The organism is Akkermansia sp. AE01SA01, assembly GCF_036417395.1.
Classification (GTDB): domain Bacteria; phylum Verrucomicrobiota; class Verrucomicrobiia; order Verrucomicrobiales; family Akkermansiaceae; genus Akkermansia.
Window position 1 is genome coordinate 57,672 of the sequence record NZ_CP143890.1, and the last position, 56,349, is coordinate 114,020.

The window sequence follows — 56,349 nt, forward strand, 5'->3', positions numbered from 1 at the left end:
CATCGTAAAGGCCGTTCAGGCGGAAGTATTCCGCGCCTCCCACATGGGGCATGGAGATGGCTGCGACGAGCATCAGGCTGCACCACCAGAAGGCGTTCCGGATGCTGGCGAGTTTCCCCAGGCGGAACAGGAGCAGGCCGCCGAAGAACGGGAAGATCAGCCTTGTCGCGCCGATTTGGAGTTGTTCCAGGTCCAGTGTCCAGCCGCCGATGTTGTTGCCCTGGCTGAAGCATTGGTGGATCAGGGCGCAGCCCGCCAGAAAGACCAGGATGGAGAGCCAGGTGTTGGAAAACCTTCTGACGACGGTGGCGTACAGGATGTTGGCAATGTATTCAAAGAAGAGCGACCACGCCGGGCCGTTCAGCGGATGCATTTCCGCCCAGCCGCGAACGTCCATGGAGGTGGGAACGGGAAGAAGCGTAAAGCCGATGGTCATCACGAGCAGCATTTCCCACATGGGCGTGGAGGCCATGGCCGGATAGATTTCTGAGTCCTGGAAGTAGAAGAAGATGCCGCCGATGAGCATCCCCATCACCACCATGGGCTGCAAACGGACCAGGCGCCGCTTGCAGAAGTCCCACAGGCTCATTTTGCCCCAGCGGTCATCGTAGGCGTAGCCGATGACGAAGCCGGAAAGCATGAAGAAGAAGTCCACGCAAAGATAGCCGTGGTTGATGATTTGGTCGGTATGGAATTCCCGGTCGCTCAGGCTTCCTTCAAAAAGGTGGAACAGCACGACCATGACGGCCGCCACTCCCCGGAGGCCGTCAAGAATGGCGTAATGGGGCTTGGGCGCCAGCAGGGAGGCGTCGTTGGAGAGAGAGGTGCTCATGGTCGGAAGTACGTGAACAGGGGTTGTTTTCTTACAGGGAGAAGGCTTGCCGCCGCCGCGAGAGAGTCGGCGGGGGAAACGTACGAAGGCACAATCATATTTTTTGATACCCCAGAGTAAAGAAAGAAAAGCGATGATTTTGTACGGTTTCTTTTCCGGAGGATGGACAGGGAAAGTTCTTCCAGGGCCGACGAATACTTTCTGTCCGGGAGCTTCGGGAAACGTGCCGTTTGAAATGGGAAAGAAAGCACGCTTCATTATCCTCCCTGCGCCGTTTTTGAAGAAGTAAAGGCTTCCCTTCCCCCTGTTGGGAGAGGGAAACCGGTAGAGATTTATGATCCGTGGATACTGGAAATACCCAGCGCCGACGGAAATCCGGCAGTCCGCATTTTTTTGCGGACAAGGAATCCGCATCAGGCCAAATGCATGCCGCCGGTGACGCCGAAGACTTCAGCCGTGATGAAGCTTGATTCCTGGGAGGCCAGGAAGACATAGAGGCCGGACAATTCCACGGGCTGTCCCGCCCGTTCCAGAGGCGTCTTTTGGCCGAATTCCGGCAGGTGTTCCTGCAACTGGCCTCCCGTTACCTGCAAGGGTGTCCAGACGGGGCCGGGAGCCACGACGTTGACTCGGATGCCTTTGGAGGCCACCTGTTTGGCCAGGGCGCGGCTGAAGGCAATGATGGCCGCCTTGGTGGAGGCGTAGTCAATCAGGTTTTTGCCCGGCTGGTAGGCCTGAATGGAAGAACAGGTGATGATGCTGGCTCCCGGCTTGAGGTGGGGGAGGACCGCCTTGGCAATCCAGAATAACGAGAAAACGTTGACTTCAAATGTTTTGACAAGCTGCTCCGTGGTGATGTCCTGAATGTCCTCGGTCGCTACCTGCTTGCCAGCCACCAGGGCCAGGATGTCCAGGCCGCCGAGCTTTTCCAGGGCATCGTGAATAAGATTTTTGCAGAATTCCTCGTCGCTGAGGTCGCCCGGAAGAAGGACGATATTGCGGCCTTCCGCTTCCACCAGCCGGGCCACTTCCTCCGCGTCGCTCTGCTCTTCCGGCAGATAGTTCAGGGCAATGTCCGCACCTTCCCGGGCGTAGGCGATGGCGGCCGCCCGACCGATGCCGGAATCTCCTCCGGTTACCAGCGCCTTCCTGCCGGCCAGCCGGTTGCATCCTTTATAGCTCTTTTCACCGGAATCGGGAACGGGGGTCATGTCAGATTGCAGGCCGGGCGCTTCCTGCTGTTGTTTTTCATATTTCCCGTCATAGAATTGATGACGGGGGTCCTGCATGTCGTGAATGTCTTTGCTGCTCATTTTTCCATTAATCGTGATGTTCAGAAGGGAATACCGCGGGCCGGGGAAGGTCTAGGCAAATTTGATGCCGGACCTTGCGCAGGGCTTGCTGCGCCTGCATGCATTCCCATAGGCGTGGAGGCCTGAAAGACGGACGATCGTTCAATTGAAAACGCTGTTTAAGCGTTCCATGTCATTGATATTTCAAGGATTTTGCCAAGTTGAACAATATTGTGCCTTGGTTGGGATTACAGGCTCAACCGTACCTTTTCCGTGATCTGCACAAATTCGCCGGGCAGATTTTCAGCTATGGAGGCCGGGAAGAAGGCCGCCTGTTTTTTCCGCCGCCATGCCTTTTCCTTGGAGAAAGGAGCGGATTGACGGAGATTCAACGCAGCCCGTAAACAAGGTATCCGGCCGCTCCCGTCAGAGTCATCAGCAGGATGGGGTTGACGCGCCATTTTCTCAGGGCAAACAGAGCGGCTCCAAACAGGATGAAGCTGGGAATGTCCACCCTTTCCACGGATTGCCAGTCAAAGGTGCCGCAGAAGGTCAGCATCAGGATGGTTCCGCCCGCGGACATGATCAGGCCTACGGAAGCCGCTTTCAACCCTTCCAGAATGCCGGAGATGTAAAGGGAACGCCGATGCCTTTGGAAAAAAAGGTGCAGCAGCAGCGCCGCCGCCACGCCGGGAAGGACGCAGCCCAGTGTAGCCGTCATGGCACCGGGAATGCCCGCTATCTGCAATCCCACGAAGGTAGATGTGTTGATGGCCAGCGGGCCGGGCGTCATCTGGGAGATCGTGATGATGTCGGTAAACACCTTCTGTGTGATCCAGCCGTGATGAATGACCACCTGGTCACGGATCATGGGGATAACGGCATACCCGCCGCCGATGCTGAACGCTCCGATTTGAAGGAAAGCGCTGAAGAGCTGCCAGAGCATCTGCATTATCCGGATCTCCTTTCCTGTTTTATTCGGACGTGCCACAGGCTCAGGATGCAGCATACGGCCAGAATAACGGCTATATGGAGGTGAAAGACGAAGCTTGCTACAAAGGCCCCCGGTACCATGGCGTTCAGCAGGGCCGATTTTTTGCGGAGAATCATCCGCCACATGTCCACCACAATGTCCACGATGAGGGCTGCCACGCCCGCCTGCATCCCCCGCAGGACGGCTTCCACCGCAGTGCTGGAGCTGAATGCCTCATACCAGGACGCCACGGCGGACAGGATGACCAGAGAGGGAATGACGGCGCCCAGACAACTGGCAAGCACGCCCGGAAGCCCTGCGGTGCGGTGGCCTGCCAGGGCGGAGAGATTGACGGCGATCGCTCCGGGCGTGGATTGTGCGATGGCGGCCATGGACAACAATTCCTCCTTGGAGAACAAATGTTTTTTCCGGACGTAATATTTGCTGATCATCGGGACCACAATGTAGCCGCCCCCAAAGGTGAACGCACCGATGAACAGATTGATCCAGAAGAGCCAGAGGCATATTTTTATTTTTTCTCCGGACATGCTGCCTGAATGGAATGTGCAGGGTACCGCCGGGGATATACATAAGAGGTGTTTTCCTCCATTTTTTCCTGCTGCCGGAAATGTCTTTACACCGGAAAGCCCGTTTCTGCGATACGCCGTGCAATGGTAACGGCATGTTACCACATCCGAAAGAAAAATGCATGCGATTTCACAGGAAAAATGAGGGAATTGCCCGCCTCCGCAGATAAAATGGAGAGGTCCGGAAAACCACCGCCGGAATTGCCTGCTTTTACCGGCATCCAGCAGACTGTTCCGGAATACTTCATGTTTGACGGGCAGCGGAATGGCCGTAATCACCCACTAACCGGCGGCATTTCCGGGATTCCGACCCCTGGTGACGGATATGTGTCTGCGTGTGTCGCCTATGGCGGCGGGTCGAATCCCTTGTATTTCCGATATGCAGAACAGACGTCGCCGTGCTGACGGGCGCGATTCATGGCGGGCCCTGTTTTTTCAGGACCGGATACCGTTCCTGATAAATCCGCCGTCCCCGCATTTCGCGGATTTCAACGGCGGCCTTTTTCCAGTTCGTCCCTGCGCGCCATGATCTTTTCCATGACGGCCTTCCGGTCGCGTTCCGGGATTTCCACCGGATTGCCGCGGTAGTCGCTCGTCATGGCGGCCAGGGCGCCCCCTACATGGTGGGCGTCAAAAATCGGGAGCTTCCAAGTGGAAGGTTTTTCCGGATCAGGCACATAGGCGAATTCGGAAGCGGGGTATTCCTTGCCGTCCACTTCCTTTGTCTTGGGCTGGTGGTCCTGTTGCATGAGGGTGAGACAAGTTCCGGAAGAAGATCATTGCAGGAAAAAGCCCGATAAGACGCAATACTTCACGCGGCAAACCAATACGGTCACATCTCCCATGGCGGCCAAAAGACTGTGAATACCGGACGAACCTATTCTACGAAAACGATCTTTTGCGGGGGAAAGCCCGCTTTCTCCTTTTTCTCTTTACACCCGGAGGGGAATATACGAGCATTTTTCTGTTAATTATAATAATTCCTAAAATGAAAGACACCATATACGAGGAGAACAGACTCCCGGAAGGGCGCATGCCCGCCCTGCGCGTGGAACCCATGCCGGCGGATACCAACCAGCACGGCGACGTGTTCGGAGGCTGGGTAATGAGCCAGGTGGACCTTGCGGGCGCCAGCACGGCCATGCGCTATGCGCTGAGCCGCTATATTGTGACGCGGGCCGTCAGCAGCCTGACTTTTGAAGCCCCCGTGATGGTGGGGGATGTGGTCTCCTTTTACACGGACATCATCAGGGTTGGGCGTACATCCCTGACGGTGAGGGTGGTGGTGTATGCGGAGCGTCTGACCAAGCTGTGCAACAACGTGGCCAAGATCACGGAAGCCGAACTCGTTTACGTGGCCCTGGGACCGGACAAGAAGCCGATTGACCTGGAAGAGTCGCGCGCGCAGTTTGCCCAGTGCTGTTCCCTTGAAACGGGCGGGGAGGTTTCCTGTTCCTGAACGGAAGGAAAAGTTCCGCTCACCGTCATGCGGTTTTCCGCTTTTTGCGGGTTTTGCCCTTGTCCTTGTCCACCAGGGCGAAGATGAAGGAACTTGCCGCCGCAATCGTTCCGATGGTGACGAACGTGGCGTGAAAGGCCGATTCCACGGCAGGCCCGGAAGTGGCGGCATGGCCGCCGAAACAGTCCAGCAGCAAGGAAGCCGCTGCGATGCTGACGGCAATGGACAACTGCATGATCATGGAAAGCAGGGAATTCCCGCTGCTGGCGTCCGCGTTCGGCAGATCAATCAGTGTCAGGGTATTCATGCAGGTGAACTGGATGGAGTTGGCTGCTCCCAGCAGGGCGAGCATGGCCAGCAGGGTGAATTCACGAGTGCCGGGACCGATGAAATAGAAAGCCGCCAGCAGGCTCCCGATCGTGAAAGTATTGATGACCATGATGTTCCGGTAGCCGAATTTTCCAAGCAGCCGCGGGGCCACCGTCTTTGCCAGAAGGTTGCTCACGGCCAAAGGAATCAGGGACATGCCGGATTTAAGGGCGGAATACCCCAGCACCACCTGGAAGAAGAGGGGGATCAGGTAAGGCAGGCAGCTCCCGCCCAGGCGGCAGACGATGTTTCCGGCTATGCCGATGGCAAAGTTCCGGATGCGGAACAGGGAGGGGCTGAAAAGAGGCGTTTCCGACCGGAACGCCAGCGTCCAATATACCGTCTGGAAAAGAATCCCTGCCGTCATGAGAATCCCCATCCGGGTCTTGTCCGGGGACCCTCCTTCCGTGGAAAGGCTCATCGTGATCAGCAGGGCGGAAGCGGAGAAAAACAGAAATCCCGGCCAGTCGAACTTCTGTTCCTTGACGGCCTTCAGGTCCGGCATCAGCTTCCGCGTGGCCCACAGGCCCGCCAGTCCCACGGGAATGTTGATCAGGAATATCCAGTGCCAGGAGATGTACTGCACGATGATGCCGCCCAGCACGGGACCGAGCAGGGGCCCCAGCAGCGCCGGGATGGTCACGATGTTCAGGACGTTGACGAACATGGAGCGCGGGTAGGAGCGCAGGATGACCAGACGCCCCACAGGCATCAGGAACGCCCCGCCGATGCCCTGGACGACACGGCAGGCCGTCATCATGGCGACGGAGGTGGAAAGGGCGCAGAGCAGGGAGCCGAACGTGAACAGGGAGATGGCGAAGAGGAAGGTGCGGCGCGATCCCAGTTTGTCGGAGACCCATCCGGAGGCCGGTATCAGCACGCACACCGTCAGCATGTAGGCGGTGACCAGGGAATGGAGCTGCAGCGGATGGGTGTGGAAGCTGCGCGCAATCGTAGGAATGGCCGTATTCAGGATGGTGGCATCCAGCATCTGCATGAAGAACGCCGATGCCACCAGAAAAGGCAGGTAGCGCAGGGACCGGGAGGATGTCGGCAGTTTTTCCATGAATGCTGGCCGCCAGTATCCGGCGTCTTCCCGGTGGGAGCAAGGCCGATGTCTGTCCGGCTTTTTCGGAACACTTCCTTGCCATTCCCGGATTAGGCGGTGTTCATGTCTCCCCAGAACGCCGGCGCCCTTGTCTCATGGGCCGGGGAATGGAATCTTGGTTCAGGTTTCTGGAACGAGCAAGATGGATTTTGTTTCGGCGCCGCTCGTTATTCCCTTCACGGTCAGCGTGCATTTCCCCGGCAGCAGGGTGATGGCGCCGGGAGAGTATTTGGCAAATTTGGTCCAGCCGCCCGTTCCCGGGAAGGTGAATTCCTCCAGGTTGCCGTTTACGGAATAACCTATCTTGAGAAGGGTGGAGGCAGGCGCGGCTATGGCGTAATCCGTCGTTACCGTGTACGTGCCTCCCTTTTTCGTCTCAATGTCCCAGCTGACGGAACTGAAGTGAGACAAAACATTGAATTTTCCGAGGTCCTTGGCCTGTGCGTGGGAGATGAAGCAGTTCTCCGGAGTGAGGATGATTTTTCCTCCCGCCGTCGGCTGCACCACCGGAAAAATGTCTGTCGGAATCAGGCGGATGTAGCGGACATAGATGCCGTCCCTTCCTTTTTTCCTGATGGTAAAGGTTTGTTTCCCCTTGGTGAGCTTCATGCTCCCCGGATGGTAAATGCTTCCGTCATTGATGCCTCCGCCGTTGGTCGGTACTTTCCACACGAAGGAGGGGGAGGAACCGCATTGCAGTTCATATTGTGCGGAAGCGCTTGCCGTCCAAGGAAAAACGTACCAGATTTCAAGAATGTATTCCCCATCGTTGAGGACATTGATTTTCCAACTGGCGCCGGAATCCTTTTTGGCCATGCCGGCAATGAATTTATTGGAGTTTATTCTTTCCAGCTTGCTGCCGGCCAGTTCCGCGTTTTCCGCCTTCATCAGAATGGCTTTGCCCTGAATGGCTCCGCTACTGGCCGTCTTGATCAGTCCTTCCACCGGGAATTTAGCCTGGACGCCCAGAGGCAGAGAAAAAGGGATGAGGTTAGAATAAAAAACAGTTTCATCGTGTAGGGGGGAGTATCCCTTTTCTCCTTTAAATGCCATTAGTTGTCAATGGGAAATAGTCCATGCCTAACTAAATCGTAAAATCCCCCGTGAGGAAGAGCCGGAAACGCGCAAGAGGCCGGAAAACATCCAGACAGAGGGGGGAATTTTATGCTACTGGCCGAGAATCACCTGATTTTCCAGCGTTTTCCCTTCCAGAAATTCCCGGATGTTATGGAGGGTGACTTCCGCAATGTTGTGCAGGGCTTCCTTTGTGAAAAAACCCTGGTGGGAGGTCAGGATGACGTTGTTGAAGGAGAGCAGGCGGGCAAGGGTGTCGTCGTCAATGATCTTGTCGGATTTATCCTCGTAAAAATATTCCCCTTCCTCCTCATACACGTCCAGCCCGGCGGATCCCACCTTTTTGGATTTCAGGCCGTCTATGAGCATATCAGTGTGGATCAGCTTGCCGCGCCCCGTATTGATGATCATGACGCCGTCCTTCATTTTCCCGATGGAGTCGGCATTGATCAGGTATTCCGTCTCCGGCGTGAGCGGACAGTGCAGGGAGATGATGTCCGACCGCGCGTACAGGTTGTCCAGCGTGGTGTAGGTGATGCCGGTTTCCTCGGCAAAGCGTTTGTCCGGGTACGGATCATAAGCCAGAATATTCATGCCAAATCCCTTGAGGATGCGGATAAGTATTTTGGCGATCTGGCCCGTGCCGATGATGCCCGCCGTCTTTCCATGCATGTCGAATCCCATCAGGCCGTGCAGGGAAAAGTTCCCATCTCTCGTGCGCCAGTAGGCGCGGTGGATTTTGCGGTTCAGCGCCAGCATCAGGGCCACGGCGTGTTCCGCCACGGCGTAAGGCGAGTACCGCGGCACGCGCACGACGGGCAGTCCGTAGCGCTCCGCCGCTTCCAGGTCCACGTTGTTGAACCCGGCGCAGCGCAGGGCCAGCAGCCGGACGCCGTTTTCCTTCAATGCACGGATGACTTCCTCTCCCGCCGTGTCGTTCACGAAGATGCAGGCCACATCCATCCCGCGGGTGAGCGGCACACTGTCCGTATTCAGATGCCCCTTGAAATAACGGATATCGTAATGGTATTCGCGTTCGTTGATCGGGTTGAAGGAGTCCCGGTCATAGGACTTGGCGTCGAAGAATGCTATGCGGCAGGGATGGTCGGTCATGTCGGGAATGGGTTAGGTGGCGGGGGTATTTCCGGACGCCTGCCCCTGGCTGGCGACGGCTTCCATGCGCCTGCGGACTTCATCCGGATCTCCCAGGAAATAGTCTTTCTGCAGGTTCAGCGAGTCGTCAAATTCGAATACGTACGGAATGGCTGTGGGCAGGTTCAGGGAAAGGAGCTTTTCGTCGGGAATATGCTTCAGGTACTTGATGATGCCGCGCAACGTATTGCCGTGGGCCACGACGAGGATGTTGTCCAATGTTTTCAGGGAGTTCAAAATGGTCCCTTCCCAATAGGGCATCAGGCGCTCAATGGTGGATTTCAGGGATTCCGTGCGCGGCAGTTCGTCGTCCGGCACTTCCCTGTAGCGCGGGTCCCAGCGGGGGTTGTTCATGTCGTCTTCCGCCACGGGAGGAGGCGCCACGTCATAACTGCGGCGCCAGACCAGAACTTGTTCGTCGCCGTATTTTTTAGCCGTTTCACTTTTGTTCAGGCCTTGGAGCATGCCGTAATGCTTTTCATTCAGCCGCCAGCTTTTGGCAACCGGCAGCCAGTCCTGGTTCAGGCGGTCCAGAACGCAGTTCAGCGTCTTGACGGCGCGCTTGAGGTAGGACGTATAGGCCTGGTCAAAAGCCATTCCCTTGTCTTTCAGCAGGTCGCCCGCATAATACGCTTCCTGCACCCCTTTTTCCGTCAGGTCCACATCCGTCCATCCTGTGAACCTGTTTTCCCGGTTCCATGTGCTTTCCCCATGGCGCAGAAGAACAATTGTTTTCATCTCGATTAGTTTAGACAAACTTTTTCCGGTTTTTGTGCAAAAAACAGAATGTATGACATTATTCCGGAACTTGTTTGCTCCAGCGGTACGGGAAGGGAAAATGTAATTGGCAACCGCCTTCAAAAAAGGTAACAAACCGGAATGATGAAGCAACATGGATGCATGGGAGCCGTCGCTCTGATAGCCGGAATGGCCGCCCTGGCGTGGGGAGGTCCTGAAGCCGTTCTGAATGTGGGGAAACCCGCTCCCACGCGGGGAACCCCTGCCGTTTTCAAGTTCGGCGGAGAGGATAACCAGGAATTCATGCTGAACGGCAAGCCGTTCCAGATACGCGGCGCGGAAATGCATCCCCAGCGGATCCCCAGGGAATACTGGAGGCACCGCATCCGGACTGCCAAGGCCATGGGTCTGAACACAATCGCCTTTTATGTGTTCTGGAATGACCATGAGCAGCCGGACGGCAGCTTTGATTTCAAGACCGGCAACCGGGATTTGGCCGCGTTTCTCAAACTTTGCCAGGAGGAAGGCATGTGGGTGCTTTTCCGCCCGGGGCCGTACGTCTGCGGGGAATGGGACCTGGGAGGACTGCCTCATTACCTGCTGAAAGACCCCAAGGCCAAACTGAGGACAACGGAAGACGCCAAATTCATGAAGGCCCAGGCCCGGTATCTGGAAGCTGTGGCCAGGGTGGCGGAGCCGTTTCTGGCCAAAAATGGCGGCCCCATCCTGATGACTCAGCTGGAGAACGAATACGGCAGTTATCAGCGCAAGGACCCCAAGTACATGGAATGGCTGAAGACGTTCTGGACCCGGAAGGGATTTGGACCGTTTTACACGTCCGACGGCGCCGGGGAACATTACTTGAAGGGAGTCACGCTTCCCGGCGTGGCCGTGGGGCTGGACCCCGGATTGAACGACGGGCATTGGAAGATTGCCAACAAGTGCAATCCGGGCGTCCCCGTCTTCTCCTCGGAAACGTATCCTGGCTGGCTGAGGCACTGGGGGGAAGGCAACTGGAATCCGACTCCCGAAATTGTCGACCACGTGCGCTGGTTCATGGACAAGGGGCGTTCTTTCAGCCTCTTCGTTTTTCACGGGGGCACCAACTTCGGCTTCACGGCGGGAGCCAATAACGGGGGGCCGGGGCAATACCAGCCGGATCTCACCAGCTACGATTACGGCTCCCCTGTGGATGAACACGGCCGCATGAACGAATATTATACCCGGATGAGGGAGATCATTCTGGCCAAGCTGCCGGCGGAGGCGGCCGTTCCGGAGCCTCCCGCGGACATTCCTTCCATGGAGATACCGGAGTTCACTCCGCAGGTGCATGCCGGATTGTGGGAGAACCTGCCCAGGCCGTTCCGTTCCAAATTCCCGCAGCCGCCCTACTTTGAACAGTGGAACCAGAATCAGGGCATGGCCATTTACAGCACCGCCGTTCCGGCGGGGCCTTCCGAAGCGCTGGAATTGTCCAATGCCAACGATTACGCGCAGGTTTACCTGAATGGAGAACTCATCGGCACGCTGGACCGCCGGCTGGGGCAGAAAAGCCTGGTTCTGCCGGAGCGCAAAAAACCGGGAACGCTGGAAATCCTGGTGGAAGCCATGGGCCATATCAATTTCCATATCAGTATGGAGAGTGACCGGAAAGGATTGCACGGCGCCGTGAAGCTGGGACCGCGCGAATTGAAGGGATGGACGGTCAGGGCACTGCCGCTGACAGCCGCCTCCATCACGCAGGCTCCCAAGGGGAAGGGATCGTCCAAAAATCGGGCAGGAGCCCATTTCCGGGCCGTTCTGAACATTGAGAATCCTCACGACACCTTCCTGGACATGTCACGCTATACCAAGGGATACGTTTGGGTCAACGGCATCAACGTGGGACGGTACTGGAACGTGGGACCGCAGTTGAGGCTGTATGTGCCCGCGCCTTTCCTGAAAAAAGGGGAGAACGTGATCGACATCCTTGACCTTCACGAAACGGAGCCCAGGGCCGTCCGCGGCATGACGGAGCGCAACAAGGAACCGGGCAAGGTCAATACGAAGAACCTGGATAACCAGTGGTAAGGGCGGATGATGGCCGTCTTTTTCCCGGCAGGGAAGAATCCGGAGTTCTTCCGGCGTTGTTTCTGCCGTCAGGATGCCTGCGCCGCCTTCCGTTTGCGAAAGGCGGACTTGAACTCCTCCCAGTCCGTGGTTCTCAGCAGTTCGGAAAGGTTGGAATAATAGGACTTGTGGTGTCCGAACCGTTCGTCCTTCAATTCTTCCTCGGCTTTTTCGGGGCTCCAGCCCTGTATGACGATGCGGTAAGCCGCGCAGACAATGCCTGTGCGGTCGGAACCGTGCCAGCAGTGCACCAGGATGGGTTTGGGAGCTTGATCAATCAGCAGCAGGCACTCCATCAAATCCTGGGCGGTTACCTTCCCGGCGGCCAGCCTGATGCGGTAGAGGCTCAGGGAAGTACCTTCCGCTTCGTCGTCGTCACTGTGGTATTCCCGCAGGTTCAGCACGGATTTGATGCCCTGTTTTTCCAGGGCTTTAAAACCATCGTCGCCCGGCTGGGCGGAACGGTATAATTCCCGGCTGAGCTTGTAGCAGTTATTAACGTTTTTCACAGACACGGGTACGGCAGCTGCTATTTTTGCATCCGCATGAATGTGCGGCATGCAGCCTGCCATCAGAAAAAGCATCAACAGAACGGGCTTAAGAGGCATGGCGGCATCAGGGAATGGCAGGATAACCTACGCTCTGGGCATACAGAACCTTCTTGAACATATTGAGCTTCAGCCGTTCATGAAGATTTTCCTCATTCAGCATGGCGCGGAAGACGGTGCCAAGCCCGGCGGAAGCGCAGAAGAGATAAACGTTCTGGCCGACAAAACCGACATCCGCGCAGGCCGTCGTCAATTTTCTTTTTGCGTCAAAATCGCCGGGCTGTTTGGACTGGTCCACTACATACACCAGATTAAGGGGAGCCTGCGCTACGAATTCCTGCGTACCTGTTGAAGCCCTCAGGTCCCCCTGCATCACTTTCTTCAATTTATGCGTCTCCGGTTTGTAAAGATAGGCTGCATCCGGAAGGACCACATAGATTTCTATTTCATTGGAGTTCCGGGATGACGGCGCGGTCCGGTAATCCATGTCCTCGCGGTTGACGCCCTGGGCAGCCCACAGGAGGGAGGAAAGCACCTGGAGAGGAATGGGGCGGTCTGCGAAGGTCCGGATGGACCGGCGTTCCTGCAGGGCCTCCATGAGGGGCTTGCCGCCCTTCCTGTCCGGCTCCGGCAGGATAATGTCGTTGCAAAGGGCGTTTCCGGAGGAAAGCCATGCGGAAACGAGAAACAGACGGGGAAAATGGATGCGGGGGAGGTTCATGCGGGATAAACAGTAGTAGAGTCTCTTGAACAGAATATATGTTGGATGTTTCCCTGACTTTTTGGGAAGAGGAGGGGGAGCCGTTATCCTAGGAAATAAATAGGGTTGTGCAAGAAAAAAGAAATGATCCTGTTTTTCTGCGGATGTCTTGCCGTAAAGGGCGCCGCGACTTTCTGTTTTCCCGGCATCAGGCGCGGGAAGGAAGGCAAATGGAAACTTATCTCTGTAAACAGGTTGTTTCAGATTGACCTTGAAATAATATTGCGCTTTTATGTCAAACGGAACCGGGTGCTGCGGCCCCTTCCAAATTGTTAATTTACCTGAATTACTTTAATTTCTTAAACTGCCTTATGAATATTCCCCATTCCTGGAATCCGCCTCCGCCGAAACGTAAAAAATCTTCCTCGGGCGGATCAATCATGGCGATTGTCGTGATACTGGCACTGGTAGGCGGCGGCATGGTGTACTACCGCATTTCCGAACAAAGAAAAGCGGAAACAGCAGAATTGGCTGCCAGAAAAGAAGCGGAGGCCCAGGCCGAGCGTGCGCGCGAAGCCGCAGCCCAAGAAGCCAAAGCCGCCCGGAAGGAGGCGGAAGCCCGCGCCCGTGCGGAGGCTGAGAGAAAGGCCCGGCTGGAGGCGGAACGCCGAGCCGCCGAAGAGGCCGCCAAAAAACAGCAGAAGGAGCCGGAGGAAGTGAAGCCGGTTCCGGTGGAGCCCAAGGAGGAGCCCATCGTCCAGGAAGAGGACCCCCGTTTGGAGATTTTCAAGAAGCCCGTGCTGCTCGTCAGCCTGAAAGCCAATGATGCCGCCAACCGGAAGTTGTTCAAGGACGCCTTTGACCTGGCTCTGGAAACGAGCCGTTATGATTTATATGCGGAATTCCTGCGCACCAATCTGGAAAGGGATGCCGTGAAGGTCATCAAGTTCGGCAAATTTGATGAAACCATGTACCAGCAAAGCCCCATGCTCATGCGCGCCAACGAGCTGTACCAGCTCATCAGCAAGGTGGGGCCGGACACCATCCGGGAGCATACCATGGAAAGCACCCCCAGGTATTTTTATCCATGGCTTTTTTCGGATAAATCCAATCCCGTAAAGCTCTTTCTGCGTACGGTGGCGCGGGAGCAGACCCCCAAGGAACAGTGGGCCGGCATCCTGAGGAAATGGGCCGAATTCTGGATGAAAACATCCGCCATGCCCCGCAGCAAATATTCCTCCCTGGCATTGGCATGCGCCATGCTGCATCCCGGCATTGCCTCCAGTCCGTCCAAATTGCGGGCATCCTCTTCCGGCAATATTTCCACGACGCCCCTGACGCTGGAACAGGTATTTGAATATTTCATGGAAATGGACGAGAAGCATGAACTGCTGACGGACATCACCAAGCTGAGTCCGTCCGAGCTGCTGTTCATCGTGGATGTCCGCCTTCCGCGGTCGGAAATGGACTGGGCACGCAAAAAGGTGCGCCTGACGCGCAAGGGATGGGGAGGCGCCTATTCCATGATCCGCTACCGCATGGACCGCGCCGCGCTTGGCAAAGACCCGTACAATACCTACTCCTTCCAGGAAATCCTGGATGAAGGCGGCATCTGCATGGACCAGGCTTATTTTGCTGTTAACACGGCCAAATGCAACGGCATCCCTTCCGCATATGTTACGGGCGACGGCAACCGCGGACCGCATGCCTGGGTGAACCTGCTGACGGCGGACGATACCTGGCAGTCCTACGGAGGCTACGGATACAATACGGGCCATTTCTCCCATCCGCACAACCGCAAGTCCAAACATGAATCCACTCTTCTGCAGGGAATGGACAGGAAAGTGAACGGTGCCAGGCTGGACGCCACGCTGGATTACCTTTCCCTGGCGGACCTGTTTGAAGAAATGCAGAAACCGGATTGCGTCAGAGTCATGCTGGAAGCCGCTACGGAAAACACGCCGGGCAGCCCCCTGGGCTGGGAACGGCTGATTGAAGTAATGGCGCGGCCTGAAAGCGGGACAAAGCTGGAGGAATGGGACAGGCTGGTCACCCTGATCAAGCGGAAGTTCCGCTCTCGTCCGGATTATCTGGCCATGGCTGCGCGCGTGGAGGACGAGTACATTTTCCCCCAGCGCGATGCCGCCACCAACAAGCGCAATGTGGCCCGCGATCTGAAGAAACTGGAAAAGGAAACGGATGAAGGCCGCAGCGACCTGACCTCCGCCGCTATCAAGCGGCAGGCGGATATCCTGATCAAAAAAGGGGACAAGGCGGCTGTGGCGGCCCTTTACCGGAAGTCCATGAAGGACTATGCCGTCCGTGCGGAAGTATTTGAAGCCCTGATGGGGCAGTATTACCGCTATGTCTCGGAGGACCAGGCCGCCGTACTCCAGCTGGCCAAGGAGGCGGAATCCTCCTACAACAGGTACATCCGGACAAAGTCCGACGACTATTTCAAGGTGAAAAAGGAAGTTTCCATCCAGAAAAAGATTGCCGGATATTACGAGAAGGGCGGCAATGAAAAGAAGGCCGCCTTGCTGCGGAAGGACGCTGAAAAGCGGGAGAAAAACAGCAAGAAAGGCATCAGGGAGGAACGTTGACCCGGATGGCTGCCGGAGTGGGAAAGGCACCTTCCGTTTCCGCCGGGAACGGAGGGCCGTCCTCTCTTGCCCCAGGTTGCGGCATATCCGGGGAATGAACGTTTTTAAGCTGGAATGCTGTCTTATCTTCAACTAATACATGTCCCATATGGCAAGAGAACCTTACGCGAACTTCTGGCCCAAAGTGGCGGATACCGCTTTTGTGGCGAACAGCGCCGATCTGATCGGCGATGTCACCATTGGAGAGCATGCCAGCATCTGGTACCATACCACCCTGCGTGCAGACATCAACAAGATCGTCATTGGAGACTATTCCAACATTCAGGACAATAGCTGCATCCACTTGGCGGACGATTACGGCTGCTATGTGGGCAATTACGTGACCGTGGGCCACGGAGTGATTCTGCATGCCTGCACGGTGGAGGACGAATGCCTCATCGGCATGGGGTCCACCATTCTGGACGGTGCGGTCATCGGCCGCGGGTCCGTGGTCGGCGCCAATTCCCTGGTGACCAAAGGCACGATTATTCCTCCCAATTCCCTGGTGCTGGGTTCTCCCGCCAAGGTGGTCAAGGACTTGGGACCGGAATCCCAGGCTAACAACCGCAAGTGGGCGGAAAAATACGTAAAGGTGGCTACCCGCTATACGGAGCGGGTCATCAATCCCGGTTTTTAATTTCCGAACTTTTGCCTGCCATGCCGGAAGAAAAGCTGATTACCGTGGAACCTTATGCGCTGCTCTATACACGGGCAGGCGCGGGGGTATGCCTGCGTGATCCGCTTACCGGCAAGGTAGGCGTCATTTTCATGGAGCTGCCGGACGGCATGGCCCTGGAACAGGCGCTGAAGGGGGAACGCCCGGCGAGGCCGGACACTTCCTCCCTGCTGGCGCACCTGCTCTCCGCCATGGAGTGCCGGGTCAGGCTGGTGTTGATTAACGGGCGCAAGGATGAAGTCTTTTATGCCCGGGTAGCGGTGGAAGCCGTCAATGAAGTTATGGAGAAGCTGGTGGAACTGGATTCCCGTCCGTCCGATGCCCTGATGATTGCCGCCCGCTTTGGGACCGGAATCAAGATCATTCCCGCGGTGTGGGAGAGCATGGAAAATATTTTCCCTCAGCTTGAACAACTGGAGACGGACTCCCTGGACAGCCGTGCTCCGGTATATGTGGCTGATTTGTAGGAAGGCCATGAGTTTTTGTTCCATCCGGAATCGGCTTAACTGAAAAAAAACTTGCCAAGCGCGGAGGAAGTCTATACATTCGGCCCACATCACTTCAAGTGGGTAGATTCCCGAGCGGTCAAAGGGGGCAGACTGTAAATCTGTTAGCATTCGCTTTCGAAGGTTCGAATCCTTCTCTACCCACCACTTTTTCTTTTTTCAAGCCTTGCATGAATGTAACAATGCAGGGTCTTTCCTTTTCTTCCTTCTCCTTCTTTTCCCGACTTTCACGGCGGTGATGGCTTCAAGAGGCTTCTTGAAGATACCCCCCTGGCAGAAGCAAGGATTTCCGCGGCAAATGTTGCCGTTTTCCAAAACCATCAGGTTTTTCCAGCAGGATGACATCTGCCGATTCCCTGGCGATGTTCACAGCGGTATCCACGGAGATCCCTGCATTCGAAGCTTTCATCGCAGCGACCTCATTAAAGCCGTCCGCCATGAATCCGCCGATATGTCGATTGTCCTTAGTGATTTTACAATCAGCTACTTTTAAAAGGGAAAAGTTTGGCAATGCTGCTCCGTGAAACATTCCGGAATGCCGGGTTTTTCAGCAAAACCGCTGCGATTCCGGCGGAAGGCCCAGGAGTATGCCGCATGGATGACTTCTGGGCTGGTCGACAAGGAGGGAACGGATATGTTAGAAAGGGCTCCCTTTTCCAACTGCTGCACTGATTTAATATGTTGACCACACTGATTATTCTGGGAGTCTCGGCCATTCTGTTTGTCCAGGGGAGAATTCGTTCGGATATTGTCGCCTTGTGCTCCCTGTTGTGCCTGATGGTGTTCGGAATTCTGGGCCCTGAGCAGGCTCTTTCCGGATTTTCCAACTCCATCGTCGTGATGATGGTGGGACTTTTTGTGGTGGGCGGCGCCATTTTCAGGACGGGACTTGCCAAAATGATAGGCGGCAGGATTGTGAAGATGGCCGGGAAAAGCGAACTGCGCCTGCTGGTGCTGACAATGCTCGTGACGGCGGGGATAGGCGCGTTTGTCAGTAATACGGGCACGGTGGCGCTGATGCTGCCCATTCTTGTGAGTCTGGCGGCGGACGGAGGGATTCAAACCCGCCGCCTTCTGATGCCCATGGCATTCGCCAGCAGCATGGGGGGCATGCTGACACTGATCGGCACGCCTCCCAACCTCGTGGTGAACAACCAGCTTCAGGAAGCCGGGCTGGAAGGGCTGGGCTTTTTTTCTTTCACTCCCATCGGCATCATGTGCATCGTCACGGGCGTTCTGGTTCTGATTCCCCTGAGCAGGAAGTTTTTGGGAGAACGCGGGGAGGAACCGCAATACGAGGCCAAAGGAAAATCCCTGAGCCAGTTGATAGACGAATACCAGATCATCGGCAACCTGTACCGGCTGCGCGTGCTGGAAGATTCCGAGTTAACGGAGCATCCCCTGCACGACCTGCATATTCCGGACCGCTACCATGTGAACATTGTGGAGGTGCGCCGCAGGCACTCCGCCCGCCATTCCTTCCTGCAGACGGTCAGCCAGACCATGGCGGGGTCCGATACGCGGGTGAGGAAGGCGGACGTGATTTACGTGATGGGGGAGTTTGAGGATGTGGACCGTTTTGCCCGGGATTTCGGAGCCGTGATGATCAACCGGAAGACGCCGGAAGATACGGATTCCGTACTCAGGAGCAAGTTGAAGTTTGATGAAATCGGCATTGCGGAGATGCTGCTGATGCGCAATTCCGACTTGATCAATACTCCGGTCAAGTCTTCCGGGCTCCGTGCCAAGTACGGCGTCAACATTCTGGCCATCCAGCGGGATAATCATTACCTTTTCCACAATTTGAAGGACGTAAAGCTCCAATATGGGGATACGCTTCTCATTCAGGGAACGTGGACGGACATCGCGCGTCTAAGCGAGAAAACGTTTGAATGGGTGGTGGTGGGCCAGCCCCTGGCGGAGGCTTCCAAGGTGACGCTGACGCACAAGGCGCCCCTGGCCGCGGGAATCATGATCCTGATGATCGTTGCCATGGTGTTCAATTGGGTTCCGGCCGTGGCCGCCGTTCTAATTGCCGCCGTCCTCATGGTGTTGTGCGGCTGCCTGCGCAACGTGCAGGAAGCGTACAAGACGATCAACTGGGAAAGCATCGTGCTCATTGCTGCCATGCTGCCCATGTCCCTGGCACTGGAAAAAACGGGGGCGTCGGAAGCCATTTCCCATGGCCTCGTGGCGGGGCTGGGAGGGTTTGGTTCCCTGGCCCTGCTGGCCGGCATTTATTTCACGGCGTCCCTGCTGACCATGTTCATTAGCAATACGGCTACGGCGGTGCTTCTGGCGCCCATTGCCGTGCAGTCCGCCGTGAGCATGGGAATCAGCCCCTATCCGCTGCTGCTGGCGGTTTCCGTGGGTACCAGCATGTGTTTCGCATCTCCCTTTTCCACGCCTCCCAATGCCCTGGTGATGCCGGTGGGAAAGTACACGTTCATGGATTACGTAAAGGTTGGCGTGCCGCTTCAGGTGATCATGGGACTGGTGATGATCGTCGTAATTCCCCTGTTTTTCCCGTTCGGCAAGGCGTAGGGTGTTCATGAACGGGGAAGTATGGCAGGGATTTTCCGTTTTTTGCGAGAAAAAGAGAGACAAGGCCGCGGTCCGGGAGTAAAACAGGAGTAGTTATAAAAGCCTTTCATTTTATTATGAAGAAGTATTTGTTTATTGCCGCTGCCGCCATGTTTGCCCTGCCGTCCATGGCTGCTGAAGACGCCCCAAAAAAAATGACCTCCGCAGAGAAGAAAGCCGCCATGCTGGAAAAATATGATACCAACAAGGACGGCAAGCTGGATGCGGAAGAGAAGGCCAAGATGAAGGAAGACCTGAAGAAGCAGAAGGAAGAGGAGCGGGAAGCCAGGAAGCACGGCTCCCGCAAGTCCGACTGATGTCTTTTCTTCTTTCATTCACAGGATTCCGTATGTGAACGGCCTGAAATATGTTCAGGCCGGAGGGGAACCGGGCTTTTTAGGACGATGAAATACGGCAAATGGAACAGATGGTGTGCCGGCGGCATGCTGGTTTTGCTGACCGCCTGTACGGCGGAGGAATGGGCGCAGTTTTCCAAGGAAATGGAGGAAAACCAGCGCGCCGCTGCCGAACGCCGCGCCACCTACCACAATATCAGCGTCCAGTGCTCTGATTGGGACATGAGGGATACGGCTATGGCCGGCCTGTCTGCCAAGGGTTTCCGGGTCATCTATCCCGGAGAGGGGAATTACGGGGCCATCGTTACCGTCGACAAGACGGCGGAAGAACATACCCTGATTCGCAAGGGCCTTTACTTTTTCCCTACTGCGGGGCCTGATACGCGGCCGGGATACAAGACAAAGGTCACGGTCACCGTGCATGATTTGAATGGCAGAAAGCTGGCGGAATACCAGGGGGAAAGTTCGCCCGGGGAGTCCTACCACCGTTCCGAGGCGGCGCGCTCCGCCTGCCGCAAGGCAATTTCCCGAATGCCTGCCAGCAGCTCCGTTTATTGGTAAAGGAACACGGCTTTTTGTAAAAAATTACAGCCGGGATCCGGGTTATGCCGGGGGACTGATTTTACGTTTTTTGCGGGACCGGATTTTGTAGGCCAGTGTGTCGATCAATTCCCGGACGGCATTGACCGGATTTTTCCGCAGGACGTGGCGCCCCTTCAGGACGGCTCCGGGCCGGACGATCCCTGTTCCGCGATGGTTATGGATGACCGTGGCTGTCTGGGCGAACATGTTGTATTTTTCCAGAACCAGGCAGCGTGCTTCCCGGATGGCGGGAAGGCGTTTTTCATATTCGCCGTCGTCCATGGCTTTGCGGATGATTTCAAAGGCTTTTCCGGGGTCGTTGATGGGTACTGGGATGAAACTTTCCGGCGGGAAGCATTCCGTGGCACGCGGATCTCCGGCATAGAAGGGGAGGGTCATGGCAACAAAGGCGTCCGAAAGCTTTTCCGTCCAGTGATGGGGCTCCAGATGGTTTTCCACGCACAGGTGGTACTTGTAGTCGTCCATGGCGACGGTCTTGTTGTCTATTTCCCGAATGCCGTGCCCGAACCAGTCCAGCTCAGGCAGCCTGTCCGCCAGGTAGCGCGTAAGGTCGTAGCGCATTTTGTGCATCGTGTGCGTGTGCTGCTTGGCGGAACAGATGGTGGAAAGCATTTTGGTCTTGGGGAATTCCTTTTGATCCAGGATTTCCTGCATGGGTTTGATATAAAGCCATTCCAGGCAACCCCGGCCCAGCGTGTGGTTGGGGTGGGGAAGGTCTGTTGGGGAATGCGTGGTCAGGACGGTGCCGAACTGGCGAGTGTATGCACGGCTGTATATCTTGATGGATGGCGGTTCCACCGTGATCAGAATGGTTTGGTCCGGCGGACAGAGCAGGGGTTCCGTTTCATTCCTGATGGTGCCGATGTCATGTCTTGGAAATTCGTCGTACACCAGCACCCAGTCGTAGTCCGTCATGGCGGCATCCGTGCAGAATAGGCAGCCGTCCCACAGCAGGGAGTCGGTTTCATCGGGAGAGGCCTTGGTGGATTTTCTGATGACCTTGATGCGTATGGGGCTGCTGGAATCCTGCATATGGAGCTGGTGTTGAAGAAGACGGCCGGGAAGGCCGCCGGATTTCCGGAACACGGAGGAGGCGTGGAGCGCTACCGTGCCCGTAGTGTAGGGGGAGCACCTGCCTTGTCAATGCCAAAGGGCCTGCCCTTTTTCCACGAATGGCGGCAGGTTAGTTGGATGCCGTGTTCTCCCATTCCGGGAAAAGACGGTCAATGACGCTGGCGACCATTTTCCTGGAGCCGTAGGGCGAGAGATGGTTGTCGTCACAGTACAGCAGGTGGCCTTCTTCCTGCTCCATCCATTGTCCGTTTTTATGAAAGGCTTCATGGAGCAGGACTACTCGGCACAGTCCGGTTTCAGCCATGTGTCCAAGCATCGTGAAGACGGGACGCTGGCGGGTATTGAAGTCTCCGCCCAGCAGGCGGTCTGACCGGTTGGAATTCAGCAACGCGTTGCGGCGCATGAGTTTGCATGGCCCGAATGTCCATTCCGGCACGGGACCCAGCAGCACGACCTGCCTGCCCGACTGGCGGATGCGTTTGCAGGTATTGTACAGGCCCTGGAAGACGAGCTGCTTCATCTGTTCATCCCGCTGGTCGTTGACAAGCTCGATCCAGCGGTTATGGATAAACACGGTGCGAATATGGGGAGTGTGTTCCAGCCAGTCCAGGATCAGGTTCATGTTGTGTTCCCAATGCGGGTACATGAGCCGCAGCTGGGCCAGTGCACCGCTTTCTGAAGAGTTGGAAATGCCGCTCAAAGGGCATAGACGGGCACGGAAAAAGAGGCCGGATTTGTGCAGAAGCCTGGCGGCGGAGTCGAACCCCGGAGAACTGGCCATGGCATGGCTGTCTCCGATCAAAAGAAAAGCCGGTGCGAGGTCCTCCCTGCCGAGACTGACAAGGGGATATCCGGTTACGTCGCCGAGCTCCGGGTGATGGGACTGGATGAGGTTTCCCTTTTCCACCACGGCCTTGTCCGGCGGCGTGATGCCGAACGAGGGGGGAAGGCCTGTCCGCGCCAGTATTCCGGAAACGGCATGTTGTTGATCGCCACATGCCAGTAGTTGCGGGCGCCGTCCGTCCATTTGAGCCATTCCCCGGCAAAACCAAGCATGCAGCAGCCGACCGTAGTGAAGACGAAAGCGTTTTTGCGCGTCCAGAACGCGGGTGCCGTTCTGAAGGGCATTTCAACGAATTTCCAAGAGAGGTAGGCCAGGGCGAGGGAGGCGAGAAACATTCCCGCATAATCCCATACGCCGCACTCGTTGAAACGGCAGTAGGTCCAGTAAACGATGACAGGCCAGTGCCACAAATACAGGGAATAGGAGATTTTACCGATACCCGTGCAGACGGGATGTTTCAGAATGCGCCCGGACCAGCCGTCACTGCCGTAGCGTATCAGGAGTACGGCCCCGGCAACGGAAGGCAGTGCGGTATAGCCGGGAAAGAGGGTGGAGGAGGTATAACAGGCAAAGGGAGCGAGGATTCCGGTCCATCCTGCCAGGGCCAGCAGCCCTTTTCCCCGCGTTTTGTCCGCCACGGCGGGAGCCAGGGCGAGCAGGCAGCCGGCCAGAAGCTCCCAGGCACGGCCGGGAAGCAGGTAAAAGGCCTTGCTTTGCTCTACCATGTCCATTTGGTAGGCAGCTATGCACAGGGAAAGAAGCATGGTTCCGCAGACGGCGGCCATTAGGGCGGAACGCCGGGTTTTCCACATGAACAGGAGGGCCAGCGGGATGACGAGGTAGAATTGTTCTTCCACGCTCAGCGACCACAGATTCAGCAGGGGGTTTTCCTCCGTGGCCGGGCTGAAATAATCTCCTGTGGTTCTGTTGAAATAAATGTTGGTGATGAAGAGCGTGCTTGATCTAACTGTTCGGCCCAGGGAACGCAGGTCGTCGCAGTCCAGGACAAAGCAGCCGAAGGCCAGCACCACCGCAATGAGGCAGAAGTAGGCAGGCATGATGCGCTTGATTCTGCGGCAGTAAAAGGAAGTCAGGGAAAAGGAGTTTTCTTTCAGACTGCGAACAAGGCCCCCGCCGATCAAATAGCCGGAAATGACAAAAAAGATGTCCACCCCAGTGTAGCCGCCCGGGCACAGCCATTCCTGCAAGTGGTACAGGACGACGGAGAGTACGGCGAATGTCCGCAGGCCGTCGATGTGGGGAAAGTATGTTCCGTGAATGAAGTTTCCGCCCTGCCGGGAAGAAGGTGAACAAAAGTTTTCAGAGATGCATTTGTCCATAAGGGTGAAAGGCGCGTAAAGTCAGGAGGGATAGCAGGAAGGAATGAAAAGGCTGTTTGCAGAGAGTCCGCGTCGTGTATGGCTCTTCGTTATTGATGGAGGCGGGATTTCAGGCTGTGCCAGGCCAGGCGCCCTTTGTGGCCGCGTTTCAGAAAACGCTGATAATAGGAGATCCATGTACCGTCACCCTTGCGGTGCGCTTCTTCCGGCGCCTGGTCGAAAATCCTGTAGAGCTTTTCCGTTTCCCGTGCCGTTTCTTCCAGAAACAGGATTTCCTGTTCCGGTGTTTTCCAGGGGCGGGACATGATTTCACACCAGAGGCCGTTGTCCTCATCCACCTTTTTTACATAGGCCACTGCGTCGTCCAGCGTGGGAAAGTCATGGCAGTTGATGAAGGAGGAGGAGTTGAATTCCCTGCCAATGTCAGGATTGCCCCAGTAAATGGGGATGGTGCCGGCAAGCATGCTGGTGACGAGTTTTTCGCTGGTATAGCCGGGGTACCAGGCATTTTCAAAGGCAATGGAGAATTTGTACGGTTTTTTCATCCGGATGGATGAGGCGTACCAGTCTCCCGTCCGGAGGCCGTCGCCCGGCGTGTTGTTGAGATGGCTTCCCAGGGAATTGACGAATTTATAGCTGGAAAGCTTGTGGAACATGGCGTCCCGGTTGGGGTGGGATTTCCGGTTGGCGTAAATGAAATTGCAGAAGCCGGTTTTGGCGGCGAGAAGGTTTTCCGCATTCAGTCCTTTCTTGGCCCCGTGCACTTCCTGAAGGTGGTGCCGCAGGCTGGGGAGTTTTACGGTGCGTTCGCTGGCGGGGATGGCGTCCACCCCTATGTAATAGTCAAACAGCATGAAGTCCGGAGCAATGGCTTCATGACAGCCGTACATGATGGTGAGATGGCCGGGCGAGCGCTCCAGGAAGTCGTAAAACGCTTCACGATTGACGTAAAACCACGGTGTGGCAATCAGGTAATCAAAGTCGGAATCGCTTTCCTCTATATGGTATCTGTCTTCCAGAAGGTGCCGGATGCCTTCCTTCCCGAAGTCCGGTGTGGATTGCAAAAAGGAGATTTTAAGCGTTTTCATGAATGGGAAGGGCAGGCTCCGACCAGTGTAGGCGGCATGTCTTCCGTGTCAATGCCAAAGGGCCGTTTTTCTCCGGAGCAACCGTTCGTAGCGGTTGGCCAGCTGCTGGACAGCTGCAGGTGAATGTCCCTATGGCCGCAGCGATCCAGTTCCTCCATAACGGAAGGAATGAAGGCCTCTTTTGTCGGACTACGAATCCGGTAGTGCCGCGGGTGATGACGAACGCCCGGATTACCTTGCATGTTCAGGACATTCAGTGAGAAAGGAAGAGCCCTTCTCCTGCCAGGCAACAGGAATTCAACGCCGCATGCCAGTTGGCGGCACTGGGCGCCTCACGTTCTTCTGGCGGCAAAATAGCTTTCATCACTCTTAACACTTTCTTGATCAAAATGAGCTTTACTTTCACAGATCTCAGAGAACCTTTCGCGCAAAAGTATCAATGCATGATTGACGGTTTTTCAGTTTAAGATTGTCAAAGGTGTTGTTTTTAAAGCATTCCTATCAAGCGAGAACAAACGAATGCGCCTCTAAACTTCTTCTCTGAAAAGCGGGAACGGTAAAAATATTTGATTAGATGCGATTCTCCGACTCTTAACTAGGCGGGATTCTAAAATTTTTAGAATAAATGGATGATTATTGATTTTGCTATCATAAATTATACTATTTTTATTTTTGTTAAATCATTTATTTTCAAAAATTAAAATTGACACCGAATTCGTAGTTCCGTAGATTTTGCCCTCGGGATGACCATCAGTAGAAAAGATCATATAGCCGTTATTTTTTCTGTGAATGAAGGTTGGGCTCCTTATGTCGGCGTAGCCATCCATTCCCTGTGCCGCAGAAGCGATCCGGGGTATTCCTATGATTTGTGGATCATGCATGACGGAATGAGCAGAGAGAAGATGGAATGCCTGTCTTCCCTTGTAGATTCTTTTTCTCATATAACTTTGAATTTTAAATCCATGGTTAAAATCAGGGAAGAAAAGATGAATGCCAGGAATTTGCATGGGGTGGCATGTTCCATTTATTACAGGTTGTGGCTGGCTACTTTGTTTCCCGAATATGACAGGATGATCTACTTGGATGTAGATGTGTTGTTGAATGCGGACATTGCGGAATTGTACCATACGGATCTTAACGGTTGCCTCATCGGCGCGGTAACGGATATTTCCGTTTTGAAATTTCTATCATCGGGGGAAGCTGCTTTGAATCCCAACAGGCAGCTTCTTGAGGAGCTGGGCATTCGGGATATCAGGCGGTATTTTAATAGCGGAGTACTGGTCCTGGATTTGAAGGGAATCAGGGAACAAGGGAAGGAAGCCGTGTTGATGGAGCTGTTCAACCGTGAAACGTTCTTCAATCACGACCAGGATATCCTGAACATTGCTTTTTATGGTTCCTGCAAACATTTGCCAGTGGAATGGAATTTCCAGTTTGAGCCTTATTTGAAGGGGGATCCGGATGAAGCCTCGTGGAGGGGGACGGAATTTGCCGATATTTTCCGCATCCATGAAGAAAGGTCCTGGAAAATCCTTCATTTGATTGAGAGTAAGCCTTGGGATGTGCATTCCAGAGTGGCTGCCCACGTTGTGCATGGAGCCGTGTGGTGGGAGGAAGCTTTTGACATGCCGGTTTTCCAGCTGCATTTCAGAAGGGTGTTTTGCCAGTCTCTGGAAGCCACTCGGAAAAAACTGCGCAGTCATCAGTGGAAAATGTGGTGTTCCTTGGGCCATGTCCGGACCAAGCGGAAGCAGAGAATAACCCTGTGGAGGGATTATTTAAACATGCTGGAGTATTTGGCGCAAAAACATGAGTTGCGGTATTATTGAAATCAGGACATAGGATACGCGTCATGGAATTTCCCTTCAAGGTGGCACAGATTTCCCATAATGTTTCGGAAAGTTCGATGCCATATCGGTTGAACGACGCTTTGAACCGGCACGCAGAGGGAACGGATTCCCATCTTCTCCTCCGGAGAGCGGGGAATGGGATTGGAAAGGAAATAAGAAGATCCTGCTACCGGAGGATGCAGGATTCCGCCAAGCGGTGGATAGCCCGCGGCATGTGCCGCTTGACAGTGCCTTACGATCGCAATACTCCTTTTTACAGTGTTTTGGGCATGGGGTTCAGTGTAGATCAAATGGAGGAGGCTGACATCGTTAATCTTCATTGGATAGCCGGACGCACTCTGGATTTCAGCCGTCTTCATTTGATTGGCAGGCCCCTCGTGTATACGCTTCACGACACCATGCCTGTTACAGGCGGCTGCCATGGGGAAATGGGATGCCTCCTTTACCGGAATAGCTGCAGGGGAGATTGCCCTCGCCTCGGGCATATTTTAGGCTGTGGGAGCTGGCCGGGGTGGTTATTCCGCAAGAAGAAGGAATATTTTGCCAGGATACCTGATTTAACCATTGTCACGCCATCCAAGTGGTTGTTGGATATGGCCAGGGAGAGCCGAATGTTTGAGGGCAGGCGCTTGGTGCATATTTTTAACCCGGTGGATACGTCCGTCTTTATTCCGCCCGTGAATAAGGCGGAAGCGAAGAAGCGTCTGGACGTGCCGGAAAATTCTTTTGTCATTGCCTTTGGAGCTGTCAACCTGCAAGACCCTTTCAAAGGCGGAGAGTATGTGATGCCGATTTTACGGGAATTATACAGGCAGGGGGCACGCCATATTCACTTATTGATTTTTGGAAATGACGATTCCAGTACAGAATGGCCTTATCCATGTACAAGGATGGGATTTCTCGCGGACATGGGAAAGCTGGCCCAGGTTTATCAGGGTGCTGATATGTTTTTGAATCCAACCAAGCAGGACAGCCTTTCTTACGTGAGTCTGGAAGCCATGAGTTGCGGGGTCCCTTCCGTCAGTTTCCGGACGGGAGGAGTGCCTGAGGTCTGTTTGGATGGGAAAACCGGATTGATTGCAGACCAGTTTGATATTGACCGGATGGCTGCCCATTGCCTGCTTTTATATAACGACAACCAGTTGTTGAAACGCCTGGGCCATGCCGGAAGGGAGTATGCGGAGAGAGAGTTTTCCTATCCTGTGATTGCGTCCCGTTATGCGAGTCTGTATAGGGAGATACTGGCGACCGGCTGTTCCGGAAACATCCGTTAACCTGTTTTGCGGAAGAGGCGTCTCCACAGGTTCCCGCAGGTTTTTTGTGTTGGGGAAACGCTGATGTCCCGCCTATCCTGGAATGGAAACAAGGCCAGTCGGTCCCAGTCTTCCGCATAAGTCTCCGAACAGGGAAGGGCAGTAACGCCGCGCAGTTTGCACAGGATGGAAAAAATGCTTTGGTCGTACCGGTTTTCTACGAATTCCTCCAGATTGGGAGAGACAGAGGGGGAGTTGTCCACCAGATTCAGATGGTTGTAAAAGATATGGAGCCAGTCCCGGATCAATTCTACCGCCCTGGGGCTTTTTTTTGATGAAGACATGTCCGGCCGCGATTTGTTGGCTATGCGTGATGCGGGTATTTTCCGGAGAGATGGAGAAATGGCGGAAGATGTCCCCCTTGGTCCATTTGTATTCAGGCTGTCCATTGTAAAATGCCAGCATGCCATTGTTGTCCCGGTCCAGAATGTCCACATATTCCCGGAAGCGTTTCATGCCTGCCGGATTGATGTGGCAGCCGGCATCCAGATACAGGAGACGGTCCCCATCCTTCATTTTCTGCAGGGCGTGGCTGATGATCCACGGTTTCCAGGACCAGTAGCCGAATCCCTTGCAGGAGGGAGTCAGGTATTTGCCCATGCGGCTGGTGAATTCCGGGAGAAGGTCGTGTTCCGTGAACGACGTGGTTTCATCGAAAAACTCCAGGGCCTCCGCCTGCCGGCACAGACGGTTCAGGGAGTCCGTCATGCGGGAGTCTGCGAATGAAATAAAATGGTTCATCAAGCGGGAAGTTGATGTGCTGTGTTATATAGGGAAGGTGGAGGAGTGTCAATCAGGCCTTTGCGGAGAGGCTGTCGGGAGTCCGGAGAAGGAGCGGGTATCAGAGAGGTAGGTGGAAAGGACCCGTTTGCAGGAATAATACCTGCCCTTCTGTCCCGGCAGGCAGGACCCGGCCAGCAGCAAAATGCGGCTGAAGCCGTTGGAAGGAGGAGGTACTGAATTGAGCAGATCGGCCAGTTGCCTGTCTCGTCCGGAAAGGGTGGAGAAAAAGAGATCGCCTCCGGCCTGCCGGTAGAATTCATGCCACCATGCCAGAATGATCCGCTTCTGCGGAGGAGTCATGCGGTTGAAGAGCGGATGCTTGGAGATGAAAAAGGGCTTGAGTTTCCGCACGCCGTAGGCAAACAGGCCGGCGTTTAACCAGCCGCGTGCCTTCCAATAGTCCACGATGTACAGCAGCCTTCGGAATTCCTGGACGCATTGGGAGTGGGGAATGTCGTCGCAGTGTCTGGAAAGGGAGTCCCGGCGCATCAGGCGGTAATAATACAGGCAGTCCGGAATGAACAGAAGGCGTGAAGCATGGGGAAGGACTGTCAGGCGGAATGTTTCATCTTCTCCTCCACATTTCAGATCGGCGTGGAACCGGAGGCTGTGCGTTTCCAGCATGCTTCTCCGGAACAACTTGCTCCATACGCAGATATCCATCTTTCCCCAGACGGAATCCCGGAAGAAGTTGGCGGGAGACGCATCCGATTCAAAGTTCCATGCGGGCGATCTTCTTCTGGAGACGATCAGCTCAGCCGTGGTATCGGAAAAAACATGATTTCCGCATTCCACCACGTCGGCATCATGTTCCAGCGCTCCGGAAAGAAGGCGCCCGTACATTTCAGGGTCCGCATAGTCGTCCGGGTCCGCAAAACCTACGTACAGTCCCCGCGCCGCATCCAGCCCCGCATTCCGTGCGGTGGAAACGCCTGCATTGGATTGGTTCAGAAGGATGATTCTGTCATCCTTCGCCTGCCACCGGAGCAGGCAGTTCCATGTGTTGTCCGTGGAACCGTCATTAATGCAGATAATTTCTATGCTGCGAAGAGTTTGCCGGGTCAGGCTTTCCAGGCAGACATCTATGTAAGCGGCTACATTATAGCAGGGAACGATAATGGAGACGTCAGGAGGCATAAAGAGGCTTCTTATGGGTAACGGATTTATAGTCCGTGGTCAATGGTAATTTTGGGAAAGCAGGTCATTGAAGAATTTCCCAACGAGGAGGAGCGTGTCCGGGAGCCGGGACAAAAGTATGATAAGTATGCTGAGGCGGTTTCATTCCCATGGATTTCCATCTTGTCCGGATAGGAGTTGGAGTACCCGAACCGTAAATTTGTTGAAAAGTCGCGTTCCGGGACATTTCAAATGGCAGTTGCCTAGCACAGGGAGGCTGTGGTAAAAGAAGGCGGTACAACTTCTTTATCTATTTTTCTGTTATGATTATTGTCACAGGCGGAGCCGGATTCATCGGTTCAAATATTGTCGCAGCCCTGGAGAAGGCCGGCAAAAAAGATATTGTCGTGGTGGATACGCTGGGCTCCTCCGACAAATGGAAGAACATAGCCAAACGGGAGTTGTGCGCGGTGGTGCCCCCGGAAGACATGTTCGATTACATGGAAGCGCACGCGGAAGAAATTGAGGCCGTCATTCACATGGGCGCGATTTCCGCGACGACGGAAACGGATGCGGATCTGATTATCCGGACGAATTTTACATTGAGCTGGTACTTGTGGGAATTCTGCACCTTGTACGGGAAGCAGTTCATTTATGCCTCCTCCGCGGCCACTTACGGGGACGGCTCCATGGGGTTTGACGACAATCCGTCCTTGGAGCATGTCAATGCGCTGCGGCCGTTGAACGCCTACGGATGGAGCAAGGCCCTGTTTGACCGGAAGGTGGCCAGGGAAGTGCGGGAAGGGCGCACGGTCCCTCTCCAGTATGCCGGCCTCAAGTTTTTCAACGTGTACGGTCCCAATGAGTACCACAAGGGCGGCCAGAAGAGTGTGGTGGCCCACATTTTCCCCCAAGTAAAAGTAAATGAGACGGTCAAGCTGTTCAAGTCCTATCATCCCGACTACAGGGACGGCTGGCAGCTCCGGGACTTCGTGTGGGTGGGGGACTGCGTGGATGTGGTTCTCTGGCTGCTGGGCCATCCGGAAGTGAGCGGCCTGTTCAATGTGGGCTCCGGGGAGGCACGTTCGTTTTACGATCTGGCCAAGGCGGTGTTCAATGCCCTGGGCCTTCAGGAAAAAATCGGCTACCGGGAAATGCCTGAGGAACTCAAGGGCAAATACCAGTATTACACGCAGGCTGACCTTTCCCGGCTGCGCACCGCCGGATATTCGGCTCCCATGACTTCTCTGGAAGACGGCGTGCGGCAGTACGTGCAGAAGTATCTGGACCGGGAGGACAGCTACGTTTAACCCCGGATTGTTTTTCATTCATGCCTGCGCAACGCATTCTGATCATCAAGCACGGGGCCCTGGGCGACGTGGTGCTGGCCATGGGGACGATGAAACGTCTCCGGGAGCTTCATCCGGAGGCCCGCATCACCCTGATGACGATGGGAATGTTCGTCCCGATGGCGAAGCAGCTGGGCGTGTTTGACGATTTCATCGTGGATGACCGGGTTCCGTACTGGAAGCTGGGTGCCACCTGGGCGGCCATCCGTTCCATCGTTAAGGGAAATTTTGACGTGGTATATGACCTCCAGGAATCCTCCCGAACCAGGAAACGCTATTATCCGGCCATCCGCTTTCTGCTCAACCGCGATATGGATTGGGTGGCCTGCAATTCCGGAGAACGCCGCAGATTGTTGAAAAACGGAGGGTTTCGTCTGGGGAAGGTGGAAAGGGAGCCGTATCGGCTGGAGCGCGTCCTGACGGATTTATCCTTCATGCACGGGGAGGGCCGGCATTTTGACGAACTTCCGGAACGGTATGTGCTGATGATTCCGGGGTGTTCCCCCTCACATCCCTACAAACGCTGGCCCGTGGAGAATTTCTGCTCCCTGGCGCGGCGTCTGGCGGAGCGGGGCATAGCGTCCGTAGTGATTGGCACCAGGGCGGAAGCCGAGGAAGTGGAGGCCATCGCCTCCAGTTCTCCGCTGGCTGTCAGTTTTCTGGGCAAGTCCTCTCTGATGGATATTCCTCAGATGGCGTTGCGCTCCCTGGCCTGTGTGGGCAATGATACGGGCCCTACGCATATGTGCGCCTATTCCGGAGTACCCGTAACGGCCATTTTCTGCCACCGGACGCGCAAGTCCGCCATCACGGCCTGCCGTATCACGAACCTGATTTCCCCGGGAAGCATTGAGGAAATCACGGTGGACCAAGTGTGGTCCACGCTGGTACCCTATTTGTCCCTGAATCTTTCCGGAAAGAATGGCCATGACGCATCCTGTTAAAATTTCCGTTATCGTGCCCGTTTACAATGTGGCTTCCTATGTGTCTGCGTGTTTGCAGAGTCTTTGCAGCCAGTCTTTCACGGATTTGGAAATTATCTGTGTGGATGACGCTTCCACGGACGCGTCCCTGTCCATTCTTGAGGAATGGAAGGAACGGGACCCTCGCGTCAAGGTAGTCAGCGCTCCTTCTAACGGAGGGCTTTCCCGTACGCGCAACTTGGCGATGAAGCATGCGGAGGGTGAGTTCCTTCTCCTGGTGGATTCCGACGACTGGATGGAACCGGACGCTTTAAGAGAGATGTACGAAACGGCGTGCGCCTGTTCTGCGGACCGGGTGGTGTGCGGTTACCGCTATTTTTATGAGGATGAGCCGGAGAAGAAAGATTTCTATTTGCCAAAAGACGTAGCGGAACCGGACGCGAGCTGGATCCCCTGTACTCCGTCCACCATTGGAAAGGTTCACCATGGCGCCAATGGCATGATGGTGCGGCGTTCCGTTGTGGAACAATACGGAACACAGTTTCCGGAAGGATTTTTATGTGAGGATATTTATTTTCATTACCTCACGTTTCCATTCTGCAAACGTGCCTGTGTCGTGCGCAAGCCGTTGTACGTCTATCGCAAGCGGAGTGGTTCCATTACGGACGAATTTGCTTCTGGTTGTTCCGTGAAGTCCTTGGATTATGTGAAAGTGGCGTTATTAGTTTTAAAGGAATGGAAAGAGAAAGGTTTGCTGGAGGAGTACCGGACGGCTTTTCTAAGGTTGTTGGTGATGTGCGTGCGCAATGTACGCAAGTATGCGCCTCATTCCGAGCAGGAAGATGTTACCCGGACAGTGTGTCGCGTACTCCGTGAAGAAGGCCTGTACCGTCCGGAAGAAGATGACAGCTGCCTGACCGCCACGGAAGCCAAATTGCTGAAATCCTGGCTGGCCGGGAAGTCCGGCCTGGGCTTTTCCTATTATTGGAAGAAGATGCGCAAGAGAGTGCCTCAACTGTTCCGCCATTGACCCTACCCGTTTCCTCCCATGAAAAAGAATGAATTCGCCGTCGTCCTCGCCAGTGACAACCGGGGAATACTGCCCTTGAGCGTCACGGTTTTTTCTTTGCTGAACACGGCGGGGCCGGACACTTTTTACAAGGTTTACGTGCTTTCCGACGACATTGATGCCGGCAACCGCCGCAAGCTGGAAGAGCTGGCGGCTCCGTTCGATTGCCGGCTGGAGTTTATTGAGATTTCCAATATCCTGGAGGAGCACGATTTCCCCCATACCGAACAGTGGCCCGTACCCGCCTGGGGGCGCGTGTTTATTCCGGAGCTGCTGAAGGAGGAAAAGGGCAATATTCTTTATCTGGATATTGATGTGCTGGTTTGCCGGGATTTGACGGAGCTTTTCCGCACGGACCTGACCGGAAAGGCGGTGGGAGTGGTGTTTGAGAATTTTTCAAAGCCCGGTTCCCATTTTAACGAACGGCTGGACATGCCGCTGAACTGCACGGGGTATTTCAACTCCGGAGTGCTGCTGATGAATGTGGACGTTTTCCGGGAGAAGGGGCTGGTGCGCGCCGTGCTGGATTATGCCGTCAGCCACAGGGACAGGCTTACCTGCCCGGACCAGGACGCTCTGAACGGCGCCTTGTGCGAATTGACGGTTCCTCTGCATCCCCGCTGGAATTGGCATGACGGGCTGACGCGGCGCATTTTGAAAAATAATCCCGGAGAGAAGTTCTGGCGCGGCGTGACGCCCCGGCAGGCGGTGGAAGCGGCCCTGGAGCCCGGAATTCTCCATTATCAGGGTGTTCACAAGCCTTGGAGGTATAATTGGCGCTATGAAGGGAAGCGTTACGAACGGGCCATGCGAGACGCCGGACTTCTGCGCGGTCCTCTTCCCGGCAGGACTCCGCTGGCCGTGCTGAAAAAGTACCTTTACAAGCCGGTTTATAGAATGACCGGAAATAAAATTCTGAGGCTGCGGGAACGATTTGATGAAGAAGACAGGGGATAAGGAAGAGTCAATTCCCAGATTGCCCCATTTCGGATTTGATGTCTTTTAGAACACGTTTGTAATAATCTTCATATGCCTCATTCTTCGCGTTTTCGCAAGGTGGTTCGGGAGAAGAGGAACGGACTTCCACGCTGAATTGTTCCAGCAGGGCTTTTACAGCATTGGTCGGCTGTCCGTAAAAGACGATGCGATTCCGAATGCGGTTTTTGATTTTTGGGTCACGCAGCCATCGTGACCTGAGATTCAAGATATACAATAGGTCTATTTCTTCCGGAGAAAGGTTCAGGCCCAGGATATGAATATTGGAGAAAAAGAAGGCATCAATCCATGATTCTCCTTTCCGAAGCTTGTAATCCTGTAATTTTTTATACATGCGCGGAACGGAGACTTCCTTTTTGTGCAACTGATAGGTGTATGTGCCTTTTAAATAATTGTCGATCTTGCCGATGCATCCGCAATAATGCTCGTATCCATATTGGATAGTGAAGGAATCCGGCTTGTCGTTGTAGGTGCCGTGGATGTTCCAGATGCGGCATGAATGTGAATGTTCCTTGTTTTCCATGCAGGCATGGCGCCGGATGCTGTATTTGGTTTCCGAATGCTGGCTGGATTTTTGTTCATAACCCCGCAATTCCAGAATCCGGCGCAGGAAGGTATCATAGTTGGTGGTCAGGTAATCATCCGCCCGGAGGTCCGCGAGGGCGTGCAGAATGGATTCCGGATGGTTCTGCGGGGTGAACTGTTCCAACTGTTTTTTGAGCTTTTCACGCATCATGGCAGAGAGGCTGCGCATGTTCTTTTCCGGATGTTGTTTTTGCTCCTTCAAGATCAGGTATTCATAGATCAGAGGAAAAGGGAGGCAATTTTTTTCCTCGGTGAAGGGGCAATAGGATCCCGCACATTCTCCGCAGGGCCGGCTGCAGATGGTTTCTTTGAGGAGGTCCGGGCTGCTGGGGCTTCCCAAAGTGCGCATCAGTCCGTTGCCGAACAGGATGGCATTTTTTATTGCGGGTGTTTTATTGGCGGAAACAGGCATGAATGGAGAGGCAGGTGAACTTTCCATGCTGGCATATGCCCGAAGAAAATCAAGCAGTGAAAAACAGACCTGCGGCTGTTTGTTGCCATGCGGAAACAGATTGCCGCCATCAGTGCAAGGTTAGCAGGTAGATTTCCGGCGGGCAGTTGAAGCGCAGGGGGAGCGTGCTGGTGCCCAGGCCTTTGGTAATCAGATATTTGTTTCCGGCGGAAATATGCCAGGGGTAGGTATAGGGCTGGGTATGCTCCGGGCTGGCTTCAAACCATAGCAGATTGAAGGGGAGGCGGATTTGGCCGCCGTGCGTATGGCCGCTGATGATGAAGTCCGCGTCCCCTTCTGAAAGAATGTGGTCGATTTCCGGACGGTGGCACAATACGATGTGAGGGATGTTTGGGGACTGCCGTTCCGGGAATTGTTTTTTTGAGTGGCGGAAGGAATCCAGAAGCCCGGAAAGCTGGAGCCTGCGCCCGTCGTTAAGCGTGATGAGAACGCTTTTGTCGGCAAGAATCCTGATGCCCGCATGGGTCAGTTCCTTCTTCCAGTTGTTCCAGCCGAATGTGAAATCATGGTTGCCCTGAATCGCGAATACCCCGCAGGGTGCTTCCAGCCCTTGGAGGAGCTGTGCCGCCTTTTGCGGGTTCATGCTGGCGTTTTTACTGGAGCCGCGGGCATAATCCCCCACCAGAAGGATCAGGTCCGGCTTGAGCTGCATGATCCTCTGAACGTAGCGTAGGACTCTCACTTCGTCAAATGCGGTGGGCATGAGATGGAGGTCTCCGGCGACAACGACTTTCAGGGGGCTGCCCCGCCCATTCCACTGGGGAATGCGGTAGTCCACCTGCCGGACGAACAGCAGGTTGGGCTCAATCAGATAAGCCCAGCTTATGGCGGCTACCCCCAGCGCGCAAACACCCAGCAGCAGGATGCCGAAAAACCGGAGGATTCTAACGGAGAAAGGCATAGCAAAAACAGCTTTGCGGACATTATACCTTCCCATGCCGTGAGGCCAGCGATTTATGCGTCTTGCCCCTTGCAGAACCGTCCGTCTCCGGCCGGAAGGCATTCCGGGAACAGATTTTATCAAATTTGATTGACGGCCGCCCGGATGGTGTGCTTTTATGCTCCAAGATATTTCCATATCCTTTATCACCCATCATTTAACCACGCATATGAAGAAGATTACCATTCTGGCTCTTTCCGCTTTCGCGGCAAGCATCATGGCTTCCTGCTGCTGCCAGGATCAGGGCGCTCCGCCCCTGACTCCCCTTCCCAAGTTCAACGACCTGAACCAGCCGGGCGCCGATATTGCCCCCGTGGTCATGAAGTCCAAGAAGTAATCCTCTTCAGGGATTGACACGACTTTTCAAGCCGCACTTGGTGATTGTCCAGGTGCGGCTTTTTCTATACAAACGGGGCAGACCATATGGAAGATTGGAAACATTGTCCCGAATTTGCGCCTTTGGCGGACTTGATCCGCAATTATGACAGCTTTGCGGTAGTGGCGCATATCCATCCGGACGGGGACGCCATCGGCTCCACGCTGGCTCTGGGGGATGCCCTGAAGAACATGGGCAAGCACGTGGTCATGATGAATGAGGACGGCGTTCCTGCCAGCCTGGCCTTTCTTCCCGGCGTGGAGGACATTATTTCCACGCCTGACGAACCGGTGGATGTGGAAGTGGCCATTTCCGTGGATAACGGCGCCTTGAAACGCCTGGGGGAACGGAGCCTGCGTGCCCTGGCCGGAGCCAAGGTGTGGGCGAACATCGACCACCACCAGACCAATGAGAGGTTTGGGGACGTGCAGTGCGTTCTGCCGGATGAATGCGCCACGGGGGCGGTGCTTTATTATTTTTTCAAATATCTGGGCATTTCCTTTACTCCGGTGATGCGCGATGCCCTTTATGTGGCCGTCAGCACGGACACGGGGTCTTTCCAGTACCAGATGACGACGGCCGCCGTGATGGAATTGGCGGCGGACCTGATCCGGATGGGAGTCAATGTGCAGGATATCAACCGCCAGCTCTATCAGGAGAAACCGTGGGTGAAGATGCAGTTGTTCCGTGAAGTGCTCAATGGCATGCAGTTGACGCCGGACGGCAGGATTTGCACTTTTTGCCTGACGAATGAGGCCAAGGCCCGGATAGGCTGCCGCCCGGAAGATACGGAAGGATTAATTGATTTGCTGCGTTCCGTTCAGGGCGTCTGGCTGGCCGCTTATTTGGAGGAGTCCGAGGACGATCCGCGCATCCGCATTTCCCTGAGGTCCAAGGTAACGGAAATTTCCGTGGCCGAGTTGGCTTCCCGCTTTGGAGGCGGCGGCCATGCGATGGCTGCCGGAGTGCGCATCAGGGGACCGGTTGAGGAAGTGCGCCTCGTTATTCTGGAGGCCATGCAGGCGGAAGTGGAACGCGTACTCCAACAGCAGATTTCATGAATAATTCCGATTCCATACAAACTCCGTCAGGCGTACTGCTGATCGACAAGGCGCAGGACATGACTTCCCACGATGTTGTGGCGATTGCGCGCCGGTCCCTGGGGATCAAGAAGATCGGCCACTGCGGCACGCTGGACCCCATGGCTACGGGGCTGCTGATGCTGGTGGTGGGAAAGGCCACCAAGCTTCAGGACAAGCTGATGTGCGAACACAAGGAATACGCCGGCACGCTGACGCTGGGCGTGGAGACTTCCTCCCAGGATGCCATGGGGGAAGTGGTGGCGGAGTATTCCGTGGAAGGTGTTACCGATGAGGCGGTGAGGGATGCCTTTGACCGGTTTGACGGGCAGTTTGAGCAGATTCCTCCCATGGTGTCCGCCATCAAGAAGGACGGCGTGCCGCTGTACAAGCTGGCGCGCAAAGGGCAGGAAGTTGTCCGTGAACCGCGGCCCGTGGAGGTTTTCGGCCACCGGATTACCCGCATGGCCATTCCGGAAGTGGATTTCACCGTTCAGTGCTCCAAGGGTTTTTACGTGCGTTCCTATGCCTATGATATAGGAAAGGCGCTGGGCTGCGGAGCCCATTTGAGCGCCTTGCGGCGCACGCGGTCCGGCCGCTTTACGCTGGACCGGGCCATTACGGTGGAAACCCTGAAAACCGCGCCCAGGGAGGAGTTGTTCCGGGCAATGCTTTCCCTGGCGGAACTGGCGGCCATCCTGATTGCCAAGTAAAAGCATGTTTGTTTACCAGGAGTTCAAGCAATTGAAGGACGTGTCCTCCCCCGTGCACTGGGCCATGGGGATGTTTGACGGGCTGCATGTCGGCCATGCGGCGGTGATTGGCGCCGCGGTGGAAGGCGCCCGCAGGAACGGCGGAATTCCCGCTGTGCTGACGTTTCGCCGTCATCCGCTGGCACACGTCCGGCCGGAGGAGGCGCCGGCAGCCATTATGGCCGCGGACCGTGAAAAGTTCGCCCTGTTGGAAGAAATGGGCGTGGAGATGGTGTTGAGCCTGGAGTTTTCCGCGGCGCTGGCGTCCATGAGCCCGGAAGAGTTCATCGGGGAATTGTGTTCGTCCTGCCGGGTGGCCGAGGTTGTCGTGGGCGAGGACTGGCATTTTGGACGCGACCGTGCGGGCGATGTGGGAACTTTGCGTAGCCTGGGAGAACATTACGGGTTCAAGGTGACGGCCATTCCCGCCATTTTGCGCGATGGGGAACGGGTCAGCAGTACCCGCATCCGGGAGACCGTGCGGCTCGGAGACTTTCCTCTGGCAATGCGGCTGCTGGGGCGTCCCTTCCGCTGGCAGGGGACGGTGATTCATGGCCGCCAGCTGGGGCGTTTGCTGGATTACCCCACGGCCAACATGAGGCCCGGTACCGAGTTGCTGCCCCCCCAGGGAGTTTACGCCGTCCGCGCCCGCGTGAACGGGATGGGTTACGGCGGCGTGGCCAATCTGGGAATACGCCCCACCGTGGAAGGAGAAGCGGGTGAGCTTCTGCTGGAAACCCATCTGTTCGGCCAGCCGGGGAATATTTACGGAGCGCAGATGGAGGTGACGCCCGTACGGTTTCTGAGGCCGGAAGCCAAATTCCCTTCTCTGGACGCCCTGAAAAGCCAGCTTGCGCTGGATGCCCGGCAGGCCGCGGAAGTGCTGGAACGGGCAGAGTAAGACACAAAAAACTGTAAAATGAAGGATGTCGGCTTGACCGCGGGGGCGATCGGGGGTTTTGTGTTCGCACGTCATGTTGGTTGAGCAGTTAAAATCAAAAATCCATCGTGCCATGATTACCCGCGGCGATGTTCAGTATGAAGGCAGCATCGAGATTCCTGCCGATCTGATGGCGGCGGTGGATTTGTGGCCCGGGGAGAAAGTGCTCGTGGCCTCCGTCACGTCCGGCAATCGTTTGGAAACATATGCCTTGCAGGGCCCGGCGGGAACGGGGAATATTATCATGAACGGAGGCGCCGCCCACCTGATCAAGACGGGGGAACGCGTGGTGATTATGAGCTTTGCCCTGTCCGACAAGCCCATTGTCCCTAAGAAAATCGTCTGCAACGAGCATAACGAAATCATTTCCTAGACTTTACAAACCATTCGAATTCACACATACTCCCCGCGCTCATGAACCTTTTTCTAGCAGATTCACTCAATATCAGCATTCAGTTGCTTTTTGCCGTTTTGGTTGTTGTCTCCCTTCTTCTTCTGGGCGTGGTACTTATGCAAAGACCCAAGCAGGAGGGGCTGGGCGCGGCCTTCGGCGCGGCCATTACGGACCAGGCTTTTGGGGCCCGCACGACGGACGTGCTGAAAAAGGCTACGGTTTATTTTGGTTCCGCATTCATGCTTCTTTGCCTGGTGCTGGCCATGCTGATCAACCGCCAGCATGTCAAGAGTTCCGAAAGTTTGCTGAGTCCGGAAATGCAGGAAGCCGCCGCCAAACAGGAAGCTTCCGTCCCCGTCAAGACTCCTGAAGAGCTTCAGCAGGAGGAATTGCGCAGGCGCGCCGCAGAGGCTGAAGCGGCCGCCGCCAGTGAAACGCCCGTTTCCGATACTCCCGGGGCTCCGGCTCCCGAAACGCCTCCGGCGCCTCAGCAATAGAAGTTTGCTTTTCCAAATATCCCCGGCATGATTTTTTGTCTGCCGGGGATGTTTTTGCATAAGGCAACGGCGCGTGTTTCCGGATAGCCGGGAAGCGCCTTTTGAAATTGGGCGCCCGGCAAGTTTTCCGCTTGCCCTCAATCGTAATTGCGGTACTCTTGGCAAAGTATGAAAGCACCTTTTCTGAACCGTAAATCCAAGGGATTCACGCTGATTGAATTGCTCGTGGTGATTGCCATTATCCTGACGCTGGCCGGCATCTCCATGATCGTGGTGAACGGCGTGATGGAAAAGTCCCGCATTACCACGGCGCGGAGCGACTGCAACGGATTGCAGACAGCCATAGAAAATTACATGATGGACAACGGCCGGCCCCCCGTAGCCTGGACCGGTCGGGAAATGAGCAGGAAGGCTCGCAAGGACGGCCAGTATTATCTGACCACCGCTCTGGACGACGACAGCCGCATCATGAGCATTCTGACGAATCACATGGACCGTGGAGATGAAGACAGGAAGCTCAATCCCAAGAAGACTGCCTACTTCAACACCACCACCACGGACGTGGAAGGCGCTCCCGGCCTGTTTTTTGAGAGCCGCGGACGCGTGAGCCTGATAGACCCATGGGAATCTCCCTACCACATTGTTCTGAATGCCAATCCGGACGACCGTTCCCCCCGCGTCCAGGTGGGTTCCCGCATGGTTACCAAGAACGTGGCCGTTTACAGCGTGGGCAAGGACAAGCAGGGCAGCACGGAAGACGGACATATCAACAATCAGGAATTTACGGATGACAATGTAACGTCCTGGTAACGCATTCGTGATCCGTTCGTTTCCGAATGGGTTCATTCTTTTTAAAAGGGCTTTCCGGCATGCCGCCGGAAGGCCCTGCGATTATTCAGGCATACTGGCTCCAAACCGTATTTTTTTCTTTTCAACCCCTATCAAAAACCCCTCAATAAGTCCCAGACATGAACTGGTTCAAAACAGACGACGTACGCATTCAAGACATCGAGCCCCTGATTTCCCCCGCCATCCTGATCAAGGATTATCCGGCGACCACGGAGATCGCGAAGATGGTGGCTACGACACGCAAGAATGCGGAGAACATCATTTCCGGCCATGACGACCGCCTGCTGGTGGTGGTGGGGCCGTGTTCCATCCACGATCCCCAGGCAGCGGTGGATTATGCCGCCCGTCTCAAGGAGCAGATGGTGCGCTTTGAGAAGGATCTGGTGATCATCATGCGCGTGTATTTTGAAAAGCCCCGTACTACGGTAGGCTGGAAGGGGCTGATTAATGATCCGTTCATGAACCACACGTTCGACATCAACCGTGGATTGCACATGGCGCGCGGCCTTCTGCTCCGCCTGGGAGACATGGGCGTGCCTGCCGCGACGGAGTTCCTGGACACCATCACGCCCCAGTACATTGCAGATCTCATTACGTGGGGCGCCATCGGCGCACGCACGACGGAAAGCCAGGTGCACCGTGAGCTGGCCTCCGGCCTGTCCATGCCCGTGGGGTTCAAGAACGGCACCAGCGGGAGCCTTCAAATTGCGGTGGACGCCATCATTTCCTCCTCCTGCCCGCATTGCTTCCTTTCCGTGACCAAGCAGGGTGTTTCCGCCATTGTCTCCACGACGGGCAACAAGTCCTGCCACCTTATTTTGCGCGGTTCTTCTCTGGGCCCGAATTTCGATGAGATGCATGTGAAGGATGCCGGGGAAGCTTTGCAGAAGGCCGGCATCAACAACCGCATCATGGTTGACTGCTCCCACGGGAACAGCTGCAAGGATTACCGCAACCAGCCGGGCGTTGCCGCCGCCATCGCCAAGCAGATTGCCGAAGGTTCCGACCAGGTAGCGGCCGTGATGATTGAAAGCAATCTCGTGGAAGGAGCGCAGCCTTTGAGTTCCGATCTGGTGTACGGCAAGAGTATCACGGACCAGTGCATCGGGTGGGATACGACGGTAGAAGTATTGGAAAACCTCGCCGCCGCCGTTCGTACGCGCCGCGCGAAGCGTCAGGAAGCCTGATGCCTCCCGCGGGGGGATGAAAAGAGGCGGATGAACGGCAAAAGCCGGAGAGAGCCGGCAGTTTTTCGTCTTTTGACGGAGAGGCCGTTCCGATTCCAGTTTTATTATTAACCCTTCGGCGAGAAGCCGGAGGGTTAAACTTTGTCGTTCCAAAGGTAGGAATGGCGTTCCGACAGGGTTTTGCCGTTTTGATCCTTCAGAAGCAGTTTCCACGCCAGTATCTGGCCGTTTTCCTTGGCATCGTCCCCAATGAATTCAAAGACGGGGGATTGCGTGCCGCCTTTCCGCCCGGCAGGGTAGGAAATGGATTTGGTCAGGATTCTGGATCCCGTTTTTCCCTGGCGGTACATCATGACCAGCGTGACCGCCTGGTCCGGAACCGCATCATACCAGGTGACGAAGTAGTACTGGCCCTGGCGCTGGACGCGTTCCTTGTTCGAGACAGCCCCGTACAGCAGGAAAGTAGCCTGGGAACGGTGCATGCCTACGTCCTCCGACGGGAGTGACGTGGTTTTCAAAGGCACTTCCCTCACGTGTTCAATCCTGGTGATTTTCCCTGCACAGGAAAACAGAAGCGGAACCGTGGCCGCGATGCAAAAGGGGGCAGGGAATCTCATGAAGCACATTCAATACATATCCGCCTGGAGAGTCAACACAAAGGTAGGGCTCCCTCCGGGCCATGGTTTGTGGATAGAGGGAATTGGGGCGGTTTTTCCCTTCCGCCGGGTGCCGCTGCCGTTCCGAACGTGACAGGCGGTCAGTGGCGCCGGATTGGAGGCGGTTTACAGAGCCGGACGGGGAATGAAGGTTGAAAGGCGAACAATATCCAGGATGGCGGCACGGGAATGGTGAGTACCGTCCACCCCCGGCAGGATCAATATAAGGGAACCACCAGCATGGACCCCAGGGTGAGCCAGCAGGGCAGTGTCAGGAAGGAGGCTACGGTGGTGGTCAGCAGGATTTGCGTGCCCAGGTCCGGATGGCCGCCGAACCGTTTGGCCAGAATGACCGGAATGACAGCGGAGGGAATGGCCGCCTGGATGACGATTACCCGCTTGATGTAGTCGTCAACCGGAAGGAAGTACGCCATGAGCAGGAGCAGGGCCGGGGCCAGTCCCAGGCGCGTCAGAAGGCCGCAGACGATAGGCTTGGGCTCCCATTTCATGTTGTGCCACAGGTCCCGCATGGAACAGCCGAACAGGATCAGGCAGAGGGGGGTGGCGCAGTTGCCGATCATTTCCAGGGCTTTCATCAGGGGCGCCTGGGCGACGTAGGCTCCCAGGCCGGACCATGCAAGGGCAAGGCCTACAATGACAGCCAGCAGGGGACCGCGGAAGAAGACGCCCATGTTCAGGTTGCCGGGACCTCCGGCAATGATGATGACGCCAATGCTCCAGACCACCAGTTCACACCCCACGTTGTGGACGAAGAGAACGCCCAGCGTGGGGTCATTGCTGGCCGTGAACAGCATCTGGATGATGGGGATGACGAAGAAAGCGTAGTTCTGCACCCCTGCCGTCAGGGTGAAGGTGCGCAGACCGGTGCCGATGCGCATGCGGAGCATTTTGGCTACCAGCCATGCCGCCGCAATGCCGAGCAGGAGCTCCAAAGCGCCAGCGCCTATGGCCTGGAGGGAGAAGGCGACGCTGCTGAGCGTTTCATTGCCGGAGAGCACCATGTATTTCATGATGCTGTGAAAGACCAGGCACGGATAGGCTACGTCCATGGCCAGCCGCATGATGGGGGCGTCGTGGTCCGCCTGAATAACCTGCTTGTGCCGCAGGTAAAACCCCGTGGCAAAGAAGAGGTAAACGGGAATAGTGGAGAGAAAGGAGGCGACGATGATGGAGCTGGTGTCCATGGCGGGGATTTTTGTGGGGGAAATGGACGGAAACTGGCGTCGGGGGATGGTTTAACGACACATCATCCGGCATTCAACACAAAAAACGCAACAGGTCTTGGACACTGGAAAATACCTTGGAAGGGTTGGCCTCTTTCAAGGCGGTAACGTCTGCGCCTGCGCTCCAGGCGGCGGACAGGCAGGTTACGCCCGCGGTTCTGCATGCGGCGACATCGGAGACCGTGTCTCCCACATAACAGAATTCCTCTTCGTTGAGTTGGTAAAAGTGCAGCAGTTCCGTGATGGCTTCCGCCTTGTTCGGCTTGTCTTCCGATCCTGTCTTGATGGAACAGAACAGGTTCTGCATGCCGAATTTTTCAAGCGTGATCATGCAGCTTTTTTCTCCCTTGCCTGTGATCAGGGCGACCAGTATTCCAGCGGCCCGCAGCGTTTTTATCAATTCACAAATGTCCTCATAGGGTTTGGGGCATTCCTCATGCATCCTTTCATAAATCGGATAAAAGTCATGAAGCGCCTCCTGCCATTTTTCCCCGGCAACCATTTTGATCATTCCCTCTTCATTCAAGCCGAAGGTCTGCACAATTTCCCGTTCGCTCAGCACATGGCCCGCGTATGGTGAAACCGCCTGCTTGAACGCCTTGATGCACATGGGGATTGTTTCCCCTATCGTGCCGTCCAGATCAAATGCTATCAATTTAATCATTGTCCGGGGTTCCCGTTGATTTTACGGATAACTTTGCAGGGATTCCCGGCGGCCAGGCTGTCGGGCGGGATGTTTTTGGTGACCACGCTGCCGGCGCCGATGACGCTGCCTTTTCCAATCGTGATTCCGGGCAGAATAATGACACCGCCCCCGATCCAGCAGCCGTCTTCTATCGTCACCGGGAGGGCGAATGTACGGCGTATGTAGTCAACGCCGTCATTCGTTTCAACAGGAGCGAGGCGTTCATTCAGATCAACGGGATGCGTAGCCGTATATATTTGGACGTTGGGGGCTATCAGGACATTGTTCCCGATGGTGATTTTATTGCAGTCCACGAAGGTGCATCCCGTATTGACCGTGACGTTGTTCCCGATATGGATGTTGCAGCCGTAGTCGCAGATGAACGAATGACCGATGGAGACTTTGGTCCCGATACTGCCGAGCATTTCCTTCAGCACCTCGTATTTCTCTTCCTTCCGGTCGTAAGGGAGGGAATTGTACTTCATCAACAGATGATGGGCCTTGTTTTTAAATTCAAGAAACACCTTGTCATGGCAATCATACCATTCTCCCGCCATGCATTTTTCCAATTCGGTTTTCATATCAGTTTCGTGATTGTCTGGTTGGAGAGGAGGCGCACCCTGCCGCACGGGCGGCGGCAGGGCAGTAGAGCCTTTATTCCCACTCGATGGAGGCCGGAGGCTTCGTGGAAATATCATAAAGGACGCGGTTGATGCCCTTTACTTCATTGAGGATGCGGTTGCTGGTTTCACGCAGCAGGGCGGCAGGCAGTTCCACCCAGTCCGCCGTCATGGCGTCTTCCGACACAATGGCGCGCAGATTGGTGGCCCATTCGTAGGAACGTTCATCCCCCTTGACGCCCACCGTCTTGACGGGAATGAGGCCGGCATAGGCCTGCCAGACTTTTTCATACCAGCCGTATTTTTTCAGGTTGCCGATGAAGATGGCGTCGCATTCCCGGATGATGTCCAGCCGGTCCCTGGTGACCACGCCGGGGCAGCGCACGGCCAGGCCGGGGCCGGGGAAGGGGTGGCGCCACAGAATGTCGTGGGGGATGCCCATGGAGGCTCCCAGTTCGCGTACCTCGTCCTTGAACAGTTCCGCCAGGGGTTCCAGTACCTTCCCCTGCGCCTGAAGCTCCAGCACGCGTTCCACGCGGTTGTGGTGCGTCTTGATGACGGAAGCCTTGGATTTGGCGTTGGAGGCGCTTTCAATCACGTCCGGATACAGGGTCCCCTGGGCAAGCATTTCCGCATTGCCCACGGCATCCCAGAATACGTCAATGAACAGGCCGCCGATGATGCGGCGCTTCTTTTCCGGATCTCCCTCTCCGGCCAGGGCCGTCAGGAAGCGTTCGGAGGCGTCCACCGTTTCAATCTTGACGCCCATGCGTGCGAAGTTGGCGCGGACTTCATCCGCCTCGTTTTTCCGCAGAAGGCCATTGTCCACGAAGATGGCGCGCATGTTTACCCCGGCTTCATGCAGCAGAACGGCCAGCACGGTGCTGTCCACGCCGCCGGAAACGCCGCAGACGACCTGCTTGTCGCCCACGCGTTCGCGGATTTCACGGATGAGTTCCCTCTTGAAGTCGCCGATGTCGAATTTTTTCAGATTGGCGGCGCAGGAGAGGAAATTGCGCAAAATGGTCCGCCCTTCATGGGAGTGGGTCACTTCCGGGTGGAACTGGATGCCGAAGGTGGTTTCCCCCCATTGCAGGGAGACGGGAATTCCTTCCGCATTGCGGGCGATGACCCGGCAGCCTTCCGCCAGATGGTCCACCGTGTCCGAATGGCTCATCCATACCTGGGAGGAAGGGGACATGTCCTGATACAGCCCTGTGAGGGATTCCGGAATGAGGGCGGCAGGGCCGTATTCCCGCTTGTTGCTGGCCTTGACGCTCCCGCCATGTTTGATGTTGAGAAGCTGCATGCCGTAGCATACGCCCAGAACGGGAACGTTCAGGCCCTGGAGCCAGTTGAAGTCGATATCCGGCGCGTCTGCGTCCGTCGTGCTTTTGGGGCCGCCGGAAAGGATGACGGCTCCGGGTTCGTGGATTTGGTCCAGGTCTTCCAGAGCGTACAGTTTGGCCATGTAGCCCAGTTCGCGCACGCGGCGCACGATGAGCTGGGTGTATTGGGAGCCGAAGTCGATGACGGCTACGAGATGTTTGTCGTCCATGAGAGAGGTTTTAGCAGGAATAGTTGATAGGTTCTTCCGTGATGGTGATGTCGTGGGGGTGGCTTTCCTTCAGGCCGCCGGAAGTGATTTGGACGAACCGAGCCTTTTCCCGGAGCTCCTGCAGGTTGCGGGCGCCCAGGTAGCCCATGCCGGAGCGCAGGCCGCCCATGAGCTGGAAGACGACGTCCGCCAGCATGCCCTTGTACGGGACGCGGGCTTCCACGCCTTCCGCAACGAGCTTGCCGGAGCTGTTCTGCCCGTACCGGTCGCCGGAGCCGCGGCGCATGGCTCCGAGGGACCCCATGCCGCGGTATTGCTTGAAGTGGCGGCCCTGGTAATGGACTACCTTGCCGGGGCTTTCCTCCGTGCCTGCCAGCAGGCCGCCCAGCATCACCAGGTCGGCACCGGCCGCCAGGGCCTTCACGATGTCTCCGGAATAGCGGATGCCGCCGTCCGCAATGACGGTTACGCCTGCGGGGCGGGCCACGGAAGCTACTTCCTTAATGGCGGTGAACTGGGGCATCCCCACACCGGAAATGACGCGGGTGGTGCAGATGGAGCCGGGACCCACGCCCACCTTGATGGCCTGGACGCCCGCCTTGATCAGGTCGGAAGCGCCTTCCGCAGTGACTACGTTGCCGGCCACGATGGGGCGGTCCGTCAGCTTGCGGAGATTGGAAACTACATCCATCACGCGTGTGGTATGGCCTGTGGCGGCGTCGATGAACAGGGCGTCAGCCCCTGCGGCGACCAGGGCCTTGGCCCGGTCCAGGTAGTCGGGGCCTACGCCTACGGCAGCGCCGCAGCGCAGATGGCCGTGGTCGTCCTTGGAGGCGTCCGCAAACATGGCGCGCTTCTGGATGTCCGTTTCCGTGATCAGGCCGGCAAGAACGCCGTTTTCATCCACGAGGGGAAGCTTTTCAATGCGGTGCGTGTAAAGGATGTGGCGAGCTTCTTCAATAGTGGTGCTGGGGGCGGCGGTAATCAGGCGGGAAAGAGGGGTCATCACATCTTTCACCAGCACGTGTTCGTAATCGTCCACTCCGCGCATATCGCGGCCGGTGACGATGCCTTCCAGCTTTCGGTTGGCATCCACCACGGGGAAGCCGGAGTAACCCTGGTCCATCATGACGTGATGGACTTCTTCAAGCGTCATGTCTTTGCTCACCGTGACGGGGTTCGGGATGACGGCGTTTTCAAACCGCTTCACGCGGGAGACCATGGCCGCCTGAATGTCGATGGGATTGTTGCGGTGGATGACGGCGAGGCCGCCTTCACGTGCCAGGGCAATGGCCAGTTCCGATTCGGAAACGGTGTCCATGGCCGCGGAAAGCACGGGGATTTTCATGTTGAATCCAGGAACGAGCTGGGAACTGATGTCCGCATCACCGGGAAGAATCGCGCTCAGGCGGGGCAGCAGGAGCACGTCGTCAAAACTTAATCCAAGAGGGAAATCTGCCATGCGACAATCTACAGTCAAATGCCCTCTGACGCAAGCCGAAACACAAGAGGGACGTTTGTTTTTTTGAGATAACGCTGCGCCGCGGGAATGGTGAATCAATGTTGCGGCAGGATGCGCCACAGGCCAGGAACAGGGGTCTTCTCCAGGTCGCATTCTTCCTGCAGTACGTGGAGGATTTCGGGGTTTTCCAAATAGATATATCCAACATTGTATTCCTTAAAGAAGGGAACGGCGTTTTTCTTTTCGAGATTGGAAGGGGAAAGAGTGAAGGGAATTCCTGAGAGAGAGGCGAATCTGGCGATACTCATTGCCGAGTTTCTGTCCATCATGAGTACTTTGTTTTCAGGATTATTGCCTTTCAGATAAGTGTCCATTTGCCGGGCGACAGGTTCCGGGATGGTCATTAATTCCACTCTGTCAAAGGGCGACAGGAGGGAGCGCAACTGCCCTCTATTGATATAAAGTGCAGCGATGGCGATGGTGAGTGCGATTAAGATATTTGTTGTTTGAAATTTGGTATCCTTTTCCCCCGAGGCGAAGCGGAAACGGAAGATAATAATGGTAATGAGAGCCGTATAAATCCAGGGAACATGATAGCGGGAGTCGGGATATCCGGTAATGATAATCGGTGCAAGTGAAAGGAGAATGATGCAGAAAAAGATCCATATTCCGGAAGGGATGGGGGATGGTTCCATATAAGTTTTTGATTTCCTTAAAAATAAGGAGCCAATATAGAATACCAGGAGAAGAAAAGCCGCGGGGATGATCATGTGTACCAGTGATGTGCATGAACTTTTCATGCGGACCAGAAAAGCCTGCATCCACAGGGAAAAATTGTCGCGAATGGTGTGCGCAGGGCAGCTATCACAGAAAAATGTGGAAGGGCGTGTATCTTCAATGGTCCAAATTCGTCTGGCATTGTCTGTAACGAAAAGAACATCAAAATGATGTATGGAATAATAAATCCATGGGGAAATGGTCAGAAGAAAAGTCAGGGAAAGTACTGATATTGCTTTGATATTTCTTTTTTTGAGGCAGACGAACAAATAGTAGATGATGATTAATCCGGCGAATCCGATAAAGTCAAATCGGTTCATGACGCCAAGACCAAGGAATAAGCCTGTGAAAAAAGAATTCCTAAGTTTGAATCCGTTGATCCGGTTATCAAGATAAAAATAAAATGTACCTAAAATATAAACGAGGCTCCAGGATGTGGTGCCTCCGCAGCAGACTTCCGGGGAAAATTGACTGAAACAGAAAATAGCCAAAACAAGGATTCCCCACAGGGAGGAGCCGTTGGCATTTAGAATACAAATTTTCCGTATGAAATAGGCAAAGAGGAAAACGGATATAAAGTTGACGTACAGGTAGGAGTTGATTTGCTGTTCAAAAACAAGATTGAATATATAAAGGAGAAATGGGTAAAGAGGAGGGAATCCGATTGCCTGGAAAGTTGGATAAATATTTTGCCGTATATAGTTTATTTTGTAAAATTCATTCTCAAATGACTTTGAGAGATCAAACAATTGCCATATATCGAAATTGACATTCTGTCCATAAAGCGCAGAAATGAAAAAGACCCATAAAAAGGACAGTGCCGAAAACGGTATGATTTTTTTAAGAAGGGCATGTTGCTTCAAGTAGTAGGCAGCCAGCCATAGGGGAACGATGAGTACCTGGAAAAGGGGAAGAGAAGAAGGAAAGAAGGGGAAGACAGCCAAAGCTACCGCCCCCCAAAGGGAAGGAATAAAAGAAGTTTCAATGAATGCCGGATAGCGTTTATGTATCTGATGCGCGGCAAGAAAAGCAATGAAGGAAATGGCTATATATCCTTGGACGGGAAGTTCATGAATGAACAGGGAAAGGAGAAGGCCCCAAATGACGGCGAATGCAAAGAAGTAGCGGCATATACTTTTGGCGAATTGACCGTTTACGGGATAAGTAGAAGCCATGATTTACAAGAGGGCTGATTTTTATGGGTGGTACTTCCGGAAAAGATTCTTCACCAGGGTGGCAAACAGATTGAAGTTGCCTTTGAAGAAACTGATTTTGGTGGGGACTTTTCCTTTGGGAGGATAGGCGCGGGTAACGGGTATTTCACAGGCTTTCAAGCCAAGCTGTGAGGCACGTACGGAAAGATAGGCAAGCAGTTCGTAGGTTTGGAATATATCCCTGAAGGGCTGTACTTCGGGGTGCTTGAGATAATGACGGGAATAAGCCCGGTAGGCGTTGGTTGTATCGGTAAACCATTGACCCGCGCTCAGGGAAATGAGAGGGGCGTGCATGAATTTCAGGGCGACATGGCGGATAAAAGGCGTGTTGATAGCCTTCCCCCCCTTCCTAAAACGCGAGCCCTGAATGAAGTCGAAACCTTCCTGAAGCTTGGATATGAATTTAGGTACGTCTTCGATGCTGTCCTTGTCATTTCCGTCAATGGTAATGAATCCGTCGTAACCGCGTTGCAGAGCCCACCAAAGTCCCATGCGCAACTGAGCTCCCTGCTTGCCAGGGCCTGTTTTGACAAGAAGCGTGTTGACACCGTATTGACGCAGAAGGTGTTCTTCCGTAGATCCGTCTGTGGACCCCCCATCACAAATGATTATGTCCCCAAAAGATGGAATCTTTGCGTTCGTGGCTCTTTCCAGTTCGTGATGAATGCGTTCTCCTTCATTGATAATAGGGATGAGAATGCAGTACTTGCTTTGTTTGGTCTGATAGCTTTGAACCGTAAAAGCGGGGACTCCCGGTATGGAAGAATGAACTGATATAGAGTCGTCTGCAGTGTTTTCCGGTTCTGAAGAACTGGTCATGGCTTTTGTAACTGGGTTGGCTGAAGGAGAACGGTTGATTTCTGCCGCATGAGATTGGAGGCAGTTTTCCGGAGCCGGTAAGGAGGGATATATTGATTCTTGGAAGGTTAATTAGCGGTCGCGGCCGGTTTGAACTTTATTGTTATGGCTGCCTTGGCTTTCTTCCCTGACATTGAGCGCCTGCATGTCCAACATGACGGAGGAGTGTCTTTCCTGGACGATATGGTATGCGGCTGCATTGGCGTTGAGGATGACGAGCCTGAGTATGTATTCTCCGAGGATGGTAAGAATAAGGAAAAGACTGATGAAGAAGATGGACAAAGTAAGCATCAGCGTGGTCCAGCCTTCAACAACATGGTCGGAAAAAAAGCGAATGGCAATGGAATAAACGGCGACGAGAAAAGCTATGAAACTTGTGAACAATGCGAGAATGTTGACTGCCCGCAGAAGGCGCGTGGAGTTGTAAATGATGATGTTCATCCCTTTCATATACCCGTCGATAATGCCTTCCTGACGACTGATGGCTGCGGGCAATGCGTATTCTACAATATTGGTGGGGTACCCTGTGCGGAAGAGGCAGTAAGAGAGCATGTGATGGAAATAGAAAGCTTCCATGACGGCATTGACTGCCCGGCGGCTGATGACTCGGAAACCGGTATCGTTTGGGGGGATTTCATATTTGACGATATGGCCGAAAATCTTGCGGAAGATGAATGATCCTATTCTGTAGCAGGTATTTTTCCTTACATCCGCACATCCACAGACGATGTCGCTTCCCTGACAGCAGATATCTACTCCCCGTTCCAGTGCGTCCGTGGAAAAATTTTCATTGTCGGCCAGAATGACGATGTCGCCAATAGCATTTTCCATGCCGGCCGCGAGAGAAATGTCGTCGGCAAGATGGTGGGAAAAAAGAAGGTATCTCAGCCTGGGAACGGTAGAAAGTGTTTCCGATATGCTGCGGCTGAGCAGACGGCGCGGATCGCAGATGACGATTTCAGAGTTCGTATAGCGGGCATTGAGAAAATCCGATAGAAGAAGGAATTCTTCTATTTGCATCGGACGGGTTACATTGAAAACAAGGGAGATGAAAATGTCTTTTTTCATGATGTTAGCTAGAGGAGGGGCCGGCTCCGTTCAATCTGGCGGATGAAATCCATACAGTCATAGATATTGTCTATTTTTCCGCCCATGATGCAGTGGTAGCCGGAAATGCCTGCGTAATTGGATTTAAAGAGAATGGGGCGGCTGTCATCTACTTCGCTTATGGGAAGGACGGTTTTGACCTCCCACAGAGAATCACGGTATACGGTTTTGCCGATGCTGGGCATGTAACGGGCGGCATCATGTACCATGGCTTGGTAGGAACTGTGTTTTGGATCTTCAGCCAATATCCGGTAGGCGTCGGTATAAGTGTCGTTTTCCTCTTTATCATACCATTCATAATGAGGTGTATACCGTACATGGCTCAGGGTATATAACTGACGACTGGGAAAGGGCATGATGGAAAAGAATGGTCCGCACATGACAGTAAATCCCCGGTTTTGAATTTCTTCCGGTACTTCGACGAGGGCCATTTCAGTCATTTCATGCTTGAGGGGAATTAGCCTGATTCTCGAGGCGGCATTCAGTTTATTGATGCGGGCGTAGGTGCAATTATAGAGATTGCGGCAGCGAACGGTAAAAAGTCCACCTTCTTTTTTTGATGTAATGTCTGTCTCCAAGCCTCCTTCTGCGATCTGGCGGAATTCCAGAACCTGCGTGCCTGTACAGATTTCTACGCCATTTGAAGCGCAGCGCTGAAGAATATTGTCACGGAGAATAGTGGCATCAAAAGCAAATTCCCGGGCATCGAAAACCGCTTCAATGTAATGGGAGTTGAACAACCTGCAAATGTTTGAGGGAGCCGGCTGACAGGGAGCTCCGATGTGCTGGCAGAAGTTTTGAAACTGCTGAGCCGTCACTTTACCTAAAATCCGGCCAATGGCGTAATATTTTGCAAAATCATCAATGACGCAATCTGGGAATTCCTTGATGAACCGTGGAAAGGAAAGGCATGAACGCATGCCGGTCAGAAGACTGCGCGGGTAATGATACCCTGAATGGATGCGAGCCTGGTTATTGTAACTGGCATGAGTCATGCATGAGTCTTCGTACTCGCACAACAGTACTCTCTTGCCCTGAGAGGCAATAAAATCAGCAATATAAAGCCCGTAAAACCCTCCTCCGATGATGATACTGTCGTATATGTCTTTTTTCATGGGGTCTGGTTCCAGATACCGGCAACAAGAGAGAGGCTATTTTCCATGTTCTGGATAGGATCTCCTTTTGCCGGGCAACTCATTTCAATGGAAACAAAGTGCTCGTATCCCCCATCTTCCAGAATTCGCTTTAAATCTGTCAGCAGTCTTTTACGCGGAGTAAGGGGAGCAAGCATGGGTTCGCTGAGATGAACATGGCTAATCATATGAACCTTATCCGCGACCAGGCTGAGCAGTTCTCCGTTGGCAATTACGCAGCCCATATCCAAATTCAATTTAAAGCCGGAATGTGCGATTGCCTGGCAGAGATGAATGGCTTCTTTTACGGAGGTTACGAAGTTGCCACCATAAATGCCCGGGTTAGGTTCCATGCCGATCACGCACCCATGGGCTGAAGCGAAATGGGCCAGCTTAGTGAAAAAATCAATAGCAGTTTCCCAGTCTTTTTCATTGTGGGAAATTCTATTTTTAGGACTGCCGAAGACAAGGTTGCGGATACCCCCTGCTTCAGCAAAAAGTACGGCCTGTTTGAGGTAGGCAAGCAGTGCCTCCCGTTTTTCTGTTCCTTCAAACAATCGTAGTTCCGGATGCCCTGCGAGTAATGACTGCATGCTTGGCAAAGTAAATCCGTGCTCCCGCAGCCGGGCAGCAAGTTTTTGCATCGGAATAAGATGGGAGTAGGGGACTTCAGGGAAAAAACGGGTTGGTGCAATCTCCAGCCCAGTGAAGCCGTAATGTCTCATAAGGGTATAAACCGCCTCATCGTGCTGCTCCTTCCACGCTATATTGGAGACCGCCAGTTTCATGCGATTCCTCCTTTTGTGTTGCGGACGCGTTCCGCCTGCTGATGAAGGAAGGCTTTCAGCCTCCTCAGAACGTTTTCACGGTCTTGAAAGTAACCTCCTTCCACATGGCGGCTTTTCATGTTATAGTAAACAGGTTTTTTTCCGGGAATGTGATTGTGCAGGGTAAGTCCCAGACATTCCTCCGCCACTTCTGCACAGGAAAGTGGTTCGACGGCCATGTTAAGTATCTTCCAATCTTCTGCCAGACCGCGTTTGATTAATGGCCAGATATCTGAAATATCCAGAAAAGGAAAGACACTGCGGCTGTCTGTAAGGTGCCATGCCGTGAAATTGGATCTTTTGAGTATATCGAGAGCCGCTTTTTGTTTAGTGGCCGGAGATTCTCTGTTGATGATATGGTTGTGGTCCCCTTCTTCCTCATAGACAGCTTCCAGCCGTTTTACCTCTTCGTCCTTAAGGGAAGATACCAGCTCCATCCATTTGCCGGCGGAAATCATGCTGGGAAGAGGATGCATCAAATCAAAGATGAAGTTTTTCTTTAACCCGTTGGCGAAGAGGGCCGGAAGGCGAACGATTAATGAAGAGGGGAAATGTTTTCTCACCCAGCATTCGAGCTGGTAGCGGTTTTTTCCGTAGGCGTCCTGGCGTGTTTTGTCAGGAATTGAAGATTCATCCGGAGAGGGAATGAAGGAGGAATACACATCAATCGTGGAAATGAGAATGAAGTGTTTGGCTTTTACCGTAGAAAGGCAGTCCATCAGTATTTGAATGGCCGCCTTGTCTTCCTCCGGGTGTAAATTGGCATACCATTTGACGGCATTTACTCCGGCGCATACGAGCAGGTCAAATTCCCCACCTTTAATTTCTTCAATATTCCGGGAATTAAAGAATACATCGAACTCGTGCTGCTCCCGGAGATTGCTTCCAACAAAACCTGTATGACCGATGAGAGCATTCATAAGGTGAGTTTAAACTGACAGTTAGTGAATATGGAAGGACCCTATTCTTGTTTCGACAATGGAATAAAATTTGTGAAGCGGGAGAAATGCTAACGGATTTGCAATCCGGCTGGCATTTTTATAAGAATCATCGAATCCTTCATCAATTGAGGTGACATCTTATGATTCGCCATATTTATGATGCATTTCATCATCAATAATATTCATATATTATTAATAATAAGTGATTTATTATCATAAAATCTAAAGAAAAATGAAAAAATTTCTTCTGTATTGCACTTGAGGATTAATTTAATTCCAAACTAGAAAGACCCCATTCCTCCGTAATATGGAATTCGTACAAATAAGAGAGAAAATTATCTCAAATGTTTTTTCCTTAGAACTGTAGCTTGACTCCGGATTGCAAATCCGTTAGCATATAATTTACAAAGAGACGAATTGTTTTTATCTTTGTTTGAAATAAGGAAAGTTTTAGCTTGATTTAAATAGTACGCATGGTTATGAAACGCCGATGGAAAATGAGTTGTTCCCGATGGATGTTTCTGCACCCTGCCGTATCCTTTTCGTCTGCTTGGGTAACATTTGCCGTTCTCCCGCTGCGGAAATCATTTTCAAGACCATGGTAAAAAAGCAGGGGCTGGATGGAAGGATTGAAAGCGACTCCGCCGGCATGATTGGCTACCATCGGGGATGTCCTCCCGATGCCCGAATGCTGGAAGCCTTGAAAAAATACGGCTACAGCAATCCAGGACTCAAATCACGCCCTGTCCGGAAGAATGACTTGGAAGAGTTTGATCTGATTGTGGGTATGGACCGGGAAAACCTGCGCGATTTGAAGAAGATGGACAAGAATGGGCTCGCAGAACGAAAAATCGTGCCCATGTGCTTTTTCGCAACCCATTTTCTGGATGAAGAGGTACCGGATCCCTATTATGGCGACCGGGAAGGATTTGAACACGTCGTGAAACTTCTGGAAGATGCCTGCTCCGGTTTACTGGAACATTTGAAAAAACAGATGAATCCCTGAAAGGTGTCTAAGGCTATTATTTCATGATGTCAAAAGACTGCCGATATGACGGCTGTTGGGAGAAATGAATAGGAGTCGCTGTCTCTCATGCTTTTAAATGAAATTACAAGGCCATGGTAATTTCTAAATTATTCAGGC

56 protein-coding genes and 1 tRNA gene (1 of these 57 cut by a window edge) are annotated in these 56,349 nt (G+C 54.3%); 23 read left to right on the forward strand and 34 right to left on the reverse strand.

Going from position 1 to position 56,349, the window contains the following annotated elements:
• The 5 genes from V3C19_RS00220 to V3C19_RS00240 all read right to left on the reverse strand — a co-directional run.
• Positions 1-832, reverse strand: partial view of an acyltransferase gene (locus V3C19_RS00220; protein ID WP_130084092.1) — the 5' portion only. 320 nt of this gene lie to the left of the window's left edge; the window shows 832 of its 1,152 coding nt (coding positions 1-832); it begins with the start codon at positions 830-832; the stop codon falls past the left edge of the window.
• Positions 833-1,245: 413 nt separating this feature from the next.
• Positions 1,246-2,145 (reverse strand): SDR family oxidoreductase, encoded by a 900-nt coding sequence (locus tag V3C19_RS00225; RefSeq protein WP_130084093.1) that lies wholly within the window; start codon positions 2,143-2,145, stop codon positions 1,246-1,248.
• 367 nt (positions 2,146-2,512) lie between these two features.
• Complete coding sequence (locus V3C19_RS00230; protein WP_130084094.1) at positions 2,513-3,076, reverse strand: chromate transporter; 564 nt, start codon at positions 3,074-3,076, stop codon at positions 2,513-2,515.
• Positions 3,076-3,645 carry a chromate transporter gene (locus V3C19_RS00235; protein WP_295932094.1) on the reverse strand — a complete coding sequence of 190 codons (570 nt, stop codon included), beginning with the start codon at positions 3,643-3,645 and terminating at the stop codon, positions 3,076-3,078. Before V3C19_RS00235 ends, V3C19_RS00230 begins: the two co-directional genes overlap by 1 nt.
• A 527-nt stretch (positions 3,646-4,172) precedes the next feature.
• Positions 4,173-4,433, reverse strand: a complete 261-nt coding sequence (locus V3C19_RS00240; protein ID WP_067569467.1) for a hypothetical protein — start codon at positions 4,431-4,433, stop codon at positions 4,173-4,175.
• Between the two features lie 239 nt (positions 4,434-4,672).
• Between V3C19_RS00240 and V3C19_RS00245 the strand changes: the two genes are divergently transcribed.
• The gene (locus tag V3C19_RS00245) at positions 4,673-5,143 is read left to right on the forward strand and encodes an acyl-CoA thioesterase (RefSeq protein WP_130084097.1); all 471 of its coding nucleotides are present in this window, start codon (positions 4,673-4,675) and stop codon (positions 5,141-5,143) included.
• 25 nt (positions 5,144-5,168) lie between these two features.
• Here V3C19_RS00245 and V3C19_RS00250 read toward each other — a convergent pair whose 3' ends face one another.
• The 4 genes from V3C19_RS00250 to gpmA form a co-directional block, all read right to left on the reverse strand.
• The gene (locus V3C19_RS00250) at positions 5,169-6,578 is read right to left on the reverse strand and encodes a DHA2 family efflux MFS transporter permease subunit (protein ID WP_295932084.1); all 1,410 of its coding nucleotides are present in this window, start codon (positions 6,576-6,578) and stop codon (positions 5,169-5,171) included.
• Positions 6,579-6,740: 162 nt separating this feature from the next.
• Positions 6,741-7,673: a hypothetical protein gene (locus tag V3C19_RS00255; RefSeq protein ID WP_295932081.1), complete on the reverse strand. Its 933-nt coding sequence runs from the start codon at positions 7,671-7,673 to the stop codon at positions 6,741-6,743.
• Between the two features lie 114 nt (positions 7,674-7,787).
• Positions 7,788-8,807, reverse strand: coding sequence for a 2-hydroxyacid dehydrogenase (locus tag V3C19_RS00260; protein ID WP_295932078.1), 1,020 nt, complete (start codon positions 8,805-8,807; stop codon positions 7,788-7,790).
• Positions 8,808-8,819: 12 nt separating this feature from the next.
• On the reverse strand, positions 8,820-9,584 hold the full coding sequence (gpmA, locus tag V3C19_RS00265) for a 2,3-diphosphoglycerate-dependent phosphoglycerate mutase (protein ID WP_130084101.1): 765 nt from the start codon (positions 9,582-9,584) through the stop codon (positions 8,820-8,822).
• Between the two features lie 141 nt (positions 9,585-9,725).
• Here gpmA and V3C19_RS00270 point away from each other — a divergent pair, with 141 nt between their 5' ends.
• Positions 9,726-11,654 carry a beta-galactosidase gene (locus tag V3C19_RS00270; RefSeq protein ID WP_295932075.1) on the forward strand — a complete coding sequence of 643 codons (1,929 nt, stop codon included), beginning with the start codon at positions 9,726-9,728 and terminating at the stop codon, positions 11,652-11,654.
• Positions 11,655-11,722: 68 nt separating this feature from the next.
• Here V3C19_RS00270 and V3C19_RS00275 read toward each other — a convergent pair whose 3' ends face one another.
• Both V3C19_RS00275 and V3C19_RS00280 read right to left on the reverse strand, forming a co-directional pair.
• Positions 11,723-12,301, reverse strand: coding sequence for a dual specificity protein phosphatase family protein (locus V3C19_RS00275; protein WP_295876182.1), 579 nt, complete (start codon positions 12,299-12,301; stop codon positions 11,723-11,725).
• 7 nt (positions 12,302-12,308) lie between these two features.
• Positions 12,309-12,962, reverse strand: a complete 654-nt coding sequence (locus V3C19_RS00280; protein ID WP_295876178.1) for a nitroreductase family protein — start codon at positions 12,960-12,962, stop codon at positions 12,309-12,311.
• A gap of 419 nt (positions 12,963-13,381) precedes the next feature.
• Here V3C19_RS00280 and V3C19_RS00285 point away from each other — a divergent pair, with 419 nt between their 5' ends.
• From V3C19_RS00285 to V3C19_RS00300, 4 genes are all read left to right on the forward strand, one after another.
• The gene (locus V3C19_RS00285; RefSeq protein ID WP_295876175.1) at positions 13,382-15,544 is read left to right on the forward strand and encodes a transglutaminase domain-containing protein; all 2,163 of its coding nucleotides are present in this window, start codon (positions 13,382-13,384) and stop codon (positions 15,542-15,544) included.
• Positions 15,545-15,692: 148 nt separating this feature from the next.
• A complete protein-coding gene (locus V3C19_RS00290) occupies positions 15,693-16,220 on the forward strand; it encodes a gamma carbonic anhydrase family protein (protein ID WP_231863845.1) in 528 nt (175 codons plus the stop codon).
• A 20-nt stretch (positions 16,221-16,240) separates the two neighbouring features.
• Positions 16,241-16,726: a bifunctional nuclease domain-containing protein gene (locus tag V3C19_RS00295; RefSeq protein WP_130084104.1), complete on the forward strand. Its 486-nt coding sequence runs from the start codon at positions 16,241-16,243 to the stop codon at positions 16,724-16,726.
• Positions 16,727-16,826: 100 nt separating this feature from the next.
• Positions 16,827-16,912 (forward strand) — tRNA-Tyr (locus V3C19_RS00300).
• Positions 16,913-17,009: 97 nt separating this feature from the next.
• Here the strand turns inward: V3C19_RS00300 and V3C19_RS00305 are convergent.
• On the reverse strand, positions 17,010-17,294 hold the full coding sequence (locus V3C19_RS00305) for a hypothetical protein (protein WP_295932069.1): 285 nt from the start codon (positions 17,292-17,294) through the stop codon (positions 17,010-17,012).
• 149 nt (positions 17,295-17,443) lie between these two features.
• On the opposite strand from V3C19_RS00305, the gene V3C19_RS00310 reads away from it, so the two are divergent.
• From V3C19_RS00310 to V3C19_RS00320, 3 genes are all read left to right on the forward strand, one after another.
• Entirely contained in the window at positions 17,444-19,309 is a 1,866-nt protein-coding gene (locus V3C19_RS00310) for an SLC13 family permease (protein WP_295932066.1), read from the forward strand.
• Positions 19,310-19,425: 116 nt separating this feature from the next.
• Complete coding sequence (locus V3C19_RS00315) at positions 19,426-19,665, forward strand: hypothetical protein (RefSeq protein WP_130084107.1); 240 nt, start codon at positions 19,426-19,428, stop codon at positions 19,663-19,665.
• 87 nt (positions 19,666-19,752) lie between these two features.
• On the forward strand, positions 19,753-20,265 hold the full coding sequence (locus V3C19_RS00320; RefSeq protein ID WP_130084108.1) for a hypothetical protein: 513 nt from the start codon (positions 19,753-19,755) through the stop codon (positions 20,263-20,265).
• Positions 20,266-20,307: 42 nt separating this feature from the next.
• On the opposite strand, the gene V3C19_RS00325 is transcribed toward V3C19_RS00320, so the two are convergent.
• The 6 genes from V3C19_RS00325 to V3C19_RS00350 all read right to left on the reverse strand — a co-directional run bounded on the left by V3C19_RS00325 (position 20,308) and on the right by V3C19_RS00350 (position 26,386).
• Positions 20,308-21,339, reverse strand: a complete 1,032-nt coding sequence (locus V3C19_RS00325; RefSeq protein WP_149873349.1) for a glycosyltransferase family 10 — start codon at positions 21,337-21,339, stop codon at positions 20,308-20,310.
• A gap of 151 nt (positions 21,340-21,490) precedes the next feature.
• Positions 21,491-22,291 carry an SGNH hydrolase domain-containing protein gene (locus V3C19_RS00330; protein ID WP_302389189.1) on the reverse strand — a complete coding sequence of 267 codons (801 nt, stop codon included), beginning with the start codon at positions 22,289-22,291 and terminating at the stop codon, positions 21,491-21,493.
• Complete coding sequence (locus V3C19_RS00335) at positions 22,237-23,565, reverse strand: acyltransferase (RefSeq protein WP_302389192.1); 1,329 nt, start codon at positions 23,563-23,565, stop codon at positions 22,237-22,239. Before V3C19_RS00335 ends, V3C19_RS00330 begins: the two co-directional genes overlap by 55 nt.
• An 89-nt stretch (positions 23,566-23,654) precedes the next feature.
• Positions 23,655-24,653, reverse strand: coding sequence for a glycosyltransferase family 10 (locus V3C19_RS00340; RefSeq protein ID WP_130084111.1), 999 nt, complete (start codon positions 24,651-24,653; stop codon positions 23,655-23,657).
• A 680-nt stretch (positions 24,654-25,333) separates the two neighbouring features.
• Complete coding sequence (locus V3C19_RS00345) at positions 25,334-25,780, reverse strand: hypothetical protein (protein ID WP_238623825.1); 447 nt, start codon at positions 25,778-25,780, stop codon at positions 25,334-25,336.
• A gap of 60 nt (positions 25,781-25,840) precedes the next feature.
• Positions 25,841-26,386, reverse strand: coding sequence for a hypothetical protein (locus V3C19_RS00350; RefSeq protein WP_240042110.1), 546 nt, complete (start codon positions 26,384-26,386; stop codon positions 25,841-25,843).
• Positions 26,387-26,679: 293 nt separating this feature from the next.
• On the opposite strand from V3C19_RS00350, the gene V3C19_RS00355 reads away from it, so the two are divergent.
• Positions 26,680-27,777 carry a glycosyltransferase gene (locus V3C19_RS00355; protein ID WP_302388229.1) on the forward strand — a complete coding sequence of 366 codons (1,098 nt, stop codon included), beginning with the start codon at positions 26,680-26,682 and terminating at the stop codon, positions 27,775-27,777.
• 72 nt (positions 27,778-27,849) lie between these two features.
• Here V3C19_RS00355 and V3C19_RS00360 read toward each other — a convergent pair whose 3' ends face one another.
• Positions 27,850-28,557 carry a hypothetical protein gene (locus tag V3C19_RS00360; protein WP_330937118.1) on the reverse strand — a complete coding sequence of 236 codons (708 nt, stop codon included), beginning with the start codon at positions 28,555-28,557 and terminating at the stop codon, positions 27,850-27,852.
• Positions 28,558-28,605: 48 nt separating this feature from the next.
• A complete protein-coding gene (locus tag V3C19_RS00365; protein WP_130084115.1) occupies positions 28,606-29,736 on the reverse strand; it encodes a glycosyltransferase in 1,131 nt (376 codons plus the stop codon).
• 302 nt (positions 29,737-30,038) lie between these two features.
• Here V3C19_RS00365 and rfaD point away from each other — a divergent pair, with 302 nt between their 5' ends.
• The 4 genes from rfaD to V3C19_RS00385 are packed head-to-tail and all read left to right on the forward strand — an operon-like array spanning position 30,039 to position 34,013.
• Positions 30,039-31,025 (forward strand): ADP-glyceromanno-heptose 6-epimerase, encoded by a 987-nt coding sequence (gene rfaD / locus V3C19_RS00370; RefSeq protein WP_295932046.1) that lies wholly within the window; start codon positions 30,039-30,041, stop codon positions 31,023-31,025.
• 20 nt (positions 31,026-31,045) lie between these two features.
• Positions 31,046-32,008, forward strand: a complete 963-nt coding sequence (locus V3C19_RS00375) for a glycosyltransferase family 9 protein (RefSeq protein ID WP_130084117.1) — start codon at positions 31,046-31,048, stop codon at positions 32,006-32,008.
• Entirely contained in the window at positions 31,992-33,017 is a 1,026-nt protein-coding gene (locus tag V3C19_RS00380; protein ID WP_161981358.1) for a glycosyltransferase family 2 protein, read from the forward strand. Before V3C19_RS00375 ends, V3C19_RS00380 begins: the two co-directional genes overlap by 17 nt.
• A gap of 18 nt (positions 33,018-33,035) precedes the next feature.
• Positions 33,036-34,013: a glycosyltransferase family 8 protein gene (locus V3C19_RS00385; RefSeq protein ID WP_130084119.1), complete on the forward strand. Its 978-nt coding sequence runs from the start codon at positions 33,036-33,038 to the stop codon at positions 34,011-34,013.
• A 7-nt stretch (positions 34,014-34,020) separates the two neighbouring features.
• Here V3C19_RS00385 and V3C19_RS00390 read toward each other — a convergent pair whose 3' ends face one another.
• Positions 34,021-34,806 carry an SIR2 family protein gene (locus tag V3C19_RS00390; protein WP_161981359.1) on the reverse strand — a complete coding sequence of 262 codons (786 nt, stop codon included), beginning with the start codon at positions 34,804-34,806 and terminating at the stop codon, positions 34,021-34,023.
• A gap of 352 nt (positions 34,807-35,158) precedes the next feature.
• Positions 35,159-36,010: a metallophosphoesterase gene (locus tag V3C19_RS00395; RefSeq protein ID WP_161981360.1), complete on the reverse strand. Its 852-nt coding sequence runs from the start codon at positions 36,008-36,010 to the stop codon at positions 35,159-35,161.
• Between the two features lie 208 nt (positions 36,011-36,218).
• Between V3C19_RS00395 and V3C19_RS00400 the strand changes: the two genes are divergently transcribed.
• From V3C19_RS00400 to V3C19_RS00435, 8 genes are all read left to right on the forward strand, one after another.
• A complete protein-coding gene (locus V3C19_RS00400) occupies positions 36,219-36,386 on the forward strand; it encodes a hypothetical protein (protein ID WP_153812568.1) in 168 nt (55 codons plus the stop codon).
• Between the two features lie 86 nt (positions 36,387-36,472).
• Complete coding sequence (locus tag V3C19_RS00405; RefSeq protein WP_302388230.1) at positions 36,473-37,486, forward strand: DHH family phosphoesterase; 1,014 nt, start codon at positions 36,473-36,475, stop codon at positions 37,484-37,486.
• A complete protein-coding gene (gene truB, locus V3C19_RS00410; RefSeq protein WP_295876143.1) occupies positions 37,483-38,217 on the forward strand; it encodes a tRNA pseudouridine(55) synthase TruB in 735 nt (244 codons plus the stop codon). The genes V3C19_RS00405 and truB overlap by 4 nt, the downstream gene beginning before the upstream one ends.
• Before the next feature lie 4 nt (positions 38,218-38,221).
• Complete coding sequence (ribF, locus tag V3C19_RS00415; protein ID WP_295876140.1) at positions 38,222-39,157, forward strand: riboflavin biosynthesis protein RibF; 936 nt, start codon at positions 38,222-38,224, stop codon at positions 39,155-39,157.
• 112 nt (positions 39,158-39,269) lie between these two features.
• Positions 39,270-39,569, forward strand: a complete 300-nt coding sequence (locus V3C19_RS00420) for an aspartate 1-decarboxylase (RefSeq protein ID WP_022396395.1) — start codon at positions 39,270-39,272, stop codon at positions 39,567-39,569.
• A gap of 41 nt (positions 39,570-39,610) precedes the next feature.
• Positions 39,611-40,087, forward strand: coding sequence for a preprotein translocase subunit SecG (secG, locus tag V3C19_RS00425; RefSeq protein WP_130084125.1), 477 nt, complete (start codon positions 39,611-39,613; stop codon positions 40,085-40,087).
• 168 nt (positions 40,088-40,255) lie between these two features.
• The gene (locus V3C19_RS00430; protein WP_295876137.1) at positions 40,256-40,897 is read left to right on the forward strand and encodes a prepilin-type N-terminal cleavage/methylation domain-containing protein; all 642 of its coding nucleotides are present in this window, start codon (positions 40,256-40,258) and stop codon (positions 40,895-40,897) included.
• 158 nt (positions 40,898-41,055) lie between these two features.
• Complete coding sequence (locus V3C19_RS00435; RefSeq protein WP_067569344.1) at positions 41,056-42,123, forward strand: 3-deoxy-7-phosphoheptulonate synthase; 1,068 nt, start codon at positions 41,056-41,058, stop codon at positions 42,121-42,123.
• Between the two features lie 134 nt (positions 42,124-42,257).
• Here V3C19_RS00435 and V3C19_RS00440 read toward each other — a convergent pair whose 3' ends face one another.
• The 12 genes from V3C19_RS00440 to V3C19_RS00495 form a co-directional block, all read right to left on the reverse strand.
• Positions 42,258-42,740: a hypothetical protein gene (locus V3C19_RS00440; RefSeq protein WP_295876136.1), complete on the reverse strand. Its 483-nt coding sequence runs from the start codon at positions 42,738-42,740 to the stop codon at positions 42,258-42,260.
• 257 nt (positions 42,741-42,997) lie between these two features.
• A complete protein-coding gene (locus V3C19_RS00445) occupies positions 42,998-43,984 on the reverse strand; it encodes an AEC family transporter (protein ID WP_295932038.1) in 987 nt (328 codons plus the stop codon).
• 73 nt (positions 43,985-44,057) lie between these two features.
• On the reverse strand, positions 44,058-44,687 hold the full coding sequence (locus V3C19_RS00450) for an HAD hydrolase-like protein (protein WP_130084129.1): 630 nt from the start codon (positions 44,685-44,687) through the stop codon (positions 44,058-44,060).
• Positions 44,684-45,289, reverse strand: a complete 606-nt coding sequence (locus V3C19_RS00455; protein ID WP_295932015.1) for a sugar O-acetyltransferase — start codon at positions 45,287-45,289, stop codon at positions 44,684-44,686. Before V3C19_RS00455 ends, V3C19_RS00450 begins: the two co-directional genes overlap by 4 nt.
• Positions 45,290-45,362: 73 nt before the next feature.
• Positions 45,363-46,886 (reverse strand): glutamine-hydrolyzing GMP synthase, encoded by a 1,524-nt coding sequence (guaA, locus tag V3C19_RS00460; RefSeq protein WP_295932011.1) that lies wholly within the window; start codon positions 46,884-46,886, stop codon positions 45,363-45,365.
• Between the two features lie 10 nt (positions 46,887-46,896).
• A complete protein-coding gene (gene guaB, locus V3C19_RS00465) occupies positions 46,897-48,348 on the reverse strand; it encodes an IMP dehydrogenase (protein ID WP_130084132.1) in 1,452 nt (483 codons plus the stop codon).
• Between the two features lie 95 nt (positions 48,349-48,443).
• The gene (locus V3C19_RS00470) at positions 48,444-50,300 is read right to left on the reverse strand and encodes a hypothetical protein (RefSeq protein WP_295932009.1); all 1,857 of its coding nucleotides are present in this window, start codon (positions 50,298-50,300) and stop codon (positions 48,444-48,446) included.
• A gap of 21 nt (positions 50,301-50,321) precedes the next feature.
• The gene (locus tag V3C19_RS00475) at positions 50,322-51,158 is read right to left on the reverse strand and encodes a glycosyltransferase family 2 protein (protein WP_295932006.1); all 837 of its coding nucleotides are present in this window, start codon (positions 51,156-51,158) and stop codon (positions 50,322-50,324) included.
• Between the two features lie 111 nt (positions 51,159-51,269).
• Entirely contained in the window at positions 51,270-52,265 is a 996-nt protein-coding gene (locus tag V3C19_RS00480; protein WP_295932003.1) for a hypothetical protein, read from the reverse strand.
• A gap of 8 nt (positions 52,266-52,273) precedes the next feature.
• A complete protein-coding gene (locus V3C19_RS00485) occupies positions 52,274-53,419 on the reverse strand; it encodes an FAD-dependent oxidoreductase (RefSeq protein ID WP_295932001.1) in 1,146 nt (381 codons plus the stop codon).
• Positions 53,416-54,225 (reverse strand): sugar phosphate isomerase/epimerase family protein, encoded by an 810-nt coding sequence (locus V3C19_RS00490; protein WP_295931999.1) that lies wholly within the window; start codon positions 54,223-54,225, stop codon positions 53,416-53,418. The genes V3C19_RS00485 and V3C19_RS00490 overlap by 4 nt, the downstream gene beginning before the upstream one ends.
• The gene (locus tag V3C19_RS00495; protein ID WP_295931996.1) at positions 54,222-55,184 is read right to left on the reverse strand and encodes a hypothetical protein; all 963 of its coding nucleotides are present in this window, start codon (positions 55,182-55,184) and stop codon (positions 54,222-54,224) included. The genes V3C19_RS00490 and V3C19_RS00495 overlap by 4 nt, the downstream gene beginning before the upstream one ends.
• A 532-nt stretch (positions 55,185-55,716) precedes the next feature.
• On the opposite strand from V3C19_RS00495, the gene V3C19_RS00500 reads away from it, so the two are divergent.
• Entirely contained in the window at positions 55,717-56,211 is a 495-nt protein-coding gene (locus V3C19_RS00500; protein ID WP_295932155.1) for a low molecular weight protein-tyrosine-phosphatase, read from the forward strand.
• Positions 56,212-56,349 lie beyond the last annotated feature (138 nt).

Coding starts and splice junctions, on each gene's coding strand:
- V3C19_RS00225 (WP_130084093.1), bottom strand. CDS start 2,145: ATGAGCAGCAAAGACATTCACGACATGCAGGACCCCCGTCATCAATTC.
- V3C19_RS00230 (WP_130084094.1), bottom strand. CDS start 3,076: ATGCAGATGCTCTGGCAGCTCTTCAGCGCTTTCCTTCAAATCGGAGCG.
- V3C19_RS00235 (WP_295932094.1), bottom strand. CDS start 3,645: ATGTCCGGAGAAAAAATAAAAATATGCCTCTGGCTCTTCTGGATCAAT.
- V3C19_RS00240 (WP_067569467.1), bottom strand. CDS start 4,433: ATGCAACAGGACCACCAGCCCAAGACAAAGGAAGTGGACGGCAAGGAA.
- V3C19_RS00245 (WP_130084097.1), top strand. CDS start 4,673: ATGAAAGACACCATATACGAGGAGAACAGACTCCCGGAAGGGCGCATG.
- V3C19_RS00250 (WP_295932084.1), bottom strand. CDS start 6,578: ATGGAAAAACTGCCGACATCCTCCCGGTCCCTGCGCTACCTGCCTTTT.
- V3C19_RS00255 (WP_295932081.1), bottom strand. CDS start 7,673: ATGGCATTTAAAGGAGAAAAGGGATACTCCCCCCTACACGATGAAACT.
- V3C19_RS00260 (WP_295932078.1), bottom strand. CDS start 8,807: ATGACCGACCATCCCTGCCGCATAGCATTCTTCGACGCCAAGTCCTAT.
- gpmA (WP_130084101.1), bottom strand. CDS start 9,584: ATGAAAACAATTGTTCTTCTGCGCCATGGGGAAAGCACATGGAACCGG.
- V3C19_RS00270 (WP_295932075.1), top strand. CDS start 9,726: ATGATGAAGCAACATGGATGCATGGGAGCCGTCGCTCTGATAGCCGGA.
- V3C19_RS00275 (WP_295876182.1), bottom strand. CDS start 12,301: ATGCCTCTTAAGCCCGTTCTGTTGATGCTTTTTCTGATGGCAGGCTGC.
- V3C19_RS00280 (WP_295876178.1), bottom strand. CDS start 12,962: ATGAACCTCCCCCGCATCCATTTTCCCCGTCTGTTTCTCGTTTCCGCA.
- V3C19_RS00285 (WP_295876175.1), top strand. CDS start 13,382: ATGGCGATTGTCGTGATACTGGCACTGGTAGGCGGCGGCATGGTGTAC.
- V3C19_RS00290 (WP_231863845.1), top strand. CDS start 15,693: ATGGCAAGAGAACCTTACGCGAACTTCTGGCCCAAAGTGGCGGATACC.
- V3C19_RS00295 (WP_130084104.1), top strand. CDS start 16,241: ATGCCGGAAGAAAAGCTGATTACCGTGGAACCTTATGCGCTGCTCTAT.
- V3C19_RS00305 (WP_295932069.1), bottom strand. CDS start 17,294: ATGTTTCACGGAGCAGCATTGCCAAACTTTTCCCTTTTAAAAGTAGCT.
- V3C19_RS00310 (WP_295932066.1), top strand. CDS start 17,444: ATGTTGACCACACTGATTATTCTGGGAGTCTCGGCCATTCTGTTTGTC.
- V3C19_RS00315 (WP_130084107.1), top strand. CDS start 19,426: ATGAAGAAGTATTTGTTTATTGCCGCTGCCGCCATGTTTGCCCTGCCG.
- V3C19_RS00320 (WP_130084108.1), top strand. CDS start 19,753: ATGAAATACGGCAAATGGAACAGATGGTGTGCCGGCGGCATGCTGGTT.
- V3C19_RS00325 (WP_149873349.1), bottom strand. CDS start 21,339: ATGCAGGATTCCAGCAGCCCCATACGCATCAAGGTCATCAGAAAATCC.
- V3C19_RS00335 (WP_302389192.1), bottom strand. CDS start 23,565: ATGGACAAATGCATCTCTGAAAACTTTTGTTCACCTTCTTCCCGGCAG.
- V3C19_RS00340 (WP_130084111.1), bottom strand. CDS start 24,653: ATGAAAACGCTTAAAATCTCCTTTTTGCAATCCACACCGGACTTCGGG.
- V3C19_RS00345 (WP_238623825.1), bottom strand. CDS start 25,780: ATGGTACAATTCCGCAATGTCCGCATTCAACAACACATCTACATCCAA.
- V3C19_RS00350 (WP_240042110.1), bottom strand. CDS start 26,386: ATGGCCCAAGGAACACCACATTTTCCACTGATGACTGCGCAGTTTTTT.
- V3C19_RS00355 (WP_302388229.1), top strand. CDS start 26,680: ATGCAGGATTCCGCCAAGCGGTGGATAGCCCGCGGCATGTGCCGCTTG.
- V3C19_RS00360 (WP_330937118.1), bottom strand. CDS start 28,557: ATGAACCATTTTATTTCATTCGCAGACTCCCGCATGACGGACTCCCTG.
- V3C19_RS00365 (WP_130084115.1), bottom strand. CDS start 29,736: ATGCCTCCTGACGTCTCCATTATCGTTCCCTGCTATAATGTAGCCGCT.
- rfaD (WP_295932046.1), top strand. CDS start 30,039: ATGATTATTGTCACAGGCGGAGCCGGATTCATCGGTTCAAATATTGTC.
- V3C19_RS00375 (WP_130084117.1), top strand. CDS start 31,046: ATGCCTGCGCAACGCATTCTGATCATCAAGCACGGGGCCCTGGGCGAC.
- V3C19_RS00380 (WP_161981358.1), top strand. CDS start 31,992: ATGACGCATCCTGTTAAAATTTCCGTTATCGTGCCCGTTTACAATGTG.
- V3C19_RS00385 (WP_130084119.1), top strand. CDS start 33,036: ATGAAAAAGAATGAATTCGCCGTCGTCCTCGCCAGTGACAACCGGGGA.
- V3C19_RS00390 (WP_161981359.1), bottom strand. CDS start 34,806: ATGCGCAGCCTCTCTGCCATGATGCGTGAAAAGCTCAAAAAACAGTTG.
- V3C19_RS00395 (WP_161981360.1), bottom strand. CDS start 36,010: ATGCCTTTCTCCGTTAGAATCCTCCGGTTTTTCGGCATCCTGCTGCTG.
- V3C19_RS00400 (WP_153812568.1), top strand. CDS start 36,219: ATGAAGAAGATTACCATTCTGGCTCTTTCCGCTTTCGCGGCAAGCATC.
- V3C19_RS00405 (WP_302388230.1), top strand. CDS start 36,473: ATGGAAGATTGGAAACATTGTCCCGAATTTGCGCCTTTGGCGGACTTG.
- truB (WP_295876143.1), top strand. CDS start 37,483: ATGAATAATTCCGATTCCATACAAACTCCGTCAGGCGTACTGCTGATC.
- ribF (WP_295876140.1), top strand. CDS start 38,222: ATGTTTGTTTACCAGGAGTTCAAGCAATTGAAGGACGTGTCCTCCCCC.
- V3C19_RS00420 (WP_022396395.1), top strand. CDS start 39,270: ATGATTACCCGCGGCGATGTTCAGTATGAAGGCAGCATCGAGATTCCT.
- secG (WP_130084125.1), top strand. CDS start 39,611: ATGAACCTTTTTCTAGCAGATTCACTCAATATCAGCATTCAGTTGCTT.
- V3C19_RS00430 (WP_295876137.1), top strand. CDS start 40,256: ATGAAAGCACCTTTTCTGAACCGTAAATCCAAGGGATTCACGCTGATT.
- V3C19_RS00435 (WP_067569344.1), top strand. CDS start 41,056: ATGAACTGGTTCAAAACAGACGACGTACGCATTCAAGACATCGAGCCC.
- V3C19_RS00440 (WP_295876136.1), bottom strand. CDS start 42,740: ATGAGATTCCCTGCCCCCTTTTGCATCGCGGCCACGGTTCCGCTTCTG.
- V3C19_RS00445 (WP_295932038.1), bottom strand. CDS start 43,984: ATGGACACCAGCTCCATCATCGTCGCCTCCTTTCTCTCCACTATTCCC.
- V3C19_RS00450 (WP_130084129.1), bottom strand. CDS start 44,687: ATGATTAAATTGATAGCATTTGATCTGGACGGCACGATAGGGGAAACA.
- V3C19_RS00455 (WP_295932015.1), bottom strand. CDS start 45,289: ATGAAAACCGAATTGGAAAAATGCATGGCGGGAGAATGGTATGATTGC.
- guaA (WP_295932011.1), bottom strand. CDS start 46,886: ATGGACGACAAACATCTCGTAGCCGTCATCGACTTCGGCTCCCAATAC.
- guaB (WP_130084132.1), bottom strand. CDS start 48,348: ATGGCAGATTTCCCTCTTGGATTAAGTTTTGACGACGTGCTCCTGCTG.
- V3C19_RS00470 (WP_295932009.1), bottom strand. CDS start 50,300: ATGGCTTCTACTTATCCCGTAAACGGTCAATTCGCCAAAAGTATATGC.
- V3C19_RS00475 (WP_295932006.1), bottom strand. CDS start 51,158: ATGACCAGTTCTTCAGAACCGGAAAACACTGCAGACGACTCTATATCA.
- V3C19_RS00480 (WP_295932003.1), bottom strand. CDS start 52,265: ATGAAAAAAGACATTTTCATCTCCCTTGTTTTCAATGTAACCCGTCCG.
- V3C19_RS00485 (WP_295932001.1), bottom strand. CDS start 53,419: ATGAAAAAAGACATATACGACAGTATCATCATCGGAGGAGGGTTTTAC.
- V3C19_RS00490 (WP_295931999.1), bottom strand. CDS start 54,225: ATGAAACTGGCGGTCTCCAATATAGCGTGGAAGGAGCAGCACGATGAG.
- V3C19_RS00495 (WP_295931996.1), bottom strand. CDS start 55,184: ATGAATGCTCTCATCGGTCATACAGGTTTTGTTGGAAGCAATCTCCGG.
- V3C19_RS00500 (WP_295932155.1), top strand. CDS start 55,717: ATGGATGTTTCTGCACCCTGCCGTATCCTTTTCGTCTGCTTGGGTAAC.